This is a genomic window from Chryseobacterium sp. KMC2, assembly GCF_016756935.1.
GTDB lineage: Bacteria > Bacteroidota > Bacteroidia > Flavobacteriales > Weeksellaceae > Chryseobacterium > Chryseobacterium rhizosphaerae.
On the sequence record NZ_JAESIT010000016.1, the window covers coordinates 1 to 57,671 of the forward strand.

The 57,671-nt window shown below is 36.1% G+C and carries 46 protein-coding genes (1 of these 46 running past the window's edge); 22 read left to right on the top strand and 24 right to left on the bottom strand.

Annotated features, from left to right (window positions below; all coding sequences use genetic code 11):
* Positions 1-292: 292 nt before the first annotated feature.
* From JML65_RS17360 to JML65_RS17440, 17 genes are all read right to left on the bottom strand, one after another.
* Positions 293-979 (bottom strand): hypothetical protein, encoded by a 687-nt coding sequence (locus JML65_RS17360; RefSeq protein WP_115919250.1) that lies wholly within the window; start codon positions 977-979, stop codon positions 293-295.
* A gap of 12 nt (positions 980-991) precedes the next feature.
* On the bottom strand, positions 992-1,855 hold the full coding sequence (gene rfbD, locus JML65_RS17365) for a dTDP-4-dehydrorhamnose reductase (protein WP_202271564.1): 864 nt from the start codon (positions 1,853-1,855) through the stop codon (positions 992-994).
* A 43-nt stretch (positions 1,856-1,898) separates the two neighbouring features.
* Positions 1,899-2,384: an acyl-CoA thioesterase gene (locus JML65_RS17370; protein ID WP_084087138.1), complete on the bottom strand. Its 486-nt coding sequence runs from the start codon at positions 2,382-2,384 to the stop codon at positions 1,899-1,901.
* A gap of 70 nt (positions 2,385-2,454) precedes the next feature.
* Complete coding sequence (locus JML65_RS17375; protein WP_115919251.1) at positions 2,455-2,958, bottom strand: OmpH family outer membrane protein; 504 nt, start codon at positions 2,956-2,958, stop codon at positions 2,455-2,457.
* 73 nt (positions 2,959-3,031) lie between these two features.
* Positions 3,032-3,580 carry an OmpH family outer membrane protein gene (locus tag JML65_RS17380; RefSeq protein ID WP_047492528.1) on the bottom strand — a complete coding sequence of 183 codons (549 nt, stop codon included), beginning with the start codon at positions 3,578-3,580 and terminating at the stop codon, positions 3,032-3,034.
* A gap of 8 nt (positions 3,581-3,588) precedes the next feature.
* On the bottom strand, positions 3,589-6,132 hold the full coding sequence (bamA, locus tag JML65_RS17385; RefSeq protein ID WP_115919252.1) for an outer membrane protein assembly factor BamA: 2,544 nt from the start codon (positions 6,130-6,132) through the stop codon (positions 3,589-3,591).
* Positions 6,133-6,160: 28 nt separating this feature from the next.
* The gene (locus JML65_RS17390) at positions 6,161-6,910 is read right to left on the bottom strand and encodes an isoprenyl transferase (protein ID WP_047492522.1); all 750 of its coding nucleotides are present in this window, start codon (positions 6,908-6,910) and stop codon (positions 6,161-6,163) included.
* Between the two features lie 5 nt (positions 6,911-6,915).
* Entirely contained in the window at positions 6,916-7,806 is an 891-nt protein-coding gene (locus tag JML65_RS17395) for a DUF6089 family protein (protein ID WP_047492521.1), read from the bottom strand.
* A 213-nt stretch (positions 7,807-8,019) separates the two neighbouring features.
* Positions 8,020-10,521 (bottom strand): exopolysaccharide transport family protein, encoded by a 2,502-nt coding sequence (locus JML65_RS17400; protein WP_202271565.1) that lies wholly within the window; start codon positions 10,519-10,521, stop codon positions 8,020-8,022.
* A gap of 4 nt (positions 10,522-10,525) precedes the next feature.
* Complete coding sequence (locus tag JML65_RS17405) at positions 10,526-11,401, bottom strand: polysaccharide biosynthesis/export family protein (protein ID WP_115919259.1); 876 nt, start codon at positions 11,399-11,401, stop codon at positions 10,526-10,528.
* Between the two features lie 35 nt (positions 11,402-11,436).
* A complete protein-coding gene (locus JML65_RS17410; protein ID WP_115919261.1) occupies positions 11,437-12,555 on the bottom strand; it encodes a glycosyltransferase family 4 protein in 1,119 nt (372 codons plus the stop codon).
* 110 nt (positions 12,556-12,665) lie between these two features.
* Positions 12,666-13,667, bottom strand: a complete 1,002-nt coding sequence (locus JML65_RS17415) for a glycosyltransferase family 2 protein (RefSeq protein ID WP_202271566.1) — start codon at positions 13,665-13,667, stop codon at positions 12,666-12,668.
* Between the two features lie 3 nt (positions 13,668-13,670).
* Positions 13,671-14,741: a formimidoylglutamase gene (locus JML65_RS17420; protein WP_084087131.1), complete on the bottom strand. Its 1,071-nt coding sequence runs from the start codon at positions 14,739-14,741 to the stop codon at positions 13,671-13,673.
* A 157-nt stretch (positions 14,742-14,898) separates the two neighbouring features.
* Complete coding sequence (topA, locus tag JML65_RS17425; protein ID WP_047492508.1) at positions 14,899-17,460, bottom strand: type I DNA topoisomerase; 2,562 nt, start codon at positions 17,458-17,460, stop codon at positions 14,899-14,901.
* Positions 17,461-17,735: 275 nt separating this feature from the next.
* Positions 17,736-21,101, bottom strand: coding sequence for a T9SS type A sorting domain-containing protein (locus JML65_RS17430; RefSeq protein ID WP_202271567.1), 3,366 nt, complete (start codon positions 21,099-21,101; stop codon positions 17,736-17,738).
* 306 nt (positions 21,102-21,407) lie between these two features.
* On the bottom strand, positions 21,408-22,547 hold the full coding sequence (locus JML65_RS17435; protein WP_237390924.1) for an EpsG family protein: 1,140 nt from the start codon (positions 22,545-22,547) through the stop codon (positions 21,408-21,410).
* On the bottom strand, positions 22,544-23,554 hold the full coding sequence (locus JML65_RS17440) for a hypothetical protein (RefSeq protein ID WP_202271568.1): 1,011 nt from the start codon (positions 23,552-23,554) through the stop codon (positions 22,544-22,546). The genes JML65_RS17435 and JML65_RS17440 overlap by 4 nt, the downstream gene beginning before the upstream one ends.
* 195 nt (positions 23,555-23,749) lie before the next feature.
* On the opposite strand from JML65_RS17440, the gene JML65_RS17445 reads away from it, so the two are divergent.
* From JML65_RS17445 to JML65_RS17465, 5 genes are read left to right on the top strand one after another with little or no spacing between them, the layout of a single operon-like run.
* A complete protein-coding gene (locus tag JML65_RS17445) occupies positions 23,750-27,403 on the top strand; it encodes an MMPL family transporter (protein ID WP_202271569.1) in 3,654 nt (1,217 codons plus the stop codon).
* A 42-nt stretch (positions 27,404-27,445) separates the two neighbouring features.
* The gene (locus tag JML65_RS17450) at positions 27,446-28,360 is read left to right on the top strand and encodes a dialkylrecorsinol condensing enzyme DarA (protein WP_202271570.1); all 915 of its coding nucleotides are present in this window, start codon (positions 27,446-27,448) and stop codon (positions 28,358-28,360) included.
* A 1-nt stretch (position 28,361) separates the two neighbouring features.
* Complete coding sequence (locus tag JML65_RS17455; protein ID WP_047492497.1) at positions 28,362-29,501, top strand: beta-ketoacyl-ACP synthase III; 1,140 nt, start codon at positions 28,362-28,364, stop codon at positions 29,499-29,501.
* Entirely contained in the window at positions 29,501-29,932 is a 432-nt protein-coding gene (locus JML65_RS17460) for a hypothetical protein (RefSeq protein WP_084087119.1), read from the top strand. Before JML65_RS17455 ends, JML65_RS17460 begins: the two co-directional genes overlap by 1 nt.
* Before the next feature lie 5 nt (positions 29,933-29,937).
* Complete coding sequence (locus tag JML65_RS17465; RefSeq protein WP_047492491.1) at positions 29,938-30,381, top strand: ABC transporter permease; 444 nt, start codon at positions 29,938-29,940, stop codon at positions 30,379-30,381.
* A gap of 420 nt (positions 30,382-30,801) precedes the next feature.
* On the opposite strand, the gene JML65_RS17470 is transcribed toward JML65_RS17465, so the two are convergent.
* Positions 30,802-33,714, bottom strand: coding sequence for a M16 family metallopeptidase (locus JML65_RS17470; RefSeq protein ID WP_084087117.1), 2,913 nt, complete (start codon positions 33,712-33,714; stop codon positions 30,802-30,804).
* Positions 33,715-34,093: 379 nt separating this feature from the next.
* Between JML65_RS17470 and JML65_RS17475 the strand changes: the two genes are divergently transcribed.
* From JML65_RS17475 to JML65_RS17555, 17 genes are all read left to right on the top strand, one after another.
* Positions 34,094-34,498, top strand: coding sequence for a hypothetical protein (locus JML65_RS17475; RefSeq protein WP_084087115.1), 405 nt, complete (start codon positions 34,094-34,096; stop codon positions 34,496-34,498).
* A gap of 56 nt (positions 34,499-34,554) precedes the next feature.
* Positions 34,555-35,550 carry a BtrH N-terminal domain-containing protein gene (locus JML65_RS17480; protein ID WP_047492484.1) on the top strand — a complete coding sequence of 332 codons (996 nt, stop codon included), beginning with the start codon at positions 34,555-34,557 and terminating at the stop codon, positions 35,548-35,550.
* A 1-nt stretch (position 35,551) separates the two neighbouring features.
* Positions 35,552-36,310 (top strand): ABC transporter ATP-binding protein, encoded by a 759-nt coding sequence (locus tag JML65_RS17485; RefSeq protein WP_202271571.1) that lies wholly within the window; start codon positions 35,552-35,554, stop codon positions 36,308-36,310.
* Positions 36,297-37,565 carry an ABC transporter permease gene (locus JML65_RS17490; RefSeq protein WP_202271572.1) on the top strand — a complete coding sequence of 423 codons (1,269 nt, stop codon included), beginning with the start codon at positions 36,297-36,299 and terminating at the stop codon, positions 37,563-37,565. Before JML65_RS17485 ends, JML65_RS17490 begins: the two co-directional genes overlap by 14 nt.
* A gap of 54 nt (positions 37,566-37,619) precedes the next feature.
* Positions 37,620-38,048, top strand: a complete 429-nt coding sequence (locus tag JML65_RS17495; RefSeq protein ID WP_047492471.1) for an acyl-CoA thioesterase — start codon at positions 37,620-37,622, stop codon at positions 38,046-38,048.
* The gene (locus JML65_RS17500) at positions 38,045-39,178 is read left to right on the top strand and encodes a beta-ketoacyl synthase N-terminal-like domain-containing protein (RefSeq protein ID WP_202271573.1); all 1,134 of its coding nucleotides are present in this window, start codon (positions 38,045-38,047) and stop codon (positions 39,176-39,178) included. Before JML65_RS17495 ends, JML65_RS17500 begins: the two co-directional genes overlap by 4 nt.
* A gap of 10 nt (positions 39,179-39,188) precedes the next feature.
* Positions 39,189-39,728, top strand: a complete 540-nt coding sequence (locus JML65_RS17505) for a 3-oxoacyl-ACP synthase (RefSeq protein WP_202271611.1) — start codon at positions 39,189-39,191, stop codon at positions 39,726-39,728.
* An 80-nt stretch (positions 39,729-39,808) separates the two neighbouring features.
* The gene (locus tag JML65_RS17510; protein ID WP_047492465.1) at positions 39,809-40,066 is read left to right on the top strand and encodes a phosphopantetheine-binding protein; all 258 of its coding nucleotides are present in this window, start codon (positions 39,809-39,811) and stop codon (positions 40,064-40,066) included.
* A gap of 76 nt (positions 40,067-40,142) precedes the next feature.
* Positions 40,143-41,342 (top strand): beta-ketoacyl-[acyl-carrier-protein] synthase family protein, encoded by a 1,200-nt coding sequence (locus JML65_RS17515; protein WP_202271574.1) that lies wholly within the window; start codon positions 40,143-40,145, stop codon positions 41,340-41,342.
* A complete protein-coding gene (locus tag JML65_RS17520) occupies positions 41,339-42,400 on the top strand; it encodes a beta-ketoacyl synthase N-terminal-like domain-containing protein (protein ID WP_202271575.1) in 1,062 nt (353 codons plus the stop codon). Before JML65_RS17515 ends, JML65_RS17520 begins: the two co-directional genes overlap by 4 nt.
* 207 nt (positions 42,401-42,607) lie before the next feature.
* The gene (locus JML65_RS17525) at positions 42,608-43,363 is read left to right on the top strand and encodes a polysaccharide deacetylase family protein (protein ID WP_202271576.1); all 756 of its coding nucleotides are present in this window, start codon (positions 42,608-42,610) and stop codon (positions 43,361-43,363) included.
* The gene (locus tag JML65_RS17530; protein ID WP_202271577.1) at positions 43,356-43,982 is read left to right on the top strand and encodes a LolA family protein; all 627 of its coding nucleotides are present in this window, start codon (positions 43,356-43,358) and stop codon (positions 43,980-43,982) included. The genes JML65_RS17525 and JML65_RS17530 overlap by 8 nt, the downstream gene beginning before the upstream one ends.
* Complete coding sequence (locus JML65_RS17535; RefSeq protein ID WP_202271578.1) at positions 43,948-44,589, top strand: hypothetical protein; 642 nt, start codon at positions 43,948-43,950, stop codon at positions 44,587-44,589. The genes JML65_RS17530 and JML65_RS17535 overlap by 35 nt, the downstream gene beginning before the upstream one ends.
* 4 nt (positions 44,590-44,593) lie before the next feature.
* On the top strand, positions 44,594-45,190 hold the full coding sequence (locus JML65_RS17540; protein ID WP_202271579.1) for an outer membrane beta-barrel protein: 597 nt from the start codon (positions 44,594-44,596) through the stop codon (positions 45,188-45,190).
* A 4-nt stretch (positions 45,191-45,194) separates the two neighbouring features.
* Positions 45,195-45,575 carry a 3-hydroxyacyl-ACP dehydratase gene (locus JML65_RS17545; RefSeq protein ID WP_081989131.1) on the top strand — a complete coding sequence of 127 codons (381 nt, stop codon included), beginning with the start codon at positions 45,195-45,197 and terminating at the stop codon, positions 45,573-45,575.
* The gene (locus JML65_RS17550; protein WP_202271580.1) at positions 45,572-46,048 is read left to right on the top strand and encodes a hypothetical protein; all 477 of its coding nucleotides are present in this window, start codon (positions 45,572-45,574) and stop codon (positions 46,046-46,048) included. Before JML65_RS17545 ends, JML65_RS17550 begins: the two co-directional genes overlap by 4 nt.
* A 4-nt stretch (positions 46,049-46,052) precedes the next feature.
* Complete coding sequence (locus JML65_RS17555; RefSeq protein ID WP_202271581.1) at positions 46,053-47,222, top strand: DUF2062 domain-containing protein; 1,170 nt, start codon at positions 46,053-46,055, stop codon at positions 47,220-47,222.
* Between the two features lie 61 nt (positions 47,223-47,283).
* Here the strand turns inward: JML65_RS17555 and JML65_RS17560 are convergent, their stop codons facing one another.
* The 6 genes from JML65_RS17560 to JML65_RS17585 form a co-directional block, all read right to left on the bottom strand.
* Entirely contained in the window at positions 47,284-49,917 is a 2,634-nt protein-coding gene (locus JML65_RS17560; RefSeq protein ID WP_202271582.1) for a T9SS-dependent M36 family metallopeptidase, read from the bottom strand.
* Between the two features lie 367 nt (positions 49,918-50,284).
* Positions 50,285-52,927 carry a T9SS-dependent M36 family metallopeptidase gene (locus JML65_RS17565; RefSeq protein ID WP_202271583.1) on the bottom strand — a complete coding sequence of 881 codons (2,643 nt, stop codon included), beginning with the start codon at positions 52,925-52,927 and terminating at the stop codon, positions 50,285-50,287.
* A 161-nt stretch (positions 52,928-53,088) separates the two neighbouring features.
* Positions 53,089-53,454 carry a hypothetical protein gene (locus JML65_RS17570; RefSeq protein ID WP_202271584.1) on the bottom strand — a complete coding sequence of 122 codons (366 nt, stop codon included), beginning with the start codon at positions 53,452-53,454 and terminating at the stop codon, positions 53,089-53,091.
* Entirely contained in the window at positions 53,451-55,136 is a 1,686-nt protein-coding gene (locus JML65_RS17575) for a C45 family autoproteolytic acyltransferase/hydolase (protein WP_410669742.1), read from the bottom strand. Before JML65_RS17575 ends, JML65_RS17570 begins: the two co-directional genes overlap by 4 nt.
* Positions 55,137-55,148: 12 nt before the next feature.
* On the bottom strand, positions 55,149-56,666 hold the full coding sequence (locus JML65_RS17580) for a phytoene desaturase family protein (RefSeq protein ID WP_202271585.1): 1,518 nt from the start codon (positions 56,664-56,666) through the stop codon (positions 55,149-55,151).
* A gap of 135 nt (positions 56,667-56,801) precedes the next feature.
* Positions 56,802-57,671: the 3' portion of a lipid A biosynthesis acyltransferase gene (locus tag JML65_RS17585; protein ID WP_047492440.1), read on the bottom strand. 15 nt of this gene lie beyond the right edge of the window; the window shows 870 of its 885 coding nt (coding positions 16-885); the start codon falls outside the window, past its right edge — the gene reads right to left on this strand; its stop codon occupies positions 56,802-56,804.

The following is a 57,671-nucleotide window of genomic DNA, read 5'->3' on the forward strand; positions in this document are numbered from 1 at the left end:
TTTCGCAACTTTTATTTTTAAAAAGTTTTGATCGCATTTTTTAGAATTATTATCTTATAAAGTATATCGTTTCTGCTTAGCTAAAAGCTCTTCTGCGCTTACTGAATATCTTTCGTTTTTCAGTGGGACAAAGGTAAGCCAACTTACCTATACCAAACAAGTTTATTTAACTTTAAATTTACAATTATGTAATATTTAAATCTAACATACTGGATCGCAGGGTTAAAAATTTTAAACAAGATATAAAATTTAGCCTTCTAGTATTTAGAAACAGGAATTAAATAGGATATTGTTATTTTAATGGTGTATCATCTTTATAAATAAGGCTTAGAAACTCGGCATAAGATTTCTCCAAACCATGCACATCACCAGATTTAAGATTCAAACCACCATTTCCGGAAGTATCTGATTTAACTTTCAAAGATGAAATCTGAAAATACATATTATCCTTATTATCTTTTGGCTGAACTTTTATCGTAGAACCCAAAAGTTTTTTCGTTGAAACGGTATAGATTTCCCCGGGAACAATTTTCACTTTGATAAATGTCCGGGGTTGTAAGGTATAGTCTTTCTGATTAACACTAATCTTCTGAGCTTTCTCTGAGGAGGCAAATACATACAGCATGCCGTCCTTCCCTACCCATTTTTCTTTGGGCGTATAATAAAGCGCAATTTTATAGTTGGCTGGATTAAAGGGCTGAGCAGTTCCATCAACATTTTCAAAAGGTTTTAGTGCAAATGCATTAGCACCTATCTCCTTTGCCTTTTTATACACTAATGAAAAAATTCCAGCGTCATCTTTTGTAAACCCCTGAACTTCTACTTCTCCTAAATAAATCGTCTCTGATAGGGTATCATCTTTCCGGTATAGAAATTTATCCTGGTTATCATTTGTCTTTTCTACCTTAATCAGGTAAACATTTTGTGCATTCCAAAACTGGAAGCACAATACAGAAAAGATGATTGCTAGATTTTTCATATACTCTATAAATTATTGTTGTGAAAGTATGCTTACACATTCTTCCAGGCTATTTTCCCAATGTTTAGCTTCTATATGGTAAGTTTCTTCTATCTTATCCAATGACATGGTACTTCTTACCGGTCTTTTTGCCGGGGTTGGGTATTGATCTGTTGTCAGAGGATTTAGTTTTACTGATGATTTTGAAAACTCAGCAATTTTTTTGGCAAATTCAAACCATGTTGTTTCCGGATAATTTGAGAAGTGGAAAATACCAAAAGTTTTTACCGGAGATTCAATAATGTTCATTATTGCTTCAGCAAGGTCATTGGCATTGGTAGGCTGCCCAAACTGATCGGCAACTATACCCAACTCATCTTTTTGAGAAAATAAATTCAGCATGGTCTTCACAAAGTTTTTATTAAACTCTGAATACAGCCAGGATGTTCTCAGAACAATAGTTTGGGGATTAATTTCCAAAGCAAGCTCTTCTCCTTTTCTTTTTGACTGACCATATACCCCTATAGGGCTTGTAAAATCATCTTCTGAATAGGCCAGGTTTGTATCTCCATCAAAAACATAGTCTGTAGAGACATGAATTAATATACTTTTATAATCTGTACAAGCCTGAGCAAGATGAGCTACTCCTTCAGCATTTACAGCAAATGCTTTTTCTTTCTCTTTTTCTGCCAGGTCTACCGCTGTATAAGCTGAAGCGTTGATGCAATAGTCAGGCTTGTTATCGTAAAAAAAGTCATTAACCTGCTCTTCGTTTGTAATATCTAAGGTTTTTGAATCTGTAAATAAGAATTCATATGTATTTTCAAAATCGGGAGCAATTTTTCTAATACAATTTCCTAATTGTCCATTGCTTCCTATTACTAGTATTTTCTTCATTTATATATTATTTTAAATTATCAAAAAAGATTAATCCTCAATTTTAAGAATTCCTTGCGTTTTGAGATCTCAGGAATTTAACTCTTGGCTGAAAGTCTTTCTGCTCTAAATCTACATAAAACTTATGGAATGTCTCTTTGATATCTTCAGGATGAATTTCTGATTTTCTGGTTTTAATATTGAAATAAATAACCGTTACCCAAAGCACAGCATGAACGGTTTTTTCGTCCAAGCTTTTCATCAGAATTTCTACTTTAGCTGTTCTATCCTGTATTTCTATTGTTTTACTGCTTATTACGACCTGGGTATTGTATCTTACTTCTTTTAAATAGGCAATTTCATTTTGAATTGCGATCCAAGTACAGCCAGTCTGTTTAGTATATTCCTCATAGGTAAATCCATAAAATGTTTCTACATGATCCTCTCTTGCATTGAACATATAGTCCAAATATTTTACATTATTTAAATGTCCGATTGGGTCACAATCACTAAACCTAACTTTAACCGTGGTTGATACTTCTTTTTCCATTCCGCAAAAATAAAAAAACCACCTCTAAAAGAGGCGGTTAGTTTTATAAATCTTTGTTAATTCGCAGAAATTATTGAATTCCCAATTCTTTCTTTACAGCTGCAGTAGCATCTGGTCCTGCTTTGTAAACAAATGCTGCTGAATTTGCATCCATGATATAATCATATCCGCTAGCTTTAGCTACTTTTTCTACTGCATCGTTTAGTTTTTTCTCAATAGGTGCGAAAGCTACATCTTGTTTTGCTTGTAGATCTTTTTGAGCTTTATCCTGCATTTGAGCTATTTCTTCCTGAATTTTTTGTAATTCAGCTTCTCTAGCTTTGTTTTCGTCTGCAGTCTTTTTAGGAGCTTCTTCAGTATACTGCTTTAGTTTTACTTGCCCTGCATCAGCTTTTTTCTTGATCTCAGCTTGTTTAGTATCCAAGAATGTTTTGATATCAGCATCTGCTTTTTTCTTTTCAGGCATTGCATTAAGAACTCCCATCACATCTAAAGTAGCAATTTTTTGAGCTTTTGCCATACCTACCGATACAACCATCATTACTGCTGCAAATAATACACTTAATTTTTTCATAACTGGTATAATAAATAATTTAATTTGTTTTTAGACTTCAAATTTAAGCAAAAGTTAATTTGATAATTAATTTTTATTTTTTGCTATTCGTTTTTTCTTTCTTATCAGTTCCTTTCAACAAAATGTCTAAGACCTTGTCTGTAAAATCATATTTTTTTTGGAGAAAAATAACACTAATGTTATTGCTTTTATCAAGAACTATGCCCAAACCATTTTTCTCAGACATTGTTTTAATAGCATTCCATATCTGATCCTGGAACGGTAAAACAAGATTTGTTCTCAGTTTTGTAATTTCACCATTGGCGCCAAAACGAAGACTGGTAGTTGTTTTAACATTCTTATCAAGATCTACTACTTCTTTTTCTCTTAGCTTTAACTGATCTCCTATCAATAATACTTTTTCACTTTCAAATGCAGATTTCTTTCTTTCATACTCTGATTGCAGATTTTGAAGTTCTGACTGCCATGTATCGATCTGTGAGTTTAATCTTGCTTCGGCTTCTTTATACTGAGGTAATTTATTTAAAATATAATCAGTATCCACCACTCCTATTTTCTGAGCATTATTAAGCCCAAACAATAAAAGCAATACGAATGTGAAAGTTACTTTAAAGTTTTTCATATTTATAATTATAATGATTGGTTCATCAAGAAGTGAGTCTTCCAGCCTGATGGGTCTGTTCCGGAAATTGTCTTATCAAATCCATAAGCGAAATCAAATCCAATCAATCCAAACGCTCCCATATAAACCCTTACCCCTACTCCTACTGATCTCTTCAGCTGGAAAGGATTATAATTTCCCCAAGAATTCCAAACATTACCTCCTTCAGCAAACGTTAATGCATAAATCTTAGCTGTCTGATTCATTGAAATCGGATATCTCAATTCTAAAGTAAATCTGTTATAGATTGTTCCACCTCCTTTTGGAGTGATGTCTCCCTGAGAAGCATCTCCTCCGTAGTTAGAAGCATTTTCATAACCTCTTAAAGGAATTAATTCTCGACCATCATATCTACCTCCGAAAAGACCGGTTCCTCCCATATAAAATCTTTCAAATGGCGGAGCCCCTAAATTGCTGTTGTAACCGTCCATGAATCCCATTTCAGCAGAAGATCTTAAAACTAACTTTCCGGCAATTTCATTATATACATCTGCCTTGAACTTAATTTTATAGAATTCCATCCACTTATATTTATCGATGGCAGCCATTGTAGAATAATCTTTTTTACCAAACAATGAATATGGAGGGGTCAGCTTTGCAGAAAGCTCAATATTAGAACCTGTTGTAGGGAAAATAGGGTCAATACCTGCTGAGTTTCTGCTCAACCCTACATTGATACTAAAGTTATTAGCATCTCCATAATATTCTGTAGTATCTCCAAACTGGAAAGGATAATTACTGAAGTTATACTTTTGAAACTGAACACCTGTATACAATGAGAAGTAATCATCAGGCCAGTTCAAATATCTGTTTAATCCAACAGATGCCGAGAAGATATTTAACTTTTGTGAGTTTCCTAAATTATCACTGTATCTTACTCTTGAGTTATTTAAACTTACAGAAAGTGCAGTTGGTTTTGTTCCGAATAACCATGGTTCAGTAAATGAAATACCATAGTTTTGGAAATATTGTCCTGCCTGCATTTGGATAGATAACGTCTGTCCATCACCCTGAGGTACTGGTTTAAAGTCTTTAAATTTAAGAAAATTCTTTAGGGAGAAGTTATTAAACGTCAATCCTAAAGTACCAATAAAGCTGTTACCACCATATCCTGCCTGCAGCTGAACCTGGGAAGATCCTTTTTCTACAAGCTTCCAGTTAACATCTACGGTATTATCCTGCTGGTTAGGCTGAATGTCCTGTCCGATCTGTTGTGGATCAAAGAAAGACATCCCGGCAAGATCAAAATACGTTCTTTTGATTTCCGTCTTTTTGAAAAGGTCACCAGGCCTTGTTCTTAAAGCTCTCAATATAACGTGGTCATGGGTTGTGGTATTCCCTTGCCATGTTACTTTATTCCATGTAGCCTGTTCTCCTTCGGTAATTCTGATTTCCAGATTAACGGCATTCCCCGTTACGGATTTTTCTATTGGGGTTACATTAGAGAAAAGGTATCCATTATTCATGTATACAGATTTAATATCTGAATCATCTTCTTTACCACCATCTTCTCCAACTTTTTTGTTGAATCCTACTGCATCGTAAATATCTCCCTTCTTATATCCTAACAATCTCTGTAAGTAATCTGTAGGATACACAGTATTTCCAGTGAATGTAACATCCCCGATATAATACTTTTTACCTTCATTCAACTTTACATTGATTTCGTAATTATTTCTCTTATTTCTCCATACGGAATCTGAAACGATTTTCGCATCTCTGTATCCTAAGGAGTTATAATAATTGATCAGGCCACGCTTATCTTCCTGGTATTTGTCTTCAATGAATTTTGAAGACTTCAAAATTCCTCCGATACCAAAACGCTTTTGCTTAGTTTCTTTGAAGGCCTTATTTCTAAGTTTACTGTCTGTAACACTTTCGTTACCTTCAAATTCAATATGATCAATTTTTATTCTTTTACCCTTATCTACATTGATCGTCCAGTCTACTAATGCAGGATCTCCTGCATTGACTTTATCTTCAATGTTAATTCTAGCATCTGCAAAACCTTTTTTAATATAGTCTTTTGGGATGTTTGTTTTAAGGCTTGAGATTAAATTCTGGGTAATTTTAGTTCCCGGTTTCAGATTATTATCCTTAGCAAGTTTTTCGCTTTTAGATTTACCGATTCCTTTCCCTTTGAATTTAACTTCTCCAAGTTCTTTAAGGTCTTCCAGATAGAATCTAAGAATTACAGTTTGCCCTTCAATACTTTGAACGTAAACTTCCACTTCGGAAAAAGATTGCGTATCCCATAGCTTTTTAACAGCATTGCTGATTTTTTGCCCTGGAATATCTACGCTTTCTCCTTTGGATAATCCTGTAAATCGTAAGATTTGAGCTGGTGTATATTTTTTTACCCCATCTACAACAATGTCTTTAAGTGTATAAGTACCTACTTCACTTTCTGCATGCACAGCATTGTTTACTTTTGTGCTATCCTGTGGAGTTACTTGTCCATAAAAATGCGCAGAAGCAGCAAACATAATGATGGGTAATAGTCTAAACTTCATTTTATCGAGTCTTTCTTTTCTTAAAATTTTATTGGCCTGTTAGTTGCTCACCGGTTAATCCGTATCTTCTTTCTTTGTTTTGATAATCTACAATACACTGGAAGAAGATATCCTTGGTAAAATCCGGCCATAGAACATTTAAAAACTGTAATTCTGCATAGGCGATCTGCCAAAGAAGAAAATTACTTATTCTTATTTCTCCACTGGTTCTTATCAGCAAATCTACAGGAGGAAAGTCTTTTGTATACAGATAGTTTTCGAATAATTTTTCATCAATATTCTCTACCTCTACTTTTCCTTCTTTTACATCAGAACTTATATTCTTTATGGCGTTCAAAATTTCATTTTGTGAACCATAGCTTATAGCCAATACTAAGTTTCCTTTTGTGTTTTCTTTTGTAAGTTCTACCACACGCAGCAATTGTTCTCTTACTAATGTAGGCAGTTTTTCCAAATTCCCTATGACATGCATCCTTAATCCTTTACTGAAGATCTCTTCTGCCTCAAGCAGTAGAGTCTCAACCAGTAGATTCATAAGGCTATTTACTTCTTCAGCAGGACGGCTCCAGTTTTCTGAAGAGAACGTATAAAGAGTTAAATAGGGAATATTGATCTCATTACATGCATTAATGGCATTTCTTACAGCATTAATGGCATTTTTGTGGCCGAAAGTTCTTTCTTCGCCACGAGATTTTGCCCATCTTCCATTGCCATCCATAATGATAGCCACGTGTTTCGGTAAATTCTCAGAATTTATTTTATCTTTAATCAACGACATATTAATTAATCACAATAACATGGAGGTCTTCCGAATGAAAAAGTCAGTCCTAAACTGAAAGTATTCATCCAATCATTAGATCTATCATCTCCAATATTTCTTTTTTTAATAAACTCCTCCTCTCTTTCTTTAGCAACAGCATAATAGTTTCCTGACTGCAATAATGAACCTCCGGTGGTAGGGTCTAAAATATCTGCATTATAAGAAGCTTTGATATCTTTAGAAAGCACTTTGCTATGATCCAGCTGATCAGTCAACGTATATCTAAATGTAGCCTCTGCAAATATAGCCCAAGAATGGTTAAATTTATATTTCAAACCAACACCAAAAGGAATATGCATTGTCACTTTTTTTCCTAATGAATATTCTGTGGAAGTTTTAAAGTCCAATTCATTGATAGGAGCTTGTGCTACTCCATCTGCATCTCTTCTGAAATCATTCATAAGAGTAGCCTTAGGAGCATCAAACATTAAAGCTCCGATACCTCCGAAAATATATGGACTTACCATGCTTATCTGCTCGTTATTTATTGGAAAAAAGTTGTATTCAAACATTAAGCTTGCTTCATACACATTATTCTTTCCAAATGAGTTTCTGTTTTTTCTGTATTCTTCTTTCGCAACCTTGTCGCTAAACTGAATCTGGTTATACCCTAAGTCCAATCTAACAGTCTGGTGCGGATTAAAATTAAATCTATATAATAATCCTCCATAAAATGGGAATCCCCAATCTGAAACTTTATTTAAATCCAACGGCTTTTGTAAAATATAATTCGTACTTCCTACATCTCCCACTAGGTTACTCATACCTAGACGAATCCCCAATTCGTTTCTTTGTGCCTTAACACTTACTACTCCAAGGAGAGCAAGGAAGCTAAACAATAATTTTTTATTCATAAAAGAATATGGATTTATGGTTATTTTAAAATTTAATTTTTGCAAATATAAAACATTTTTATATTAATGATAATCTTAATGTTTAGTTAAAAATAAACAAAAAAACATAATTTGTTATAAAGTAAACGATAAAGTGGCAAAAATATTCTTTTTTTCACAGATTGAAAATACATAATATATAGAAAAACCCCCATTATATGAGGGTTTAAAGCTCTATTTTTTATTAAACATTGTCTGCACTTTGTTCCTTATCCTGATCAACAATGGTTCTTTATAATTTTTATCTTCATCAAAATAACCGTACCCATAGCCGTAACCGTAGCCATAACCATAGCCGTAACCTTGTTTTGTATTATAATCATTATAAATAAGCCCTAGATGATTAATTTCATTATTATGATACTTATCGGTAATCATTTTAAGCATATATTTTTCGGTATACTCATGACGAACGACATAGATATTGGCGTCAGAATATTTCATCAGTTCATAAGAATCTGCAACCAGACCTACCGGCGGAGAATCTATAATAATGAAATCATATTTTTCCTTTAGTTCTTCCAAAAATTTAATATTTCTCTGGCTCATTAAAAGTTCAGAAGGATTTGGCGGAATGGGCCCGGAGGTCGCTACATCCAGATTTGGGATTCTCGTTTTATTGATAATCTGGTCTATTTCTACTTCTCCTGTCAGGTAGTTTGAAATCCCATATTTATTGTCAATTTTAAAGTCTCCAAAGATCTTAGGCTTTCTAAGGTCCATTCCCAGGAGGATTGCTTTTTTATCACTCAGACCAATTACAGAAGCTAAATTGATAGAAACATAAGTCTTTCCTTCTCCACCAATGGAAGAAGTTACCAATATTACCTTCCCTTTTTCTTCTTCATTATTCATTAGGAACCTCATACTCGCTCTTATTCCTCTAAACGCTTCTGAGACTGATGATTTTGGCTGTTCCAAAACAGTAAGCATATTTTCGTTACTATTATTTCCGATAACACCCAGTAGTGGAATCTTAGTGGCACTTAATAGTTCTTTAATATTTCTCACCTTATTATCCAGAAGTTCTCCTATTAAAATAAATAAAAGAGGAAGAAGTAACATTCCTAATATAATAATAATCTTAGCCAGTTTTATATTGGGAGCGATAGGGTTCTGGCCTAAATTCTTAGCAGGGTCAATAACCGTGATATCAGACTGGTTGGTCGCCATTCTCATCTGTGTATCATTCTGCCTTCCCAAAAGACTGTTATAGGTAGCTTCTATCATATTATACCCTCGTTCTGCATCCAGATATTTTCTTTCTTTTTCAGGGTATAAAGCAAGGTCTGAATTGGCATCTGAGACATCCCGATCAATTTTATTGATCTCATCATAGTATTTAGTATAATAATTTCTCAGACTATTTGATGCCCCCATTCTCGACTCATTAATAAGTCGGTTGATTTCTTTCATAGGTTCAGAATTCGCTTTATAAATTAAAGCCATTTCTGATCTTTTAGCATATAAAGCCTTCAGTTCGGTAACAGAAGCAGAGAACATACCATCTTCGAAGCCTGCTGCATTAGTTCCGATCATTTTGTCGAAATCCTGGGATTGAAGGGTATTCTTAATTGTATTGAGTGAACTTATTTTACTGATAAGATCAGCTTTTCTGGATTCAAGCTCTTTTATTTTATCAAGAGACTTCTCATCCCTGTCTTTAATATTATAAAGTTTCTCTGATGTTTTTAAATAATTCAGCACGTTAGCACTTGAATCTAACTTCTTTCTTATATTACTTAAGTTCCCCTGCAGATAAGCTTCCGTGTTTTTGTTCACTATATTTTTATCAGCAAGTCTTTTTTTCTGAAGTTCAGCCACAGACTTATTAAGAAAGTTTACAGTACTGTTCAGATTGTACCCTTTCTTTACAATAACCATTATCGTACTGATTTCTTTATCGAAATCTACAGCAATTGTAGAAACAATATCATTAACACTTTCATTGACAGTATTCAGATTAATAATGATATTCTCAAATTTGATTTTAGGAGTTACCAAGTTTTGAACCAGCTTAAATCTTAAGTTAGGAGAATTATACCATTCATTTATCCTGATAATTTTATTAGCAGGTCGGGTATAAGGTCTAATGGCCTGAAAGTTTTCTGCTTCGTAGCTGTATAAGTTGGTAGATTCTCCTTCTTCCGGAAGAACCACCTCATATGTTCCATTTCCTTTTGGAATTAGGGTAATGGGGTAATGGGTCTGCTGAAGATGTTTTTTATCAATCTCAAGAAATACCGGAGAGTCATCTTTGTCCAAATAGGTAGACTTTATAAGCCCTTTGGTAGAATAATTAACAAACAGATCCAGCTCTTTTACCAAAAACTCATTGTGAGATCGTGATAAAAGCATTTTCTTTAAAAATATTCCGTCCTGGTTACCATTTTGCCCCCAGATAAAATTAATGGACTGGCTTGCCTGAGTGGGTTGTAAAAAGCTGGCAGTATTGTTTGAAGTACTTAAGGATATATCTGATGCAAATATATTCTGCGCGTAATATTTACTGTATATCCAAGAAATGGCATATCCAATAAACAGCATAAATACAAACCAATACCAGTTTTTAATTATTCTTCTTACAAAATGTTCAATATCAAATAATGCAAACACCCCATACTTTTCTTTTGAGGAGTCATTTTTTCCTACTTTTTCGTCTTTTCCTGGAATCATAGGATTAAAGTTTTTGTAGGATTGTATATAAAGTCAATGCAGTTGTAATTGCCGTCACACTGGTAAGTAGTGTCTGAATAGGATCTTTTCCGAATCCGTTCAAGCTTTTCTTTCTCGTGTTCAGATAAATTTCATCTCCATTCTGCACATAATAAAAAGGAGAATTCATAAGATCTTCCCGGGTAAGGTCTATTTTAGCAATTTTAATTCCTTCCGGTAATTTTCTATGAATTACAACATTTTTCCGGTCGATTGTTCTGTTCAGCCCACCATTTATGGCTAAAGCTTCGGTAATAGTCATTGTATTTTTATGCGCCACTTTTTCACCTGAAATACCGGTAGTTTCTACATCTCCAAGAATATAGTAGGTAATTCCGTTCGTATTTAATCTTACTTCAGATTTACCATCCTGAAAGTTTTCATTTACTTTTCCTTGAATTTCCTTGCTTATATCATCCAACGTTCTTCCTTCAGCTTTTATATAGCCTACTCCAAAAACATTGATATCACCATTAGAGTCTACTTTTAAACCGTTAAAATAAAAGCTTGTATTTCCTCCAAAACTGGAACCTTCTCCAGTTCCTCCACTAGTTCTTCCTATTCCGGAAGCGGCATTATTCAAAACGGGAATACCTACTCCTCCGGATGCATTATAGGCAGAATAAAACTGGGCAGCATCTCCTTTAGGAGTGGTAACGATGTTTAAATTGAGGATATCATTTTTAGTAATCCTATAAACAGGGATATTGTAGGGAACAAGACCTTCTTCGTTTATGACAAGACTCTCACTTGGCTGTAAATATCGCACATCCTTTGTTGTGATGCAGGAAGTAATTAAAAAGGGTAATATTAAAAATAAATACTTAAAGTTCTTCATCATGTTAAAATATGTTTACAAAAGTAAAGATTAAATTGTTAATTTTTGTTATTTCTTAACCGATACAATAAATCCGGTAAATAAGCTCCCAAAAAGCCCAGTGAAATAATAACCAGTAGCAGTAGATTTACATTCATATGTCTTAAATAATAAGCAATCCCTACAATCATGAGATAGTAAAGAATGATATAGAAGGTTGATCTCCTGTGGGTAAGGTCAAGTTTCAGCAGCTTATGGTGAATATGGTTTTTATCTGCATCAAAAGGTGACTTTTTATTGTAAAGCCTTATCATAATTACATTTAACGTATCTACAATAGGCAGAATTAAAATAGCCACAGCCACAACGGGTGCAGATTGTAAGTGATATCTTGGTACATCTGCCAGTTTTTTATCAATAAAAATATCAATAAAGCAGATAGATGTGAATGCTAACAAAAAGCCTAGCAACATAGATCCTGTATCCCCCATAAATACTTTATTGGTTCTATAGTTTGACAGATTATAATACAGAAATGCCAAAACAGTTCCTATGATCACAACAGATAAAATAACCAATGGATAATTATATTCTCCAAGTCTGTAATAGCTTATTCCGAACAGGGCACTGCAAATCACAGAATATCCTCCTGCAAGACCGTCTATACCATCTATCAGGTTGAATGCATTGATAAGAACAATGAAAGTAATAATACTGAATACAACACTTACGAAGTAGCTCAGTTCGTATACTCCAAATATTCCAAATAAACTTCGGATTCTGATATCTGATCCAATAACAACCAATGAAGATACAATTACTTGTGCCACAAGCTTTTTATAAGCCCTCATCACGACAATATCATCCATTACCCCTACATATAGCAGGATAATTAATGATGCAAATAAGAACTTATAGAGATCAAACAGCTCGTAGGCAAAAATAGAAGCACAGATCCCTATGGAATAGAAGATCGCTATACCGCCAAGATTCGGAATTTTTCTGAGATGTGAACTCCTTATTCCAGGTTCATCCATCAGATTCTTTCTTCTTGAAATCTTTACAATGGTAGGTACAGAAAAAAAAGTGATTAAAAAGGAGAATATAAAACCTAAACCTATCTTCACATAGAAAATAGGTATCCCCGATCCGCTTAAGAACAATTCAAAATTTTTCATTTTTTTCTTATTCAGTTACTCATGCCTCGTTTGAAAAATCATCATATAGATACAACGAATCATCTACATCATAACGTTACTATCCGAAACAATAGTACTTACATTTGTGTTTACATTAATTTTCTTATCAGTTTCTTCTGCCCCGCAAAAAATAACAGATAAAAAATCTTTTTTTTCACTGGCAAAGATAAAAGATAATTCTTACCAAAACGACTATAGTTCAATATATCTTGAATTTTTATATGTCTTTTTTTCATGAAAACATCCAGTTGTTCAGCCATTTCATAAAACACTTCATCTTTTTTAACGAATGCCAGATACGCCAGAAATGAATAAACCCCTTCAAAAATCTGAAAATTTTTCAGCTCTTTTCTTTTATGGGTGTATTGGGATTCATTAAAGATATTTTCAACATCTGCTACTGCTTTCAGCATATCAAGTCCTTTTTCAGTATGGGTCTTTGTAATGGAGTCTGTACGCTCAAGGTACTGATAATGGTAATTCTGAGTTTGAGCAATTTTTTTGCATTCTAGCAAAAGCTGTGGAATAAGTTGAATATCTTCAAAGTGTACCCCTTTCTTAAATCTTTTCTGATGAAAGAGTTCTTTTTTAAACAATTTGTTACAGGCAAAATAGCTGATATCTGAAAAAACAGAAAAGTTTTTTTCAAGGTCTATCTCCTCAGGCATATGAGGTATTTGGGTCAGCTTCTGGGTAATTTCTCCATTCTGATCTACTTTTTGGATATTGCAGATCACCATTTTAGCCTGATGCTTTTCTGCCAGAAGAAGCATTTCTTCAAACATTGTTTCTGTAACATAGTCATCGCTGTCCACAAACCCAATATAATCACCTGTTGCCCTGTCAATTCCAAAGTTACGGGCATCACTTAGGCCACCATTTTCTTTAGTGAAAGCTTTGATTTTTTCAGGATATTTTTGAGAATATTCATTAATGATATCTTCAGAACGGTCCTTACTGCCGTCATTCACCACAAGAATTTCAATGTTTTGAAAACTCTGATTAACCAAAGAGTCGAGGCATTTTGTCAAATAATTTTCGACATTATACACAGGAACAATGATGGAAACTTTTGAAAGAGTATTTATCATACATTAAATTTTCGTCAGCCTTGCATTCAGCCAGCCTTTTTTGGCATCATCAAAATCTTTTCGGGAACACGGAATACAGTTTTCTATATTCTCATCCTCACCAAAATACCATAAATTACTGAAAGTATCCCGTTTGAAAGCATACTGCCTGTCATCAACTAACACATAGAATATTTCATGATGTCTTTCTTTCGGATGTGATCTCTGAATATTAATACCTTCAGTCAGGTACCAGAGCATTTGAGCTAGTAACTGGTGATTCAGTTGATTTTCAGAATAGATATTATAATTAAAGATTCCTACAGATTTCAGATTTTCACTCAGCCCTATTTCTTTCATATAGGCACAAATTTCTCTTCTATTCAACCCGTTCACCTGAGGATTCATAGAAAAAGGCTCACTGAAACTTTCAATAGCATCGCAATTTACAGTTACAAGATCTGCTCTTCGGAAGAAAGGCTCTGTCTTTTCAGTAGAGTTCATCATTTCAGCCAAACGGATAATATCAAATTCTACTTCCTTAATCAGCCGAACAGAATCTATTTCATTTAAATGTTTCTGATATCCTAAATGGTGGTAATTTTTAATAGAAAAATTTTTTGCTCCAAAAATTTTGCTTAAAAACGTATACTCATTAATTTCTTCTCCCTGCTTAAGGGAAATCATATTACTGATCTGAGTAAAATTGAGACTTTTCTGATGAAAATTTAATGCAGAAAATAAAGAAAAGGCAAAGTCGTTGGAACCTCCTATAATGACAGGAATCGCTCTTTTATAATGACAGGCCGACAAAACTTCCTGTAAAATGTAATGGGTGTCCTGAACAGATTTTCCTGAAACCAAATCTCCAAGATCTACAATAGGAATTTCAAAATCAAGCTGAGAAAGTTTGTAAAACTCCTTTCTTACTGCTGTAAAATCCTGTACCTCTGCTTCACCGCCTGCTCCTCTGTAATCTGATACAAATAAAAGTACAATACTGTCCTCTTTTATATCTTTTGTAATTCGACTTCCAATCTGCCAGGTTTCTGCTTTGAAATTTCTTGGTGAAATGATAAAGTCTTCAAAATCCATATTAATTCAAAAAATTTGATAAGGTGATAATTTACTAATTGCTTTATCTAACAAACATACAAAAAAACCATAGCAACTCCTCACCTCTTTAGTGCTTTTATTCATAAAAAAAGCCGTTAACACTATTTGTTAACGGCTTTGTATTATTATTTTAATATTACTTCTTTTTAGCAGCTGGCTTTTTAGCTGTTGCTGTTTTCTTTACAGCGGCAGTTTTTTTGGCAGCAGGTTTTTTCTTTTCTGCAAAGGCATTTTTATCCTGAGCGGTAATCCATTTTTTCACCTCGTCCAGAGAAATATCCTTCAATTCTTCAGCATCATATTTTGTATCATCGTTTTTCTTTGGAATTTTAAACATTGCTTTTCCAAATTTGATGAAAGGCCCCCATCTTCCGTTTTCAAGAGATATTTTTTCTTTTTCCCACTGCTGGATATAACGGTTCGCTTCTTTTTCCAGCTTAGCATCAATCAGTTCATTGATATCGCTTTGAGAAAGGTTGTCAAAATTATATTTCTTCGGAACATTGATGAAGATATCTTTGTATTTGATAAACGGACCGAATCTTCCTGCTCCTTTGGTCACCGGTTCCCCTTTGTAAGTGGCAATCGGCGCATCGGCTTTTTTCTTTTCGTTGATAATTTCCTCTGCACGGCTCTGACTCACAGATAAAGGATCTTCACCTTTAGGGATACTGATGAAAGTATCGCCCCATTTTACATAAGGTCCAAATCTTCCTACCCCTACAGAAACAGCATGCCCTTCAAATTCATTTAAGTCAAAAGGCAATTTGAACAATTCTATAGCTTCTTCAAAAGTAATCGTGGCTATATTTTGGCCGGTCATCAATGAAGCAAAGATTGGTTTTTCTTCATCGTCAGTTTCTCCAATCTGGATCATCGCTCCAAATCTTCCAATTCTGGCGTGAACATTTTTACCTGTTTTAGGATCTACTCCCAATAATCTGTCTCCAGTTGCACGGTCAGCATTTTCTTCTACATCTTCAATTCTTGGGTGGAATTTTGAATAGAAATTGGTCATCATTTCTTTCCACTTTTGATCACCACTTGCAATTTCATCAAAACTCTCTTCTACCCTTGCCGTGAAACCATAATCTAAGATTTCTTTAAAATTATCGGTCAGGAAGTCATTAACAACTTCTCCAATATCTGTAGGAATGAATTTATTTTTATCACCACCAAATTTCTCGTCAAGAACTACTTTTTTGATTTTATCTTTTACCAAAGACATTTTAATCACTTCACGGGTCTGTGGTTCAATCTCACGCTTGTCTACATATTCTCTATTTTGAATCGTCTGAATAGTAGGAGCATAGGTAGAAGGTCTCCCAATCCCTAATTCTTCAAGTTTTCTTACCAAACCGGCTTCCGTATATCTTGCACTCGGTCTTGTAAACTTTTCTGTGGCAGTAATACTTTTATAGCTTAGTATTTCACCTACCTTTACTTTTGGCAATAACTTTTCGTTGTTCTCATCATCTTCATCTTCCGTCTTTACAATACCATAAGCTTTCAGGAAACCATCAAAAATAATAACTTCTCCCTGTGCTTCAAAATGATGTGGTAAAGATGCATTTCCGATTTCAATTACCGTTTTTTCAATTTTAGCATTAGACATCTGAGAAGCCAACGTTCTTCTGTAAATCAACTGATATAGCTTACTCAACTGTGCATCACCTATACTTTTCACTCCAAAGTCCGTAGGACGGATCGCTTCGTGAGCTTCCTGTGCTGATGCTGATTTTGTAGTATAATTTCTTGGAGAAGAATATTCTGCTCCGTATTCTGATATGATTTGCTTTTTAGCTCCTTCAATAGCTTCCTGAGAAAGGTTTACCGAGTCAGTTCTCATATAGGTAATGTATCCCTCTTCGTATAACCTCTGTGCCAGACGCATGGTATTGGTCACATTATATCCTAATCTTGACGAAGCTTCCTGCTGTAATGTAGAAGTGGTAAACGGAGCAGATGCAGAGCGTGTACCAGGTTTTGTTTCCACATTCAGTACTTTGAACTCTGTAGTTTTTGCCTGCTCAAGGAACTTTTCTGCATCTTGTTCTTTTTCGAAATCTTTTTTCAGCTTAGCGGCAATTTCCTGTTCTGTATTATTCAGGAAGATCCCGTCTAGCTTAAAGCTTGCTTTTGGAACAAACTCTCGGATTTCTTTTTCTCTTTCAACAATTAATCTTACCGCTACAGACTGAACTCTTCCTGCGGATAATCCCGGCTTTACCTTCTTCCATAAAACAGGAGACATTTCAAAACCTACAATTCTATCCAGTACTCTTCTTGCCTGCTGAGCATTCACCAGGTTTTGGTCAATATCTCTGGGGTTGTCAATTGCTTTTAGAATGGCATTTTTAGTAATCTCATGGAAAACAATTCTTTTTCTGTTTTCAGGCTTCAGCTTTAGCTCATCTGCTAAGTGCCAGGCAATAGCTTCTCCTTCGCGGTCTTCATCGGAAGCCAGCCAAACCATTTCGGCCTTCTTTACTGCAGCTTTTAATTCTGTCACCAATTTCTTTTTATCTGCAGAAACTTCGTAATCGGGACTGAATGTGGCAAGATCTATTCCCATACCTTTTTTAGGTAAGTCCCGGATATGACCGAAACTGGATTTCACTTCAAAATCCTTTCCTAAATATTTCTGAATAGTTTTTGCTTTTGCCGGGGACTCGACGATTACTAAATTTTTCGACATTCTAAAAATTTTTTGCAAAAGTAAAGCTTTTTTATTATATACTTTTTGTTCTATTCGTTTAATTTGACAATTAGATTTCTTAAGCGCGCATGATGACAAACCCCTTCAGACTAATCAAGTCCTTTATATTGTATGTTTTAGCATGTTACCAACTTATCAATCTTAAGGGATATAGAATTTTTCATCAACTGTTATAGACACAGAATATATGTATTCTCCCAAAAAAGCAGAATAAACCTATTTATTCTGCTTTTTTGGGCTCTATTACTACAGATTTACCTTTTTATAATTTTCACAACAGCTTCACAATTATTTATTCTTATTAAATATCCTCCCGGAACTAAAGAGGAAAGATCTGTTTGTTTATTTTCAAATGTTCCCGATTTCACAAGTCTTCCGGAAACATCAAATACTTCATAGGTGTAGTCCTTATTTTCCGATTCTTTAAGGTAAAGAATATCTTTAAAAGGATTGGGAAACACTGAAATATGCCTGGTTTCCGTTTTAAGCTCTATAGTACTGAACCCCACGGAACTTCCTATACCATTCCTCAGCGCAGTGATTACAAATTTGGAAGCAGGTCCTTCTTCTTTTCCAAGAGCATTATATTTAATTCTTACACACCGGCAGCCCATTCCAAAATATGGATCATTATTATCATGAAAGGCTATCAGGCGATTGGCAGCAGAAGCCGCATCAAATAATACATTAACAGCTCTTCCCAGATAATTTGAAGCCAGTGCATCCGTCCATATTCCTGCATACTGAAAATTCACCACATTAAAAGTTCCTTGTGGAGACTGATTACCTACAACATTTCTGAATGCCCGGGAACCTGAGTCAGGATAATTTCCAATGCTATACGTATTATCTAAAAACTGATACCCGATTGTAGAAGTGGTAGATGGATTTCTCACACGAATTCCCTTATAGTCGGTCACAATACTATAGGAGGTCGCTATATTTTTATCCTTTTTATACCATGGAGTCTGTCCAAAATCCTGTCCGGAAACCAGCGCTACACTGGTAAGATCCGGAATTCTCCATCCTTCAGGACATGGATCGAAAGGAGATTTCCCTCCACCTCTTCCCCATCTTTCCGGAGCAAGATTGGGCTCATTAGCAACCCAGTCTGTTCCATTGGTATAGTTGGGCGACGAACTGTTAAATGGTGAAAAGGTACTTGGTATCATAAAAGCCAAAGGGTTCTGCACTGAATAAGATATTATTTTATTCACTTTATCAATCGGTTTATCTATTCCCTGAATACCCGAAGCGGGAGCATATGTATCATAAGGAACTATATATCCTGCCGAAAGGTTATTATAGGTTGCAGCTGAAAGTGTAGTATATGAAATGCTGCCATTATCATGAACCTTCCCTAAAAATACATTGAAAGAAGCTCGGTTATCCGCATATTGAAATGTGGGAATAGGATCTTTCCTTCCCCATTGGTAATGCAATCCTGTAGATGCTCTTATCTCTGAAAGCTCAGCAGCAGTAGGAGTTAACGGATTTTCAACATTGGGAAAAGCAGACAAAGCACCTATATTCCGGTCCAGAAATTCAGTCATCAGTACGATATCTGCTTTGTTTACATAATTTACATAATTCACTGCTTCTTTGACCGGCAGCTCTGTTGTATATGCGTAAGAAACCACAGGAGTATTCGTAATCCAGATATGCCAGCTCCAGTATACAGGGTTTGTAATGCTTCCGTTATGCAGTGTTATAACTGCATTTCCACTTTGGTTAGGCCGTATCTCTACTGATATGCGTGAAAATCTGATATCCTGAAGTGTAGACGGAGATGGATTGACTATGGAAACACTGCTAATGAGGTTGACATTGGTAGTCCAGAGAACATTGGCTTTCAGATTATTGAAGCTTGAGGAAATCAATATATTGGGATTATTCAGCACCTGACTTTGCACCGAGAAAGCTTTACTGACAGGAATTTCCACGGTATAGGGCTGTGTACTTTTTGTAGCCAGATAGGTATTAGGATTATTGATTCCTTCCTTGTAATCTGGCACTGCAGCAGGTATATATTCCGTTGGAAAATCATAATCATTGACCTTATACAGCGGGTCTTTTATACATCGGCATCCATTGGCATCTGAAGTATACATTCCGGACATGGGCATATAAAAATATCTTCCCCGGATATTGGGATAACCCGGATCCGGTACATCAGGTTGCCCTTTATCCGGAATCATCGTTAAGCCCCTGACACTAACTGAAGGAGAAGTATCAAAATGTCTGGTCATAGTAGCCGTCCATAATGCAGTATGATGCTGATCACTATATTGTCCTAAATGAGCATTCCTGATGAGTTGCCCGGTCCCCGGAAATACTCCCATATCATAGCCGTTAACACTTGAGAGATCAAATCCCCAGTTCGGGTAGATCTTAAAACCGGTCATAAACACCGGAACACCTGCGTCTGTCGGTTTTATAATGTGGTATTTATTAGCTTCGAAAGCATTTTTCCCTATATTGGTTTTAACTCCAAAAGGGGAAAAATCTACTCTGATATCATCTATATAAGAGGAAGATCCAAGATTGGCAACAAGCATAGACGGAATACGCCAGCCATTCGGACAGGGGTCATATGGGGATTTATCTCTATATGGCTTGGCACTGCTGTCATTATTATAGCCTTCCGCAATTTTCCCTTGTGAATTATCAGACCAAAGATTAAGTTCCGAGAGCCTGTTATCAGGTAAATCGGAAGTTCGACCAAACCAATTTACAGGAAGATTGACGTTATTATTGTAATAGGCCTGTCCGGAATTATCATTTTTATTAATATAGATCAGGCTCAAAGGATTTTTTACAGAAAGCCTGATATTATCTGTCACCTCTGCTGCAGAAAGCAGTACTACTTTCGTGAGGTCATCAATACTTAGCGCATTGGTGAAATTTTTTGCAGCTCTATGTCTTACCCGCCCTATAGATCCTGATGCTTCATAGAAATCATTCCCTCTTGTTACCAGGGGCGGAATAGGGTCTTTTCTTCCCCATTGATAAAGCAATCCATTGCTTCTGTTCCAATCCGATGCAGTAATAGAACTGGTAAGAGCTCCCAGGTTTCTATCCATCCATTTCCACTCAAAATCAGGAATAAGCTCAACACTACCGTCCGATCTTAACCTTTGAAGGTTCTCAAAACTTTTATAAGATGAGCCATTGGAAGGATCATCGGTAACCCATACATGCCAGCTCCAGTAGATTTCTCCATTTACCCTGAAAGCAATAACTGCATTTCCTTTTTTAGTCTTATTAACGGGAACTTTTATTTTCGCATCCTGCCCTGATCCCGAAATTTCTAAAGCATAGGCCGCTCCTGATTTAATCAAACCATGCACATCTTCCCAAAGCACATCTGCTGTCACCGTCCCTCCAGGAATTCCGTTTCCTTTAATATAAGAATCACCTTCCCACATAGCATAAGCTTTTCTTACAGGAATAAACAAACCGTCACTACTTTGAGCAGGATCAAAATAATAGCTGTTAGGTGCCTTTTTCCAGTCAGGAATAACAATCAAACCAGGATTATTCTGAGGCTTATTCAACGAATCCAACTCCCTCGCAGTCAAAACGTTTACGCTATATCCAATTGAAGAAAGATCCTTCATGGACATTATGTTACCTTTAAAACAGAGACCAATCGACACTAAGCAAAAAATTGCTACTAATTTTTTTACTAAACGTTTCATATTCTGGTTTTGTGTGTACTACAGAAATACAATTTTTAAGCCTACATCAAAAAAAATAGATTTAATTTAAAAATAAGCATACCATATTTTAATTAAAATAAAAATAATTAAAAATAAATCAATTACCACTAAAAACTCACTATTCCTATATAATGAGATATTATTATAGTGCAAAAAAGACAACTCTTCGTGAGCTGTCTTTTTTTTAAAATTTTTGAATATTTTCTAAGGAAGAATGTGGTTCTTATATAAATCTATGGAGAACCTTCCTGCTTTTATATTATTAAAGGATGCAAAAACAACAAAATTAAATACTACCAAAGCAATGATAAATGCATAGATCATATTTTTAACCCTGGCCGAGACCACATACATTGCATTAGGAATTATGATGTATGAAAACCCGATAAATGCTCCCGCAAGACGGGACGAGAATATAGGATTGTTCCTGAAAATAAAGTAGAAGCAGATTCCTACCACGGCATAATTCCGGTGGTATTCGTAATAAGGATACAGCTCTTTCATCTTGGTATCAAAAACAAAGAGGAAAAAGGTAAGAATTGCCATCATTGCTTCCGGAATACCAATACCCCCATTCAATCTTTGTACAGTCTCATCCATATATCCGTTAAACCCTTCTACCAATGTACTTTCTTCCGTCATTCCATTTAAAAAGTCTCCAAAGACCCTATAGATTTCAAAGGGCGACAGAAAGACGGAACCTATGATCATAATCAGCATAACGGTCTTGTTCAGAGGAACCCGGGCCAGCCAATACATGGGTAAAAACAGATAACATACACTATGAATTCCCGATCCTAAAAATATAAAGAACAGGTAATGCCATAGTTTTCTTTCTTTGATATAGCGTATTGCAAAATAGACGATAAAGGTACCCAGGTTTTGTCTTATCTGCCCACTTTCTCCGATGAAGAAGTTCGGAATAAACATAAAAAGGGTAAAGGTAAAGGGGTAAAAAGTATTGTCTTCTGTATATTCTATCTTAAAGCTTATTGCAAAAATGGCTATAACAAGGGTAACAATATAAAAAGGGGCATTAAATACATTAAGCAATATCTTATTAATCAATGTATAGAGCCATTCTACATCCAGGGTATCCGGCCCCTTCAAATGGAGCATCTTCATAAAGATACTGTAATAGCTTTTCGTATCGGAATAAATATAAATACCCCGATAACTACCATAATCCGGCCCTACACTATCACGAAGCCCGGCAATGATGATCAGATAGATACCCAGAAACCAAAACCATTTTTTATCTACTTTTTTACCATATACCTCCTGAACACTGAAGAACAGCATATATATAATTGCAATAATATAATATGGATGTAATAAACTCATACTAACTGAATCTCTGCTGTTTTTTTAAACTGGTGAAATGTTATGATAATCCCGGTCAGAATCAAAGGAAGAAAGAGTCTCACTTCCCAAAACAATCCGACTAAGGTAATCATAATAAGATAAGGCAGTGAAAAGAAAAGATATTTGCCAAATACAAACCTGTTTTCTCGAACGGTACAAAGCCTATATATAAAATAAAGAACGATGACTGCAAAAACCAATCCCGCCAGATTAAACGGACTTGAAAAGTTTCTGTCTATATAAAAACCTTCTACAAAGGTTGTTTCTTCTGTGGTAATAAATTTTCTTAATCCAAGATAGGGAACCAGAAAAGCAACAACCAATGGAATTATTATCCATACAAATTGGTAATTTTTTTCCTGAACGTCTTTCACATTAAAGAAAACCGCCGCAAAAAAAGCAATATTAAGACATGCCGTTTCCCTTACAAAGGTGGAAATAATGATCAGGACGATTAAACTTCCATAATACCCCTTTTGCTGTGTATGCAGATATTTCAACGTAAGAAAAACACCTGATAAGTAACAAAATAAGGCAATAGTATCACAATTTGTAGGTGCATATTGAGTGATAACAATGAAAAAAACTGAAAGTAAATGAATGACCCTTCTTTGATTAACATCAGAAAACAACGTTTTAAACTGAAGCATTTTATTAATAAGAACCGAACAGAGGATAAAGAAAAAACTGTTCATCAGAAAAAGGCCATGATAAAATGGTGTTCCATTCTTAGACAGAAAATCTTTAAAGAAGGAAAAAGGCCCATTGATCAGATAATACATCACATCCGTCATCTGTACACTGAGATAATTAGGAATCACCCTATAAGCATATACAGAGGAAAATAAAAATTCCGGAGTTTTTTCTGATGTTTTCAACCTTGTATAGGAAGATTCAAATCCATAATAAGACATGGCAAACAGCAGAAGCGGAAGTACTATCACAAATAGAAATCCGTTTATTTTTTCATCATTTTTTTCCAACATATCTAAAACAGATTCTTATTTTTTAATAATAATTGTGGTTTAAAATACATTTCATTAAAGGGGAACTTTTGCAAAAGTAGAATATTTTTTCATTCTGCCTAGAATATTTTATTGATTTTCAGACAAAACTTATCCCTCAATTATTTTGAACTAATACTTAAAAATTTAAATTTGCAGACTTGACTTTTAATTGTAATGCATCGTTTTTTCATATTTTTATATTATCTGATTTCTAAAAACAAAACTATTGCTGTATTGAGTGCATTAGGAATCGCGACTTTGTGTATTTTTTTCGCTTCAAAAATCAACTTTGAAGAAGACATCAATCAGATTATTCCTAAAAATGAAAAATCTGATCTTACCGCAAAAGTTCTTAAGCAACTTAACTTTTCAGATAAGATTATTGTTATTATAGAAAACAAATCCGGTGAAGACAGCTTTCAGCTTTCTGAAACAGCAGATACCTTTTTACAGAAAATTGAACCTTTACAAAAATACATTGGTTCGGTTCAGGGCAAAGTAAATGACAATGAAATTTCGGAAACATTTGATTTTGTCAATCAGAACCTTCCTCTGTTTCTGAATGAGAATGATTATAAGGAAATAGGACAAAAACTTCAGAAAGACAGTATTGCCCGGCAAGTGGAGAACAATTACGTATCATTGGTTTCTCCTACAAGTCTTGTTACCAAAGAATTTATCAAAAAAGATCCTTTGGGACTTACTTTTTTGGGGATCAAAAAACTGAATGCTTTAAACATCAGTAAAGATTTCAAACTTGAAGACAGCTATATCGTTACCAAAGATGGCAAGAACCTCTTACTGTTTATTGATCCCAGGAATAAAAGCAATGACACCAAAGGCAACGAAGCTTTTGTGAATCAACTCAATACAATAAGGGAAGATATTAATAAACAGTTCAAAGGCAAAACTGAAATCAGTTATTTCGGATCTCCGGTTATTGCTGTGGCCAATGCCCAGCAAATCAAAAAAGATATTCAGAATACGGTCATCATTTCAATGACGGTACTTCTGGTCCTGCTGATCTATTATTTCAGAAATGTTTTTACCCCTATTATTGTTTTTCTACCCACAGTATTTTCTGTGCTACTCGCTTTATTAATATTATATTTTATCAAGGATAAAATCTCAGCCATTTCATTAAGTGTAGGCGCTATTCTTATTGGTATTACCATTGATTATGCCCTGCATATCCTCACTCATTATAAACACAATAATAATATTGAAGAGCTATATAAGGAGATTACACAACCCATTATTCTTAGTAGTGCAACCACTGCCGTTTCTTTTTTATGTCTGGTTTTCGTGCGCTCTGAAGCATTAAAAGATTTGGGGCTTTTTGCTGCCATCACTGTTATTTTATCTTCCATCAGTGCATTGATCATCGTACCTCAGCTTTATAAGCCTAAAAAAACATCGGAAAAACACAATACAAATTTTATAGACCGAATTGGTTCATATCCGTATGAAAAAAACAAACCCTTGATTATTGGTTGCTCTTTAATTATTCTGGCCTGTTTATTTGGCTTCAGACATGTAGGCTTCAATGAAGATATCGGTGATTTGAATTATATCCCAAAAGAACTGAAAATAAGTGAAGCGAAACTTCAAAAGCTTTCTGATATCACTTCAAAGTCGATCTACACAATCTCATACGGAAACTCCGAAGAAGAAGCATTGGCCAGAAATTCAAAGTTGAATCAATTCCTTGAAAAAGAGAAGAAAGAAGGGAAAATTTTAAGCTACAATTCAATTGGTAACATTGTCCTTTCTGAAAAAGATCAACAAAAGAAATTGGCCGAATGGGAAGGTTTTTGGGATACTGATAAAAAGAACAACACCATTTCTGAACTGATCAGCAATGGAAACAAATTTGGATTCAACAGTTCGGCTTTTGATAATTTCAATGAGGTTTTACATAAAAAATATTCGGTTTTAACACTGAAAGACTATGAAAGTGTAAAAGCATTACAGATTTCAGAATTCTTAAGCAACGAAAACGGTTTTTACACCGTCTCAAATGTTGTAAAGGTTGACGAAAACAAAAGAGATGCTTTCATTAAAGATATTGAAAAGAAACATGATGCTCTCGCCATTGACCGTCAGCAAATGAACGAAAATTTCCTCGGTCTGTTAAAAAGGGACTTCAGTACTTTAATCAACTATTCTCTTTTAGCGATCGTTTTAACTATTATTGTTTTCTTCAGAAATTTTGAACTGACCATTCTTACCATGTTTCCTATTGTTTTAACTGGAATTGTTACTGCTGGAATCCTTTATTTCCTAGGTCTGGAACTCAATATATTCAGTACAGTGGTATGCACCCTGGTCTTCGGGGTAGGTGATGATTTTAGTATCTTCCTCACGCAGGCTATGCAAAAAGAGCATACTACAGGGAAAAATGAACTTCCAACTTACAGAACATCAATTATTCTGGCTGTGTTCACTACGATACTTTCTATTGGATCCCTGATTTTTGCCAAACATCCGGCATTACATTCTTTAGCATTGGTTGCTTTAATCGGGATGTTCTCTGTGATTATCATTACCTCCACATTATATCCGTTCTGGTTTAGGCTCTTAATTACCAACAGAACCAAAAAGGGACTTTCTCCAATTACATTCAGATTATTCCTTAATTCATTTTTATCATTTTTATATTATGGGTTGGGAGGACTGTTATTTTCAGCTTTCGGAAGTTTTTTCGTAAAAAATGCTAAGGGGAAAACCTTGGATATTATAAAACTGATCTTAGCCCGGTTTTTAACATCAGTACTTTATTCAAATCCTTTTGTCAGGAAAAAAGTCATCAGAAATACCTCTGAAGATTTCAGCAAACCGGCAGTGATCATTGCCAATCACACTTCTTTTTTAGATACCCTGGCTATTGCTATGGCTACTCACAAAATTATTTACCTGGTCAATGATTGGGTATATGAATCTCCTGTATTTGGAAAGCTGGTAAAAGCATTAGGCTTCTATCCCGTTTCCCAGGGTATTGAAAATGGAATGGAAAAACTGAAAGAAAAGGTTAATCAGGGGTATTCCCTTGTCGTTTTTCCTGAAGCAGAACGTTCTTATACCCATGATGTCAAAAGATTCCACAAAGGAGCCTTCTATCTTGCCGAGCAGTTTGGCTTAGATATCCTACCCCTTTATATTCACGGAAATTCTGAGGTACTACCGAAAGGAGATTTCATTATTTATGACGGAAGCATTACTGTAAAGGTAGGAAACAGAATCAGTAAAGACGATACAAGCTTCGGGACAAACTATTCTGAAAGAACAAAAAAGATCAATGCCTACTTCAGGAATGAATTTGCCAAGCTTAGAGAAGAGCTTGAAGATGAGAATTATTTTAAAAAGAAATTACTCCTAAGCTACTTATATAAAGACACCGATCTAGTACAAGAGGTAAAAAAAGATTTCAATACCTATAAATCTGTTTATTTTGAACTCAACAACCACATTTCTAAAGATGCCAACATTCTGCATATAGCAAATGATTTTGGGCAAAAAGATGCTTTACTGGTACTTTATCAGGCAAGCAGAAAAGTCTTCTCATTCATTAAAAACAAGGAAAAAAGAGAAGTTGCCGCCCAATCTTATCTGGTGAAAAACAGGAAGCTTCACTATATACAAGATCTTGCGGAAGTCAATAAAAATATAGATGTACTGCTTATTTCTGATGAAGGATTTTCACTGAATAACATCCAGGTCCTTCCGGAGATTATCATTTTTGTTAATATAAATAATACCTCATTTAAAAACGAAAATTATACATTAAAATTCAGCTCTGACTCATTAAAAGTATTTAAAGCTGAATAATAAATATGAAAAACATATTTTTGTAAACGTTAAAAAATAGTAATGAAAAAAAACATACTTGTAATATATTATTCACAAACCGGCCAACTGGAAGATATTGTGAGAAATATTGCCAGGCCTTTTGAAGCTCAGAAGGAAGAATATCATATTACCTATTATAATATTAAGCTGAAGGAAGATTTTCCTTTCCCCTGGCCAGGTGATGTTTTTTTCAATACCTTTCCGGAGTCTTATCTTCAGATCCCTAAAGAAATACTCCCTCCATCGGAAGAAGTCCTGAATACAAAGTACGACCTCATCTTATTCGGATATCAGGTATGGTATTTAACGCCTTCTATTCCTATTATTTCATTCCTTAAAAGTGGGTATGCAGAGAAGGTTCTTAGGGATACCCCTGTGGTGACCATTTCCGGAACAAGAAATATGTGGATGCTTTCCCAGGAGAAACTTAAGGTCTATTTAAAAGACTTAAAAGCAAAACTCGTTGGAAATATAGCTCTGGTAGACAGACATGATAATTATACCAGTGTATTGACTATCTTACGATGGCTGACAACAGGCCAGAAAGAAAAGTCGGGAATTCTTCCCGCAGCCGGCATTTCTGAAGAAGAGATTACAGGGTCTGTAAAGTATGGAGAGATCATCAAAAATCACTTTAAAGATAATGATCTGGTGAATTTACAACCGGATCTGGTAAAAAACGGAGCCATTGAAATCCGTCCGTTTCTGGTACGGGTAGAAAAGGTAGGAAATAAAATTTTCACCGTATGGTCTAATCTGATTATAAAGAAAAAAGAGAAACGCCCATTGCTGATAAAATTCTTTAAGGTATATTTGATGGCAGCGATATGGATTATCTCACCAATCGTTTTGGTCTTACACCTGCTTACAACCCCTATATTTTGGTTTAAAAGACAAAAGCAAAAAAGATATTTACAAGGAATTAATTTAAAATAGAATGTACGACGTATTTATAACAAAAGCATCAACATACTTACCCAATGAGCCGGTATCGAATGATGAAATGGAGACCTATCTCGGTCTGATCAATGATGCGCCTTCTAAAGCAAGAACACTTATTTTAAGAAATAACAAAATCACAACAAGATATTACGCTTTAGATAAAGAAGGGAATCCTACGCACTCCAATGCGCAGATTACAGCAAAGGCAATCGAAGGGCTTTTTGATGAAAATTTCAAAAAGGAAGATATGAAATTATTATCTGTGGGAACTACTTCTCCGGACCAAATGCAGCCTTCACACGCTTCTATGGTTCATGGCGAGCTGAATATCGGAAAATCTATTGAGATTAATACCGCTACAGGTCTTTGTAATTCCGGGATGAATGCCCTTAACTACGGATTTCTTTCTGTAAAAGCCGGTGTACACCAAAGTGCTGTATGTGCGGGTTCTGAGAGAATGTCTGCATGGATGACTGCTGATAAATTCAACCATGAAGCTGAAAATTTAAAATTATTGGAAGAAAGACCTATCATCGCATTCAAAAGAGAGTTCCTAAGATGGATGCTTTCTGATGGGGCAGGTTCTTTCCTGTTAGAAAATAAACCCAGAGAAAATCAGATCTCTTTAAAAATAGATTTCATTGACTTCTACTCCTACGCTCATGAAATTGAAGCATGTATGTATGCAGGATGCGAAAAACAGGAAGACGGAAGTTTAAAATCATGGGCAGATTATTCATCTGACGAGTGGTTAAAGCAATCTATCTTTGCATTGAAACAAGATACTAAAATCCTGGATAAATATATTCTGGTAAAAGGAGCAGAAAGTTTAAGATCTTCTTTTGACAAACATAATTTAGATCCTGAAAAAATAGACCATGTTTTGGCCCATATTTCTTCAGGTTATTTTAAAGAAGGCTTAAAAGATGAGTTTGCGAAAAAAGGAATGGATTTCCCTTGGGAAAAATGGTTCTACAACCTTTCCGATGTCGGAAATATTGGAGCCGGTTCTATTTTCATTGCCTTGGAAGAAATCATGAATTCCGGCAAACTGAAAAAAGGAGAGAAAGTACTTCTTTGCGTTCCTGAAAGTGGAAGATTTGCCTATTCTTGTGCCTTATTAACTGTTTGCTAATGGAGAACAGACTGCCAACATCCGACAAAGATTTTGTAGAAAGCCTTATTCCACAAAGATTCCCTTTTGTAATGGTACATGAGCTTACAGAATACTCTGAAAACCATCTGATTTCCGGATTTGAAATAAAAGAAGACAACATCTTTGTTCAGAACGGAGTTTTTCAGGCTTCAGGTATGATAGAACATCAGGCACAAAGTGTTGCATTACACACAGGTTATAAATATTTCCTGCTAGGGAAAGAAGCTCCTACAGGATATATTGGAGCTATAAAATCCTTTGAAGCGGAGGTACTGCCTAAAACCGGAGATCGTCTTATCTCAGAAGTTACCATTCTTAATGAAGTAATGGGAGTAACACTTGTAGATATCGTTACCAGATTAAATGGTGATGTGATAGCAAAATCTCAAATGAAAACTGCTGTAAAATAAGTCTAATGGAAATCAGGGAAGACCAAATGATCAATATACACAACTTTCTGCCTCATCGTGAACCGATGTTGATGGCTGATCATATCTTGGAATTAACCAAAGAAAAAGTTGTGACTTCCTTTGAAATAAAAGAAGAGAATATCTTTGTTCATAACAATGAATTCGTTGAAGCCGGGCTTATTGAAAATCTGGCGCAAACCTGTTCTTCCATCCTTGGACAGAGTTTTTTCGAAAACCCTGAAGCAGATACAAAAGTGATCGGCTTTATTACCAATATCAAAAAAATTGAGGTTTTTGCCCTTCCAAAAGTAGGGGATAAAATTATTTCAAGAGCCTCGCTTGTTTCTCAGTTTGAAAACATTTGCCATATCTTCTGTGAAACTTTCAATCATGATGAATTATTAATCAGAGCTGATATCAGCCTTTTTATTCAGGAGGTCAAATCGTAATAATCAATTCAAAATAAAAACAAAAAGCTGTACCGCAACGTACAGCTTTTGTTTTTTACAGTAGTAAAATACTTATTCCCTTTCATAGCCTGCCAGGTCTCCGTTCCGATTCCGATTTCAACCGCTCAACTGGTGATATATTTTGTTTACAACGTAATAAAATTGCTAATAAAATCTGAAAAATACGGAATTAAAAAGATAATACCTTCTCCAGAACAAAACCATAAAACAATATTATTCAAATAATTACATCGTAAAAAAACCAATCCACGCTTTGATAAAAAAAATATCACACTGATGTATTTCACGTGAAACATTATATAAATCCGTGAAACCTGCATCATCACAAACAAGCTCATATGAACAATAAAAAAGTGAGACATTCCTGCCTCACTTTTTTATTATATCAATCCAAAAAGATTAGTACCCAAAGATCTCCTCAAGAGACACTTCCTGGAATTCACCCATTTTGTTGATCGATTCCATATTCAGGTTCTCCTTCTTACCGATGATCGCTGTATTATACTGTACAGGTTTCACTTCTGTATTGTAGAATCCTGTAAGCTGAGGCAGTGTCAGCCCCTGGATTTCTGCATAAGTATCTTTTCTGATATCATAATCAATACCTAATTTTTTCAGCGCAAGCTGGCTAAAGAAGATATTCGTTCTGTTTACTCTGTTAGAAGCAATCTGCTTCAGGGCAGAACCTCTTGCATTATCAAACTGTGCCGGGATTTGTGGCAATTCTGCCATCAGATCGTTCATTGCACTTACAGCCAAAGGAAGCTTATTAGACTGTGTTCCGATATAATTGGTAATATAATTTGCATGTCCTTTTTCTGATGCATTACCATAAGAAACATAGGCTGAATAGGCTAAAGATTTACTTTCTCTGATCTCCTGGAAAACAATTGAAGAAAGACCTCTTCCGAAGTATTCATTAAAGACATTTGATTTTCCAAAGTTGCTAAGGTTTACTGTACTTCCTTTTGCTACTTTAGCCATCTCCATCTGAACCATATCGTAATTGGTGAAATACACCTTTCCTGTTGTAGCTGGTTCCGTATATTCTTTAGCTTTTGCAGGCTGAAGACTTGTATTAACAACATACGGCTTCACCGCTTTCTCCAGACCTGTCTGATCCTGCCCGTAAAGGAATATCTGATAAGGATACTGATTCAGCGTTTTAATTTTTTTCATCAGCTCTGTAACATCTATACCCTCAAGACGATCTTTGGAAACAATATCCGTCATTCTTGAATCCTTACCATACTTGGCATAATTCGAAAGAGCAGCCATGATTCTCCCTTTATCTTTCTTTCCTACGGCTCTTGCCTCCAGGATCGTTTTCACAGTCTGACTGTATATTGCTTTATCTGCTTTTACATTCGTCATCCAATGATTCATCAGCTCTACTCCTTTCTTCATATTGCTTTCAAGACCGGTCAGAGTAACGATCATCTGATCATTGGAAGTTCTTATACTGTTGCTGATTCCTAATTTATAGAATTCTTCTTTTAACTGCTCGGGAGTATATTTATCTGTACCAAGATAACCAAAAACAGTTCCTGCGATAGAAAGTTCTTTATCATTATCCGTTCCGAAAGGGAAAACATAACTTACCTGAGCAATTTCATTATACTTATTTTTCACAAAGCTTACCGTCTTATCTTTGACTTGTGAGGTTTGAATCGCTGCCTTATAATCAATAAACTCAGGCTTGATTTCGGCTACTTTTGTATTTAAAATACCTTTAAGAAAAGGAGACTGAACTTCTCTGTTCAGTTTAATGGGAGTAATCCCCGGGTTTTCTACCCGTACAAGCTTATCGTTGACTCCTTTTTCTTTATAAACTACTACGTAATTATCTTTAAAAAATTCATTGGCAAACTTAACCACATCTGCTTTTGTGATCTTCTCATACTCATTGATCTCATCCAGCTCCTGCTCCCATGTTCTTCCTTTAATATAAGAACCGTAAAGCTCTGTAGCTAATCCGTCTGCTGTTTCCCAGCCTTTCATACGCTGAACTTTCTTATCATTTACAATAGCTTTGAATATCCAGTCGGGGAATTGTCCCTTTTTCACAAGATCAAGCTGATCAAGCAACAACTTTTTAGCCTCATCAAAGCTCTGTCCTTCTTTAGGAGTAACACTCAGTGCAAACAGACCATACATTTTGAATGGTGATTCATAAGCCCCTGCTCCAAGAGTCTTTTGCTTCTGATTGATATTAAGGTCAATTAATCCCGCATCACCATTGTTGCTTAAGATTTCTGCAACAACGTCTGCAAGTCTGGCTTCCTGGCTTCCGTAAGAATCTGTTCTCCATGCCATGGTCATTCTTTGGGTAGACGGGCTTTTTACAGTTCTGGAAACCACTTTTGTCATAGGTTCTTCCGTTACCATTTTTTTCATCGGAAGATCTTTGTATTTGAAAGCACCAAAATATTGATCAACTAATTTTATAGTTTTATCAAAATCAATATCTCCCACCAATACTACAGCCATATTATTAGGAACATAGTAGGTATCAAAATACTTATGAATTGCAACCATTGAAGGGCTCTTCAGGTGTTCTGAAGTTCCGATCGTTGTCTGCTGCCCGTTCGGATGTTTAGGGAAAAGGGCTTCCATTAAAGCATAGTTCACAAGACGTCCGTCATTGTCCTGAGCTCTGTTGTATTCTTCATACACGGCCTCAAGTTCTGTATGGAACAGACGCAACACCAATTCTGAAAAACGCTCTTTTTCTACTCTCAGCCATTTTTCCAGTTCGTTGGATGGGATATTGTTTTTATAAACAGTTTCATCCAACCAGGTATGGGCATTGGTACCTGTTGCTCCCAGTGAAGAGATCGCCTTGTCATATTCATTGGCAATAGCATATTTTGAAGCCTCCTGGGATACCTCATCTATCTTTTTGTAAAGTTCTTTCTTTTTCGCAGGATCTTTTTCAGCTTTATGCTGCTCGTAAAGATCAGAGATTTGCTGTAGCAAAGCCTTTTCTTTTACCCAATCCTGAGTTCCAAGATTGGATGTACCTTTGAAAACCATATGTTCAAGGTAGTGGGCCAATCCCGTATTATCACTTGGATCATTATTGGATCCTGTTCTTACAGGAATATAGGTTTGAATTCTCGGAGCATCTTCATTTTTTGCAAGATACACCTTCAGTCCGTTTTTCAAAGTATATACTCTTACACCGGCCTGATCATTCTTTACCGTTTCATAGGTATACCCTTGAGCATCCGTAAGCTTTTGTGTTTCGAATTTCTGCGCCATCGCACTTAACATGCAGAAAAGCGAAACAGAAATAAAAAATTTCTTCATAGTTGGTATTTAATAATTAATTTTTATAATCAAATTTCTCAAAAACATTAGTCTTACTATATAATACACTTGTTACAGCAAATCCATTACAAAGCAAATAATAGCACTCCATGGTTGGATAAGGTGGTATTATTTTCGATTAAAAATCAAATACTGGTATGTAGATCTAATAAAGCAGTAAGGCTAAAAGTAGACTCGATCCAACCTGATAAACAACACCCATCTATTTCCCCATACACCCTATCTTTCAAGACAATAACTCCTCAAAATTTAATATGATTTACATATAATGTATTTTCACTATTTTAGCCAACTGATTAAAAAAATCAAAACAGGTGAACCATTTTTCATCTGGAATCTAAAAAATAATATTATTTAGATGAAAAAACAAGACCTGCCCCAAGACGAAAGCAATCTGAAATCCGCGAATATGACAGAAGTTCTGTATGTAACGGATGAAAACAACAATTATACTACGGCAAACAGCACAGGCTGGGATGCAAAGAAAGCTGCTTTGGATGAATCTATGGAACTCATTTATGAAAGAATTGAGGAAGCCAAGCAAAACGTTGCCAATAATACCGTAAGTCCCATCGTTTATTTTATGGAACTGAATAAAATGGATCTTGGAGTACTTGCCTCATATGTAGGCATGTGGCAATGGAGGGTAAAAAGACATTTTAAGCCCAGAATATTTACAACACTAAGCGAAACTGCACTGAAAAAATATGCTGACGCATTTGGAATTTCAGTGGATGAATTAAAAAACTTCGATGGGAAATAAATGGAAGCAGTCTATGCAGAATTCCATTGAACCAATGAAAAAGATAAAAGCTACAAATGAAATTAAACTTTGAACACCATCAGACTGCGCATTGCGAAAACGGTGTTGCTTCTAATCTATTGCTTAATAAAGGACTGAAACTAAGTGAACCTATGATCTTCGGAATAGGTTCCGGATTATTTTTCGTGTACCTTCCCTTTTTAAAGGTGAATTTTGCGCCTGGCTTCAGCTATCGTCCGATGCCCGGTGCTATTTTCAGCAAAGCAGCCAAAAGATTGGGAATTAAAATCAAGAGAGAAAAATTCTCCAATCCTCAGGATGCTCAAAAAGCACTGGAAAAAAATCTTGAACAAAATATCCCTACAGGGCTACAGGTAGGAGTCTTCAATCTTACTTATTTCCCTGAAGAATATAAATTCCACTTCAATGCCCACAACCTTGTGGTATATGGTAAAGAAGACGGAAAATTCCTGATCAGTGATCCTGTCATGGATTATGTCACTTCGCTTTCTGAAGCCGAACTGGAAAAAGTAAGATATGCAAAGGGAGCCCTTCCCCCAAAAGGACATATGTACTACCCTATTTATGTTCCTGAAAATATCAATCTTGAAGAAGCGATAAAAAAAGGAATTAAGGATACCTGTAAAAATATGCTGGCACCGGTACCGCTTATTGGAGTAAAAGCCATGAGATGGGTAGCCAAAAGTATCCCTAAATGGGCAGAAAAGAAAGGAACGAAGGTAACCAACCATTATCTGGGGCAACTGATCAGAATGCAGGAAGAAATAGGAACCGGCGGAGGTGGTTTCAGATTTATTTATGGAGCCTTTCTTCAGGAAGCAGCAGTAATCCTCAAAAATGACCAGTTGAAAGAACTATCGCAGGAAATTACAGCGATTGGTGACCTTTGGAGAGACTTTGCCGTAGACATTGCCAGAGTGTATAAAAACAGAAATTCAAAAAGCAATATCTACAACGAGCTTTCAAAAACGATGCTTCATATTGCAGATCTGGAAGAAGCTTTCTATAAAAAACTGAGAAAAGCAATCTGATATGGCAGAGAATATGATTGAGGTTAAAAATTTATATAAAAAATACAAAAATTCCGATGAGTTTTCTGTCAATGATATCTCTTTGGATATTGGCAAAAATGAAATCTATGGAATTCTTGGACCTAATGGAGCGGGGAAGACCACTTTGATCTCCATGCTCTCGGGGCTCATCAAGCCTACTTCCGGGAAATTTCTGATCAACGGATTATCTCCTCAGAAGGATAACTCTACCATCAGACAGATCATTGGTATTGTTCCTCAGGAATACGCACTTTATCCCACTCTGACAGCAAGAGAAAATCTCATGTTTTTCGGAAGCCTGTATGGGTTAAAACATAAGCAGCTCACCCAAACCATTGATGAATCTCTGGAAATTATGGGTCTTTCAAAATTTGCCAATAAACAGGTAGGGCAGTTTTCCGGAGGAATGAAACGCCGTTGTAACCTCATCGCAGGAACACTTCATAACCCGAAAGTTTTATTTTTGGATGAACCTACGGTAGGAGTTGATGTTCAATCCAAAAAAGTGATTATTGATTTTCTTCAGGAACTGAATAAAAACGGGACTTGTATCATTTATACTTCACATCACCTTTCAGAGGCCGAAGAATTCTGTACGAAAATTGCCATCATTGATAAAGGAAAGATTCATGCAGTAGGAACCCCGGAAGAACTGGTTTCCCAAATTGCTCACGCCGAAAACCTGGAGGATGTTTTCATTTCATTAACCGGAAAAGAATTAAGAGATGTTGTTGTATAAACTGTGGAGGAGTTTTATTAAGGAAATTCTTCTCCTGAAAAGAGATATCGGAGGAATAGTCATCATTTTTGTGATGCCATTGCTTTTAATTGTTACCATTACCCTGATTCAGGATTCCACCTTTAAAAATCTTGAAGGCTCAAAAATCCCTATTATTTTTATTGACAATGATCAGTCAGAGGTTTCCAAGAGTATAAAAGGTGAGCTGGAAAACAGCAAAACATTTCAGCTGCTGACCAATTTCAACGAAAAATCTGCTCAGAAAGCAGTCTTCTCCGGAGAGTATCAGATGGCTATTGTCATTCCTGAAAATCTGACTAAAGACCTCAATGCCAATATTGATTCAAAAGTTCAGACCATTGTAAGTTCCTTTGGATTGGAAGCGGATACTGCAGCAGTCAAAAAAACGGATTCAAAAACAAAAGAAATTCACTTATACTTTGATCCTGCTACCAATGCCGGATTCAAAAATTCGGTTATGAATTCTGTCAACAAGATGGTTTTCGAAATCGAGAATAAAAAGATTTATAAAGCATTCCAGGATCAGCTGGGAACAACAGAGAATCTCAGTGAGAATAAAAATCTGATCAGCTTTAAAGAGATTACACCCAAGAAAGGAAAAATGGATGTGATGCCGAATTCCGTTCAGCATAATGTTCCTGCATGGGCTCTTTTTGCCATCTTTTTCATCGTTGTTCCGCTCTCTATCAATCTGGTAAAAGAAAAGAGCCAGGGAACCAGCGTACGGGCAAGAATAAGCCCTACTCCCTATTTCGTTCATATTTTAGGAAAAACATTTACGTATCTTATCATTTGCATCATCCAGTTTTTACTGATGGTAGCAGTAGGAATATATCTTTTCCCTTATATGGATCTTCCGGCATTTGATGTTTCCGGAAAAATGTTTCAGCTTATTACGGTAACCTTGTTTTCAGGGCTTGCAGCCATTGGATTTGGCGTTTTGCTGGGCACCATAGCGGATACCCAGGAGCAGTCGGCACCTTTTGGAGCCACTTCGGTTGTTGTGTTGGCCGCTATCGGAGGAATATGGGTTCCCGTATTTTTAATGCCTGAATTCATGCAGACCGTAGCCAAGTTCTCTCCTATGAACTGGGGACTGAATGCTTATTATGACATTATCTTAAGGAACAGCGGAATTGGGGGAATTGCTAAAGAATTAATATTTTTATTTGTATTTTACCTTGTCACCATATCCATATCCATTTTTTATGAAAGAAAACTCCATAATGTTTAAGCCAGGAGTTTCCTTACCCCACAAAAACAAAAAAAATATAGGAAGAAAACAAAAATGCAGTCTAAAGAAAACATATTAACCTGTACTGAAGAAGTAAGAGTACGGTTCAATGAGACGGATCCACTGGGAATTGTCTGGCACGGTCATTATATTGTTTATTTTGAAGATGGCAGAGAGGCTTTTGGCCGTCAGCATGGTCTTACGTATCTTGATATTCAGAAAGCAGGATTTGTAACACCTATTGTAAAAAGTACCTGTGAGCATTTTCTTCCTTTAAAATATGGTGAAACCTTCAGAATTGTCACTACATTTATCAATACGGTTTCAGCCAAGCTGATCTACAGGTATGAGCTTTTCAACCAGGAAGATAAATTGGTTTGCAGTGGAGAAACTATCCAGGTATTCCTGGACAGCGAAGGAAATTTATGTCTTTACAATCCTGAGTTTTTTCAAACCTGGAAAGATAAAATGGGATTATCATGATGAAGGAAATTTTTATTACAGATTATAATTGCGTTACTCCCCTTGGATTTAATGTAAATTCCAACTGGAGTTCACTGTTAGAAGGGAAATCAGGAGTAGCACTACATAAAATTACAGAAAATCAGGAAGCTGTTTACGCCTCTATGATTGATTCTGAAAAACTGAACGAAGAATTCAGTAAAAACTTTGAAAATCAAAGTTTCACAAGGCTGGAGAAGATGATCCTTCTAAGCTTGAAACCTTTGATAGAGAGCCATCCTGTCACAGCAGACACGGCACTTATCCTCTCCACTACAAAAGGAAATGTGAGTTTATTAAAAAATCAGACTGTTTTACCCGAAGGTGCTTACCTTGCTGTGTTAGCACAGAAAATTGCAGATTTTTTTGGGTTTAAGGCTAAGCCTATTGTTGTTTCCAACGCTTGTGTATCCGGAGTAATGGCTATCGCTGTTGCCAAAAATATGATTCAGGCAGGACAATATAAGGATGCCTTTGTGATCGCAGGAGATGAAATTACAGAATTTGTGATTTCAGGTTTTAATTCTTTCCAGGCCATTGGCACAGAACCTTGCAAGCCTTATGACAAAAACCGGAACGGAATCAATATCGGAGAAGCCGGAGCTGCGGTATATATTACCTCTTCTCCCTCTGAAACTGAGAAATTCAGATTTAAAGTGGCAGGAGACTCCGCGGTGAATGATGCCAATCATATTTCAGGACCTTCAAGAACCGGAGACGGTCTGTATGCAAGTATCAGAAATGCCATGGCAGAAGCAAAGGTTTCTTCAGAACATATTGATTTTATTTCGGCTCATGGAACAGCTACCCTGTACAATGATGAAATGGAAGCTATTGCATTCAACAGGATGGAACTTCAAAATGCTCCGCTAAACAGTATGAAAGGATATTACGGACATTGTCTTGGAGCTTCCGGATTGCTGGAAAGCATTATTTCAATGGAGAGTGCCCGCCACCATACATTACTTCCGTCTAAGAATTTTGAAGAAATGGGAATATCCCAACCCTTGAATATTATCAAAGAAAATCAGACTGCAACCATTCAATATATTTTGAAAACAGCTTCAGGATTTGGGGGATGTAATGCCGCAGTGGTATTGGAAAAATGTTAAAATGAATATGATGAAGAAAATAACTGCCTGTACCTTGGAAAATTCAAAAATAATCGTTGATGGAAACCTTATTTTTGAAAGTGAAAGCAATACATTCCCGGAATTTGCCAAAGAAGCTTATAAAAATCTGGAGCTGAACTATCCTAAGTTCCACAAAATGGACAGTCTAAGTAAACTGGCCTTCCTTGCTGCTGAAATGATATTGAAAGACGGGGATCATAGCCGGACCGCTCTGGTTCTTGCCAACAAATCATCCAGTCTTGACACTGATTTCAAATATCAGGAAAGTATTAATTCCAAGGAAAACTATTTCCCAAGTCCTGCAGTATTTGTTTACACCTTACCCAATATTTGTGTAGGTGAAATCAGCATCAAACACAAAATGCAGACGGAGAATGCTTTTTTTGTTTTGGTTGAATTTGATGAAAATTTTTTAAACAATTATTCGGAGCAGCTCCTCCGGTCCGGAAAAGCAGATAAAGTATTATGTGGCTGGGTTGAATTGTTTCAGGAAAATTACAAAGCTTTTGTATATTTGCTAACCTTATAAAAAAGTAACAATATAACAGTGTAGCAATGTAACAATTATTGGTAAACTGGTACATTGGTAAACTGATAAATGATATAATTATGGAAAACTTAAAAACTGAATTGAAGCACAAAATTATTGAAGTTCTTAACCTTGAAGATGTTTCTGTAGAAGAAATCAAAGATACAGATCCATTATTCGGAGGCGGATTGGGACTTGATTCTATCGATGCTTTGGAACTTATCGTTCTTCTTGATAAAGATTACGGAATAAAATTAGCTGATCCTAAAAAAGGAAAGGAAATTTTCCAATCTATCGATATTATGGCTCAATTTATCGAAAACAACAGAACAAAATAAACTAATACAACAATCTAACGGTGTAACAATGTACCAATAATTGGTAAACTCTTACATTGTTACAGTACTTACTAAAATGAGCCAAAAAATTGCCATAACAGGAATGGGCATCATTTCCTCTATTGGAAACAATGTGGAGGAAAATTTTATTTCACTACAATCCGGGAAGCACGGAATTTCAGATATCCAGATGTTTGAAACCCGTCATGCCGGAGCGATTAAAACAGGTGAAGTAAAGTTATCTAATGAAGAACTTATACAAAAGCTTCAGCTTGATGAAGACAATAATGTAACAAGAACTTCTTTATTAGGAATGGTTGCCGCAAAAGAAGCGATAGAAAGTGCCGGAATTTCAGAGATCAACAGATACAGAACGGGATTGATTTCTTCTACCAGTGTAGGGGGAATGGATATCACTGAAAAGTATTTCTACTCTTATGAAAACTTTCCTGAAAAGCAAAAATATATTGATGCTCATGATGCCGGAAATTCCTCATTGGCTATTGCGGGTTATCTGGGATTGAAAGGCATGGTTTCTACCATCAGTACCGCCTGTTCATCTGCAGCCAATGCCATTATGATGGGGGCCAAGCTGATTAAAAACGGAGTTTTAGACCGTGTCATCGTGGGAGGTACCGATTCTCTTTCAAAATTTACTTTGAATGGATTCAATACCCTGATGATTCTTACAGATTCTTATAATACTCCTTTTGACAATGATAGAAAAGGATTAAACTTAGGAGAGGCAGCCGCTTTTTTGGTGCTTGAATCTGAGGAAATTGTAAAAAAAGAAAATAAAAAAGTTCTTGCTTACCTTTCCGGTTATGGAAATGCTAATGATGCCCATCATCAGACAGCTTCTTCAGAAAACGGACAGGGCGCATTTCTGGCCATGCAGCAGGCTCTCAAGATCTCGGGATTAGCTAAAGAAGACATTAACTATATCAACGTTCATGGAACCGCAACTCCTAATAATGATTTATCAGAAGGAATTGCTATGATCAGAATTTTTGGGGAAAACCAGGTTCCTGAATTCAGTTCAACAAAAGCATTTACAGGACATACTCTGGCCGCCGCTGCCGGGATCGAAGCTGTTTTTTCAATCTTAGCAATGCAAAATGGTCTCATTTTTCCGAATCTTAATTTTACAACGAAAATGGCAGAGTTTGACTTAACACCTGTCACTGAACTTAAAAAGAAGGATATCAATCATGTACTTTCCAATTCATTTGGATTTGGAGGAAACTGTTCAACCTTAATATTCTCAAAATCATGAGTTCCGTTTACATCAACAGTGCATCCTGCATATCTGTTCAGGACACTTTAAACGAAAACATCCTACAGAATCTTAGTCCTGAAAGTTCAGTACAAATGCTAAAAGCGATAGAACCTAATTACAAAGAATTCATTCCTCCTGCTATGATCAGAAGAATGTCTAAAACAGTAAAAATGAGTTCCGTTGCTTCACATTATGCATTACAGGAGGCAGGAATCACACAGCCGGATGCTATTATTGTAGGAACCGGAATGGGCTGTTCTCAGGATTCTGAAAAGTTTTTGAAAAATGTAATTGATAATAATGAGGAGTTTTTAACGCCTACATTCTTTATCCAGTCTACTCATAATACAGTTTCAGGGCAAATTGCTTTAGCACTGCAATGCCATGCTTATAATTTCACCTATGTAAATACCTCTTCATCTCTGGAGTTTTCATTACTGGATGCTCAGCTTCAGATCAAAGATGGCGAAGCCGAAAATATCCTGGTAGGCTCTACCGATGAACAGACCGGCAGAACGATGGAACTCTACTGCCTGCACAACATCATTAAAAAAGAAAAAGACCTTCCTGCAGATTATTTACATTCCACAACTGATGGAGTGATCTGGGGCGAAGGAGCCAGTTTTTTTGTAGTAGGAAAAAATAAGACTGAAACTTCTTATGCAAAGCTTACAGACATTCAGATTATCAATACATTAGAACTGAATGAAACTCAGGATTTCATTCAGGATTTTCTAAAGAAAAACAATCTTTCAGCCCGTGATATCGATGCAGTTATTCTAGGTTTCAGCGGAGCTGCAACATCTGATGTTTATTATACAGAAGCTATGAATATATTTCCAGCTTCAGCTTTACTCTATTACAAACATTTGAGTGGAGAATTCAATACAGCCAGTGGTTTTTCAACTTTTTTAGCCTGTCATATTCTTAAAGAACAACAGATTCCGGAGGTAATGATGATCAACGGAAATACAAAAAGTGAAGTGAAAAACATACTTTTATATAATCATCTGGCAGGGCATGATCATAGTTTGGTATTACTGGAAAGAGTGTAATTGACAAAAAGACAAACCAACAGATAATAATACTCTTTTGTTTAGCATTCAGAGCAGGATGAGCTGAGGTGTAAAAAATCTAAACACTAATGATTTGAATTAATCAGTCCCGATTCCTCCGGAATGGCACAGTCAATGCAATAATATAAGTAATCAACAGGATAAAACAGGTTCTCATTCCCCTGTTCAATTTTAAAACAACGAACGATGAAACACTATTTCTTCATTCTATTTTACCTTTTCTGTAACGTTTTTATTTATGCGTTTCATGGAAGCTTTTGGGTATATATAGCTTGTTTTCTGGCTTTTTCTGCAGTAGTTGTTTGGGGTTCTTTCCATATTGAACTGGGATATTTCGTCAACAGTATCACCCATAAGCGGACAAGAGCTAAAGAAGTTGCCCTTACTTTCGATGATGGTCCTACGGAATTTACGCCCCAATTTTTAGATCTGTTAAAAGAACATCAGATAAAGGCCACTTTTTTCTGTATTGGAAAACAGATTGAAAAACATCCGGAAACCTTTCAGAGAATCATTGAAGAAGGTCATACCATTGGAAATCACACGCTGACTCATTCTAACTCGACAGGCTTTTTATCTGCTTCTAAAATGATTGAGGAAATTGAAAAATGCGACGACGTGATATCCAAAGTCGGAAATATAAAAACGGAGTTGTACAGACCTCCTTTCGGGGTTACCAATCCCAATATTGCAAAAGCTATTAAAAGAACCCATAAAAAGAGTATAGGTTGGAATGTCCGGTCTTTAGATACCGTTATTGATAATGAACAGAAAATTTACAGAAGAATAACGAAAGGCTTACAAAAAGGAAGTATCATCCTTCTCCATGATACATCGGAAAAGACTTACCGTGTACTGGTAGATTTATTAGTATTTTTGGAAGATAAAAAGTATGCTACTTTTACCATTGATTCAATTACAAATTCAAAGAAAAATGATTAAAAATATTGCTTTCGGAGCATTTTTATTAATATCCGGTCTCTTTTTTGCTCAAAACACAGCAATGTCCGGAGCTGAAGCAAAAGCTTTTGTCTCCAAAGTTTCCTCAGAAACCAAAGAGATCAAAACACTGCAAAGCGATTTCACCCAAACCAAAAAAATGGACTTTTTGGATAAGAACATCGTTACGTACGGAAAAATGTCATTACAGACTCCGAATATGCTGAGCTGGAAATATACAAGGCCTTATCAATACAGCATTGTATTTAAAAACAATAAGATCTTTATCAATGATCAGGGGAAAAAGTCCTCTGTAGATGCAAAGAGCAAAACATTTGAAAAGATCAATAAACTTATTGTAGGAAGCTCGAATGGAACCATGTTCAGTGATCCTGAATTCACTGTAACTTATTTTAAAAGCGGAAATTACAATATTGCGAAATTCATTCCTAAAACATCTCAGCTTTTGAAGTATATCAAGCAGATTGAACTGTATTTCCCGAAGAGCCAGTCAACGGTTTCCCAGGTTAATATGACAGAAGCCTCAGGAGATACTACCAATATTGTTTTCAAAAATACCAAGATCAATGCTTCGATTCCTGCGTCTGAGTTTAGTTTATAGCCTGATGTCAATAGGGGTTATTTCCTGTAAGTCTTATCAGCTTACGGATGTACAACCTGTTTCTGAATCAAAGAAAACTGTGGAGAATCTTTACTTTTCTTCTCCTGAAGATTATGTGTACAAGTGCCAGATGGACATTTACAAAAATCATGTAAGCGGCATTCTGATCATCAAAAAACTGAGTGAGACGACACACCGTGTCGCTTTAACTTCAGATTTTGGAAATAAGCTGATTGATTTTGAGATTTCACAGGATGATTTTAAACTGAATTATGTTCTTCCGGATCTCGACAAAAAAGTGGTCATCAATTTTCTAAAAAACGACTTTCGGGAACTTTTGAAAAAGCAATATCCAATCCATGAAAGTTTTGAGAATAAAGACGCCAGAATTTACCTGTCAAAAAACGATCATAAAGGTTATTATTTATTTTTCAATAAAGAAAGCGGATTGCTGAAAAAAATCATCTATACCAGGAATAATAAAGAAAAAATCGATTTTACTTTTGAGGCAAAAAAGCATATCTTCGCGGACAGCCTAAACCTGCAGCACAAGGATTTTAGGATCAATATAAAACTAGTTCAAATAACCGAGACGGAATCAGATTAACCTCATGAAAAAATTATATTTCTTATTTATTGGACTCCTTTCAGGGTTGTCTTTTGCACAGGTAACTTTCAACCCGGGAATAAGATTGGGAGCCAATATTTCACACCTTTCTGACGGCCAGACTAACTATTGGTACAATGATAACCAAAGCTACTATCAGTACGGAGCCGATAAGTTTGATATAAAGTCAAAAGTCGACTTTTATATCGGTTTTCAGGCCAATATACGTTTCGCTAAGTTCTATGCTCTTCAACCGGAACTTTATTATACCCGCCAGGGCGCTAAGTTTGAAAGCGAAAACCCCGGTGTAGAAACAAAAACAGTCGATCTTTCTTATGTGGGTGCGGCAGTCGTCAATAAATTTTATTTTGATAAATTTAATATCCATTTCGGACCCACTTTAGAGCTTCTTACCGATAGCAAAAACATCCCTTCCCCTATTGGTGTAGATTTAGGAATATTACTCGGTGCCGGATACGACATCACAAAAAATATCGGAGTAGAAGCCCGAATCAAAAAAGGATTTGTGCATGTATATAACGATCACACCAATGTAACATTCCAGACTGGAGTTTATTATACTTTTAATCTTAAAAAATAAGATCATGCAGACCATTCTTACAGATTTTTATACATTACAGTCATACGAAAAAACAGAAAACGGAAGTTTTATTGCTGATATCAGCTTAAACAAAGACCATGATATTTTCAAGGGACATTTTCCGGGAAACCCTGTGACACCCGGAGTATGTATGATGCAGATTGTAAAGGAACTCACTGAAGAATTTGTGGGTTCAAAATTATTTTTAAAAACAGCATCCAACGTTAAATTCATGGCAATTATCAATCCTTTTGAGACTCCTGATTTAAAACTTCAGCTGGATATTGATGAAAACGGAGAAGATGTTAAAGTAAAAAATATCACTTCTTTTGGCGAGACTATTGCATTAAAGATGTCTGTAAGCTATAAAAAATTGACGTCATGAAACTTATTTTATCCTTCTTAGCGGCATTTATTTTTTTCTTCCAGTCTGATCTGGAAACGGTGAGAAACAGCTATGCTAAAGCCAACGAATCTAATGCCAATACCCAAAATTTTATTGATACTGCAGAAAAGCAATCCGGCTCTGATGCGGTAACTTTAGGATATAAGGCGGCAGCTAAAATCATGGAAGCTAAAGTTTCTAAAGGAAATAAAAAATCTTTGGTAAAAACTGGAGCAACAAGTCTTGAAAGCATCATCAAAAGCAATCCTAATAATGCAGAACTGCGTCTGATCAGATTAAGCGTTCAGGAAAACATTCCAAAAATAGTAGGATACCGCGGCAGTCTGAAAGAAGACAAAACCTTCCTTCTGAATAATTACAGCAAACAGAATACAGCCCTGAAAAACTATATCAAAAGGTTTGCTATGCAGTCTAAAACCATTACCGGAGCAGAAAGAGCCACTTTAAAATAAAACCATGTCCCTTGCTGAAGTACAAAATGCAATTTCCGAAAAGAAGATCTGCATTTTAATACCTACCTACAATAATGAAAAAACTCTGAAAAGGGTAATTGACGGCGTTCTCAGCTACACCGGAAGTATTATTATTGTCAATGACGGTTCTACCGATTCTACACCGAATATCCTTTCTCAATATCCTGAATTAACTGTCATCACCTTACCTCAGAACAAAGGCAAGGGGAACGCATTAAAAACAGGTTTCAGAAAGGCTAAAGAATCAGGATACCATTATGCCATCACCATCGACTCAGACGGACAGCACTATCCGGATGATATTCCGGTATTTGTAGAAGCGCTACTTCAGGAAAAAGAAGATATATTACTCATCGGGAACAGAAATATGTCTCAGGACGGTATTCCTAAGAAAAGTAGTTTTGGAAACCGTTTTTCCAATTTTTGGTTTTGGTTTGAGACCGGAATTAAACTGGAAGATACCCAATCCGGTTACAGGCTTTATCCCTTACATAAAATTCCAAAGAAATACTTTACTCCCAAATTTGAATTTGAGATTGAAATCATTGTAAGAACCGCATGGAGACATGTTCCGGTAAAGAATGTCCCTATAAAAGTTCTGTATGACCCTGCTGAGCGGGTTTCCCATTTCAGACCGTTCAAGGATTTCACAAGAATCAGTATCCTGAATACAATTCTGGTGACGATTACCCTGATCTACATTATTCCACGAAACTTCATTAATAATTTCAAAAAAAAAAGTTTTAAAAGATTCATTCAGGAAGATGTCTTAGAAAGCGATGGAAGCAACCGTACAAAAGCTTTTTCCATTGCACTTGGAGTCTTCATCGGGCTTTCTCCTTTTTGGGGGTTCCAGACCCTTCTTGTAATTAGCTTATCGGTTCTTTTCAAATTGAATAAAGTTCTTGCATTCATCGCTTCCAATGTGAGCCTCCCTCCCTTTATTCCTTTAATCATTGCCGCGTCTTTATTTCTGGGCGCCCCATTTGTAGAGGGTGACAGCAATATCCTAAACCAGGATTTAAACTTTGAACTGATCAAGAATAATCTCCTTCAATATGTCATCGGGAGTTTTATCTTAAGCACAGCATTATCTGCCATCTCAGGAATAATCACTTTCCTGTTTCTGAGCAAACTGAATCCGGAGTCCTAAATAAAAAAATAAAGCCCCAAAATATAATATTTCAGGGCTGTTTACAGTATAGTATTTTGTTCTATTTTGAAACAATAATCTTCTGCGAATAATCAATTGCGTTATTTTTGATTTTTACGATATATACTCCGTTGATCAACCTATCAGCACTGATTTCAGTCTGCTTATTAAGATTGATATTTTCCGTAGTCATCAGTTTTCCTGTAAAATCATAAACAGACACGGTAGTGATTCCTGATACGTTCATTCCATCAGGTATTCTTATTGTAAATTCACTTTTTACCGGGTTTGGATAGATAGAAATACCTTTAGAAGCAGAAGCTTCTTTTACCGCAAGGGTGCCACATTCTGCAGGTACTGTAAAATCTTCTACCTGATCGCTTAGATCTGGTGCAGGCTGGTCACTTCCTGGCCAACTTCCCTTGAGTCCCCCTGATGCTGCATTCACTCCTAATCCTCGTTTTGCAAATGTTTTCCAGATGATACATTTATCTGCTCCGTTTGTTTTTGCCTGATCCGCTGCCAGAATAGCATTTCTTCCTGTTACAAAAGTAGGATAACATGGCTGTAATTTAAGTGCATCTACTACAAGCTGCAGTACTCTCGCACTTCCACTGTTAGGATTATCCAAAACATTACTGCTATACCCATATTTTTCTACATAATTCCAATGAAGATCCCAGAGCATGGTGGCCCATACAAACCCTACGCTATGAGAATTAACTCTTGTAATTGGGTTCCCAAAGTTATCCGTATCATTATACTTCATCCCGTTTGTTTTTCCATACGTAAAATCATTTATTGTAAATTCTGGTGAATATTTCTTAGGCCTTATTCCAACCGCATCCGTAGGATCTCCTTCAGCAAAAGTTCCCATTCCTCTAGGTACAGAAGCATTATCTCCCGGTCTATTGGTTAGCATTAACGCAAAAAAATCTGACCAACCCTCACCCATTTGTTCATTATCAACTGTATAATTTAAGCAGCTCACAGTTGTCCCTGTAAGACGGGCCGAAATACCATGCCCATACTCATGGGTAACAATCCCATTATCTAAGCTTCCGTCTTTATAAATATAGTTCGGCTTATCATATTTTAATGTTCCATTTACAGCAGTAGATGCTAATTGATTTATAATAGCAACGCCTTCAGCATTATCTACAAGTATAGAAGGAATCGTAATGGTAGCATCTGATCCTCCCATCTGGGTTGTAAGTGGTACTGATGTTGGTGCATTATAAATAATAGCTCCCACGGCTCCTTTTAACTGGGCATTTTTAACTTTAACAGCAAAATTACAAGTCCCACGTTGGATTAAAGCAATTTTTCCAGTTAGATCTTCAGAAATAGCAGTACAGCCATCAGTGGGCGTTGTGGCTGCAATATTTGCAGTAATTCCTGTTGCTGTAAGCTTTGGACCAAAACCCGCTGTTTTAGAATTGGGACCTCGTGATGTAAATGTAGCAGGTGAGTTATAAAACAGGTTTTGCATGTTTTTAGGTTCATATAAATACATCTGCATTCTAGGCTCAAAGCCATCATTACGTGTACTGAAGTTAGCATTATTATAGCCTGTTCCATCTCTGGCTTCTGCCAGAACAGCATCATTACCAGCACCTCCTTTCCCAAAGTTACTGGTTTGAAAGTTTTTGGCAGATTCTGTAAATCCGAACCTATAAAATACATCATGGATCTTATTATTCAGATAAAATAAGTTGGTCACTGCTGCCGACGTATAATTTTGTGGTGGTAATGTTATATCCAATGGATAATCAAAAATTCTGCCTGCTCCTGCATCCGGTGAAAATTGTGGGGTGTTGGTAGCATTTTCATCAGTATAGGCATACACATTATTTCCTCTTGTATTCGTATAGTGATTTGTTTCATCAGAATGCCACCCTTCAGGAGATGCTATTAGATCCCATGGATTCGTAATCAATGCTCTGTTCCCAAAAGTAGGCGCTTCAACAGGTAAAGGAAATACATTATAAGAAGCATTATCCGGAGCTAAAACAAAGTTCGCATGCTGAGGCATTGTATGCTGCAATTGTGGAAACAAGCTTGGCATAATATGTTCTGTATAAGAATGTTCATAAGCACCGGAATGGAAATTACAGGAAAGCGTCAGATTTTCTTTGTATAGTACAGAGCCATCTTCAGCACTGATAATAACCATCCAGCTATTATGAGTTCCTTTTTCCTGAATATCAAACTCATATCCGAGGATCAGGCTCCCATTTTTTTCAAAATAAACTGTGGTAGCCTTAATAGGTTCGTCTTTTCCATCCCTATTTTTGGAAGTAGGATTTCCATTTATTTTTTTTGTAGCAGCTACAATAAGAGCATCTTTATCGGCTCTTTCTTTTCCTTTAATAGAAGATGGCGAAATTTTTATGAAAGTATCAGCAAAGCTCAATACCTTACCTTCTCTAATCAACACATTGGCAGAACTTCCAAATATAGGAATACCGTTAATCGTTTGTTGTATGCCTACCACATCCCCTTTTAAACTTTCTGAAGGGTCAACATTCACTATTTTAAATGTTTTCAGCTCAGGGTTTACCCTTAGAAATGATCCTTTTGCAGAATTCATATACTCTTTTATCACCTGTTCCTGATTTTGAGCAAAAATCACTCCTGCAGGCAGCAGAGAAGATAAAAGCAGAAATTTAATAGTCAATCTAATTTTTTTCATATTTAAATGTTTTTTACAGAATCTAATGTAGACACATACAACACAAAAACACAACAAAAAAGACTTTTTTTAATTAATTCATAACCAACTCGGCAAAAATGGAAAATAAAATTTAAATTTTTCGTTAAAATGAATATTTAATTGTTTTTTATGATAGTGGATGCAAAAAAAGATATCCCCTAAGAGATTAATTGACGGTGTTCTCAGCTACACCGGAAGTATTATTGTCAATGATGGCACTGCATGATCTGCACTCTCAGTAATAATCACTTTCCTGTTTCCGAGCAAACTGAATCCGGAGTCCTAAATAAAAAATAAAGCCCTGAAATATTATATTTCAGGGCTGTTTACAGTATAGTATTTTGTTCTATTTTGAAACAATAATCTTCTGTGAATAATCAATTGCGTTATTTTTGATTTTTACGATATATACTCCGTTGATCAACTTATCAGCACTGATTTTAGTCTGCTTATTAAGATTGATATTTTCCGTAGTCATCAGTTTTCCTGTAAAATCATAAATAGACACGGTAGTGATTCCTGATACGTTCATTCCATCAGGTATTCTTATCGTAAATTCACTTTTTACCGGGTTAGGATAAATAGAGATACCTTTAGAAGCAGAAGCTTCTTTTACCGCAAGGTTGGCACATTCTGCAGGTACTGTAAAATCTTCTACCTGATCATTGATATCCGGTAAAGGTTGATTAGCCCCAATCACCAAGCCGTTAAGAGTACCTGCCGATGCATTCACCCCTAATCCTCTTTTAGCAAATACACTCCAGATCATACATTTATTCTCTCCATTGGTTGTGGCCTGATCGGCTGCCAGAATAGCATCTCTTCCCTGTGCAAAGGTAGGATTACACTGCTGTAATTTAAGAGCATCCATTACCAGCTGAAGAACTTTTGCACTTCCACTGTTAGGATCAGCTAACACATCACTGCTGTATCCATATTTCTCAACATATTTCCAGTTAAGATCCCATAGCATGGAAGCCCATATAAATCCGATACTATGAACATCCGGTACCGTAATTGCAATTCCAGAGATACTGGCATTAACCTTCATCCCATTGGTACGTCCATAGGTATAGTTATTGATTGCAAAATCCGGAGAATACTTGGCTGGTCTTATCCCTGCTCCGGTTGTTGTTTCTCCTGAAGAGAATGTTCCCACACCTCTTGCTATAGAAGCATTATCTCCCGGCTTTGTAGTTAACATCAATGCAAAGAAATCAGACCATCCTTCTCCCATTTGCTCGTTGGATGTGAAATAAGATAGACAAGAGCTTCCTGTTCCTGTAAGGCGGTTAGAAATTCCATGTCCATATTCATGACTGATAATACCATTATCTAAACTTGCATCTCTATAAACGGCCTCTGTCTTCAATGTAGCGTTACCTACAATACCATTATTCAAATCATTGACTAAAAACTGCCCTTCTGATTTTCCAACCATAATGGTAGGAATTGTAACGGTATTATCAGTTCCTCCAAGACCTACCGGCTGATCACTGCTTGGATGGTATTGTATAACCCCTACTGCTCCTGCATTTTGAAGATTTTTTGTTTTAACGGAAAAATTACATCCTGCCGCACTTACTACAGCTATTTTCCCTGTAAGACTTCCTGCTGTTACAGCAGTACAGGCATCAGCCGGTACGGAAAGAGCTAAATCACCGGTTACCGGTGTTCCACCGATAAGCTGTGGACCGAAATTAGCCGTTCCGGCTGCCGGTGTTCTTGCTATATAATTGGTAGGTGCATTATAATAAAGGTATCTTGCTCCATTGGGAACAAAAAGATACATCTGCATTCTTCCGCTGGTTCCGTCAACTCCCGGATTAAAGTTAGCATTATTCAGACCACTGCCGTCTCTTGATTCTGCCAAAACAGGGTCATTTTCGGCACCTCCTTTTCCAAAATTATTTTTCTGATAGTTTCTCGCAGTCTCTGTAAATCCGAATTTATAAAATACATCATGCATTTTATTGCTAACGTAAAACAGGTTTGTAACCGCTGCAGAGGTATAGTTTTGTTGCATTAATGTCACGTCCACCGGGAAATCAAAAGCTCGTGCAGCTCCTCCGTCAGGGGAAAACTGTGGGGCGTTTGTATTAGCTTCATCAGTGTAGGCAAAGGCATTATTACCTCTTGTAATGGTATAATGATTAGTCCCGTCAGAATGCCATCCCTCAGGAGAGGCTGTCAGATCCCAAGGGTTGGTAAGCAGTGTTCTGCCACCAAAAGTAGGCGCCTCAACTGGAAATGCGAATACGTTATAAGATGCATTATCAGGAGCTAAAACAAAATTGGTCTGCTGTTTCGAAACTCCTGCCATGTGAAGCGGAGCTCCCACAGGCTGAATAGCTGGAGCCGCCGGAGACAAGCTTTGAGGCAGCTGTTCAAATGCATCTGTATGGAAATCACAGGAAAGCGTTGTATTCTCCTGGTATAGAACAGAACCGTCTTCTGTGCTTACAACAATATTCCATACGTTGCTTGTCGCTTTTTCTTCAATATAAAACTGATATCCAAGTAGTAAATCCCCTCCTTTTGCAAAATAAACCGCATTGGCTTTTATTGGCTCTTCTTTTCCTTCGCTATTCTTTACTGTTTGGAGACCATTAAACTTTTTAGCTGTTTCTGCAATAAAAGTATCTTTTTTGGAGCTTTCGCTTCCCCTGATCCCTGCAATGTTTTTAACAAAAGTATCCGCAAAGCTCAACACCTTACCTTCTCTTACCAAAACATTTGCCGAGCTTCCAAATACGGGAATACCATTTACGGTTTGCTGTATTCCTACAACATCACCTTTCAAACTAGTAGACGGATCTACATTGATTACTTTAAAAGTTTTAAGTTTTTCATCAACTCTTTGGAAAGAGCCTTTTTCAGAATTAACATAATCTTTTATTACTTGTTCATACTTCTGAGCAGAAACTGCTCCAAAGCCAAAAAAAGAACAAAGCAATAAAAACTTAACACTAAGTCGAATTTTTTTCATTGATTTTACTTTTTAACCGATGTTAATATAAATTATTTCACCAGTTAGTAGAGAAAACCATAAAAATGTTACATAATTTTCAAGAAAACTATCAAATCACTTAATTAAAATACAGTTAAAGCATGTTTTTACAAAAAAATAATGATTTAAATCAAAATAAACTATTGATAAACAACATCGAAAAACGATAGAGGACTCATCATGATTGTGACAAATATCGAAAGAATTACTAAAATCATCTGAACCGTATGATAGGTTTTTTCACGGTCACTTTCATTGATCTCAAAAGTAAATTTAATCTTATCCGGTCTCCTGATAATCAGTCCGGTAAAGATGAGAATGATAAGGTTTAATACTACCGGTAAAAACAGAAATATTTTGCTCCCATACTCATCTTTTCTCCCTCCATAGCTGTGAATGGGTATAATTTCCGGAACTGAGCTATACACTGAGAAAAGATAGACCGAATAACACAGAATAATAACAAAGGGAATACAGAATAAGACTTTTATATATTTTGGGATCATTTCAGTTTCTTTAAAGTTTTTTTCAGAAATTTCTCAGTGTCCTTCCTATCGGGTACTGTTGTAATTTCTTTTGTTAAGGCTCTTTCAAATTCCGCCTTTGCTTTGGAATACTCTTTCCTGTAAAAATAATATTTTCCAGCCATATAATATCCTTTCCAAAAATCAGGATTTAAGGAATGATAGCGGGCAATATAGCTATCTGTAAGAAACTCTCGATTTTGAATTGCATCACTTATTTTTGTATTCACCACTCTGTATTCCTCATAGTTTTTAAACTCCTGAGATTCTACAAAGGGATCCTTCCCGATATTAAGCTGTGATTTTGAAAGGTCGCTATGCTGCAACCCATTATCCGAGAATACTGTATTAAGATCATAACATACGAATTCCCCAAGCTGATATGGGTTGGAAGAGACCCAAACCAATTTTTTCTGAGGAGAAAATATAACCGCATGATGAGCCAATAGCTGGTTTAGAGACTTTTCGTTGCCATAACCTATATTTTCACCCTGCAACCCTGATCTGTTTCTTAAAATAGAAGCTATTTTCTCCGGGGTAAGTTTTTTTTCTTCCTGAAGAAGTTCCTGCAGCTTTTCGTACCTATATTCTGAATGACTTTCTTCGATATGCTTTTGGTTCCTTGTATCATCTTTATAGGCCTCAGACTGAAAATGATTAGTGCAAAGGACTCTGCTTGTATTTTGCACGCTGTAGACTCCAAAGTTTTTGGGCGATACTTCAATGATTACAGCCTTTTTATCATGAGCACTACCGACCAAAATAGATTCTGAAACGAAAACCTTTCTCTTTCTGGCAATAGCAATGGCTTCATCTATATTTTTGGCATACTGTAAGATCTCTCTTGTTACCAAGGAAATAGGTGTTTTGGCTGTTAAAGGAATTTTTGATTTCCCCGCATTGATAGTCACCGTGATTCCTTCTTTATTCATTCCTGAAACCACTCCTATCATTCCCGGCCAGCTTACTGACATATAAGGAATTCCCTCTTCCGGCTTCACAAATTCCACCAACTTATTTTTTGCAAAATCATCACCCACATAAAAATCAAAATTCCTTCCTATCAGAAGATCTCCGTCCTCTGTATTTTCATTCCAGACAGCCAGTGAAGAGCAGCCTACCATGGCCAGATCCTGCATAGCATGTCCAATATCGTGTGCTCCATGCAGGTAAAGATTCCGTAAGTATTTTGGGGCAATAAAATCATACTGATCTGATGAATACTGTGATAATCCATACAGCTCAGCCTGATAATCTTCTCTTACATTAAGATACATTTTTCTGTTGTACCATTTTAAAAAGCCTCTCAATATCTTCTGTCGAAATTTTGAAGGGACAAACCCCTCCACTTTTGAAAAGAAAATTCCCTCCTGTTTCTGCATCAGATCTTGTGTTAAAGCCCCATTATTATACCCTAACTGAAGTGGATTCCCTGTTATATAAAGCTCCCAGAGCTGCTGTTTATTTTTAGTCAGATAATTCTGTTTATAGCTAAAGGTCGTATCATTTATTCTATTTACTTTGGGAATCTCCAGTGAATATTGTTTTACATCGGGAAGGTGATGAACAGACTTTGATACCCCACATGAAATCAGGATACAGCAAAAAAGAAAATACAGAAAAAGTCTTTTATAGATGAGAGAATTGGTATCAGCTTTTTTCACGTTGGGTTCTTATTACATCATTTGATTTAAATGTCTGTCTATAGTTTCCTTACCTAAAATTTCAGAGCAGGTATTGAAAGCTCCGATAGTTACCCCTAAAATTCCGTGCATATTCACAGACTGACCTGTCAGAAACAGATTATCAATTTTAGTACGTGGAGAAACCATTGTTTTAAGTGGGTTTTCAGAGTTTTTCATATAACCGTACATATTTCCTTCAAAACTACCGATATAATCACGATAAGACAACGGTGAAGAAGTATATATTTTTTTGACAGCATGTGTAAGGTTAGGAATTTTCTTTTCCAGGGCATCAAGCATTTGCTCTGCTTTCGCCAGCTTAAACCGCTCATACATCTCTCCCCTTTCATGATCATCAGCCACTGTATTGAATGTATTTTCCCAGTCTTTAACCTCATCAAAGTCCATATAGGAAATAGCTGTCAGACTTTCTGCAAACTCAGGATAATGCCTGGAGGGTGACGATGAAAGCATATAGGTTTCCGGCCATGTTTCTTTCCTGTAACGGAAGGCACTCCACACCAGCTCCTCGGAGGAATAGTGGTATACATTATAATTAAAATTGGGAATAGTATTTGGCTTTAAGACCAAATATACACTGAAGCATGATGAAACAGGCTGCCAGCTTAAAACTCTGTTGAGAAAGGATTTTTTTAATCGCTCTTCTCCTATTAATTTGATGGTTGAGCGGATTTCAATATTTGAAATTATTTTTTTTGCCGTATATTCTTTACCGGAAGCTGTTTTCACTGATGTCAGTACATTATTGTCATCAAAAATAAAACCTGTTACCTCAGCATGTTTATGAATATCTGCCCCATACTGACGAAGTTTTCTGATCAATAATTTAGAAATCTGGCTTCCTCCTTTTAAACATTTGTAAGCACTCTGGATGTAGGAATTTACAGTTAAAGCATGAACATAAAAAGGAATGTTTTCAGAATCTCCGGCATAAAGGAAATTAGAGCCTAGTAAAACCGATTGCAGTTTTTTATCTGAAGTAACTGACTCTATAAACCTTCGGGTATTCAGATGCAGTATTTCTTCATTGTAATTATCTTTTCCCACGACGTTATATCTGGGGAACTGGCTGCACACATATTGAATTTCCTCACAATAATTTTCAAGGTTTTCTCTTTCGTCCGGAAAATAGACCGATAGCTGCTCAACAAAGTTCTGATATCCCTGAGCATGTGGGTAATCAATAGCGTCCTCACCAAAGGAGATTCTGTCATATCCGTCTTCATCCATTCGCTGAAGGTCCAGATCATCCATAATTTCCAGATAGGAAAAAAAAGTATTTAGATTTTGCCCCTTGGAAAGACCTCCCAAATAGTGAACTCCCGTATCAAAGACGAGCTTATCCCGTGAAAAAGTCTGTAAATTACCTCCGTACTGATTGTTTTTCTCCAATACACATACTTTAAGCCCTTCTTTCGCCAAAATAAGAGCCGAAACAAGACCTCCCAATCCGCTGCCGATTACAAGTATGTCATATTCTTTCTTCAAGGAGAATGTGCTTTAATTTAGAAATTAAGACTGCTCATCAAGAGGTGATCTGCCTTCGGTCTTTTAAAGATCCATAGACAGGCTAATCTAAATGGTTTCAGTTTTTGTTAGTTTTCAGGGATAAAAATAGAAAAATTAATCAACATCATCCCAAAAATCGAAATAATTAAACCATTGGAGCGGATATTTTCTGACCATGGTCTCCAGATTTTGAACGTAAGACTGCAAAAGTCCCTGAGAATCCCTGTTTTTAATATTCTGAGCAAGTCTTGCATAGAGATGGTAATGAAGATTATTTTCTTTCATTACATAAACATACACCACAGGTACTCCTAATCTTGAAGCAATAAGAAAAGGGCCTGCCGGAAATTTCGCACTTTTCCCCAGTAACTCGGCTTCCAGGAATTTGGATCCTTCAAAATAACGGTCGCCGGTAAAACAGATCAACTCATTATTTGACAATGCCTGATTAATCTCAAAGATATGCGACATATCTTCTTTGACATAAATAAATTTAATGGAACTTTCTTTTACCGCAACACTTTCCAGGTATTCTTTGATCACGGTAACCTCCTGATCTGTAGTCACCAGATTGATCTGGCAGTCGAAATCGATATCTGCAAAGAAATGTTCTGCAATTTCAAAATTACCGATATGGGCACTGATCAGAACACCTCCCTTTTTGGCGGCTAAAAGGCTTCTGAGGTTTTCAATACCATCAAATTCATAGGTGTATTTTTCTCGTAGTCCGGCAGAAATAGCCGTTTTATCAATCAGTACTTTTCCAAAAGTGAAATAGCTGTGAAATATGGAGCGCAAAGCCTTCCCATATCCGTAATTGAGCCTTTTCTGAAAATAATAAAGAATATATCGGTTGCTTTTTTTCTGGAACAGAAAGTAATAGGCAGCCACAAAATATAGGACAAAATATGAACTTCTGATTCCGATATTTCTAATACACCAAACGAATATTCTGTATCCTGATACCGTTCCTTTAGATTTACC

Excerpts from the sequence above, each read along its gene's own strand:
- JML65_RS17360 (WP_115919250.1), bottom strand. The coding sequence starts at position 979 with ATGAAAAATCTAGCAATCATCTTTTCTGTATTGTGCTTCCAGTTTTGG.
- rfbD (WP_202271564.1), bottom strand. The coding sequence starts at position 1,855 with ATGAAGAAAATACTAGTAATAGGAAGCAATGGACAATTAGGAAATTGT.
- JML65_RS17370 (WP_084087138.1), bottom strand. The coding sequence starts at position 2,384 with ATGGAAAAAGAAGTATCAACCACGGTTAAAGTTAGGTTTAGTGATTGT.
- JML65_RS17375 (WP_115919251.1), bottom strand. The coding sequence starts at position 2,958 with ATGAAAAAATTAAGTGTATTATTTGCAGCAGTAATGATGGTTGTATCG.
- JML65_RS17380 (WP_047492528.1), bottom strand. The coding sequence starts at position 3,580 with ATGAAAAACTTTAAAGTAACTTTCACATTCGTATTGCTTTTATTGTTT.
- bamA (WP_115919252.1), bottom strand. The coding sequence starts at position 6,132 with ATGAAGTTTAGACTATTACCCATCATTATGTTTGCTGCTTCTGCGCAT.
- JML65_RS17390 (WP_047492522.1), bottom strand. The coding sequence starts at position 6,910 with ATGTCGTTGATTAAAGATAAAATAAATTCTGAGAATTTACCGAAACAC.
- JML65_RS17395 (WP_047492521.1), bottom strand. The coding sequence starts at position 7,806 with ATGAATAAAAAATTATTGTTTAGCTTCCTTGCTCTCCTTGGAGTAGTA.
- JML65_RS17400 (WP_202271565.1), bottom strand. The coding sequence starts at position 10,521 with ATGATTCCAGGAAAAGACGAAAAAGTAGGAAAAAATGACTCCTCAAAA.
- JML65_RS17405 (WP_115919259.1), bottom strand. The coding sequence starts at position 11,401 with ATGATGAAGAACTTTAAGTATTTATTTTTAATATTACCCTTTTTAATT.
- JML65_RS17410 (WP_115919261.1), bottom strand. The coding sequence starts at position 12,555 with ATGAAAAATTTTGAATTGTTCTTAAGCGGATCGGGGATACCTATTTTC.
- JML65_RS17415 (WP_202271566.1), bottom strand. The coding sequence starts at position 13,667 with ATGATAAATACTCTTTCAAAAGTTTCCATCATTGTTCCTGTGTATAAT.
- JML65_RS17420 (WP_084087131.1), bottom strand. The coding sequence starts at position 14,741 with ATGGATTTTGAAGACTTTATCATTTCACCAAGAAATTTCAAAGCAGAA.
- topA (WP_047492508.1), bottom strand. The coding sequence starts at position 17,460 with ATGTCGAAAAATTTAGTAATCGTCGAGTCCCCGGCAAAAGCAAAAACT.
- JML65_RS17430 (WP_202271567.1), bottom strand. The coding sequence starts at position 21,101 with ATGAAGGATCTTTCTTCAATTGGATATAGCGTAAACGTTTTGACTGCG.
- JML65_RS17435 (WP_237390924.1), bottom strand. The coding sequence starts at position 22,547 with ATGAGTTTATTACATCCATATTATATTATTGCAATTATATATATGCTG.
- JML65_RS17440 (WP_202271568.1), bottom strand. The coding sequence starts at position 23,554 with ATGTTGGAAAAAAATGATGAAAAAATAAACGGATTTCTATTTGTGATA.
- JML65_RS17445 (WP_202271569.1), top strand. The coding sequence starts at position 23,750 with ATGCATCGTTTTTTCATATTTTTATATTATCTGATTTCTAAAAACAAA.
- JML65_RS17450 (WP_202271570.1), top strand. The coding sequence starts at position 27,446 with ATGAAAAAAAACATACTTGTAATATATTATTCACAAACCGGCCAACTG.
- JML65_RS17455 (WP_047492497.1), top strand. The coding sequence starts at position 28,362 with ATGTACGACGTATTTATAACAAAAGCATCAACATACTTACCCAATGAG.
- JML65_RS17460 (WP_084087119.1), top strand. The coding sequence starts at position 29,501 with ATGGAGAACAGACTGCCAACATCCGACAAAGATTTTGTAGAAAGCCTT.
- JML65_RS17465 (WP_047492491.1), top strand. The coding sequence starts at position 29,938 with ATGGAAATCAGGGAAGACCAAATGATCAATATACACAACTTTCTGCCT.
- JML65_RS17470 (WP_084087117.1), bottom strand. The coding sequence starts at position 33,714 with ATGAAGAAATTTTTTATTTCTGTTTCGCTTTTCTGCATGTTAAGTGCG.
- JML65_RS17475 (WP_084087115.1), top strand. The coding sequence starts at position 34,094 with ATGAAAAAACAAGACCTGCCCCAAGACGAAAGCAATCTGAAATCCGCG.
- JML65_RS17480 (WP_047492484.1), top strand. The coding sequence starts at position 34,555 with ATGAAATTAAACTTTGAACACCATCAGACTGCGCATTGCGAAAACGGT.
- JML65_RS17485 (WP_202271571.1), top strand. The coding sequence starts at position 35,552 with ATGGCAGAGAATATGATTGAGGTTAAAAATTTATATAAAAAATACAAA.
- JML65_RS17490 (WP_202271572.1), top strand. The coding sequence starts at position 36,297 with ATGTTGTTGTATAAACTGTGGAGGAGTTTTATTAAGGAAATTCTTCTC.
- JML65_RS17495 (WP_047492471.1), top strand. The coding sequence starts at position 37,620 with ATGCAGTCTAAAGAAAACATATTAACCTGTACTGAAGAAGTAAGAGTA.
- JML65_RS17500 (WP_202271573.1), top strand. The coding sequence starts at position 38,045 with ATGATGAAGGAAATTTTTATTACAGATTATAATTGCGTTACTCCCCTT.
- JML65_RS17505 (WP_202271611.1), top strand. The coding sequence starts at position 39,189 with ATGAAGAAAATAACTGCCTGTACCTTGGAAAATTCAAAAATAATCGTT.
- JML65_RS17510 (WP_047492465.1), top strand. The coding sequence starts at position 39,809 with ATGGAAAACTTAAAAACTGAATTGAAGCACAAAATTATTGAAGTTCTT.
- JML65_RS17515 (WP_202271574.1), top strand. The coding sequence starts at position 40,143 with ATGAGCCAAAAAATTGCCATAACAGGAATGGGCATCATTTCCTCTATT.
- JML65_RS17520 (WP_202271575.1), top strand. The coding sequence starts at position 41,339 with ATGAGTTCCGTTTACATCAACAGTGCATCCTGCATATCTGTTCAGGAC.
- JML65_RS17525 (WP_202271576.1), top strand. The coding sequence starts at position 42,608 with ATGAAACACTATTTCTTCATTCTATTTTACCTTTTCTGTAACGTTTTT.
- JML65_RS17530 (WP_202271577.1), top strand. The coding sequence starts at position 43,356 with ATGATTAAAAATATTGCTTTCGGAGCATTTTTATTAATATCCGGTCTC.
- JML65_RS17535 (WP_202271578.1), top strand. The coding sequence starts at position 43,948 with ATGCTTCGATTCCTGCGTCTGAGTTTAGTTTATAGCCTGATGTCAATA.
- JML65_RS17540 (WP_202271579.1), top strand. The coding sequence starts at position 44,594 with ATGAAAAAATTATATTTCTTATTTATTGGACTCCTTTCAGGGTTGTCT.
- JML65_RS17545 (WP_081989131.1), top strand. The coding sequence starts at position 45,195 with ATGCAGACCATTCTTACAGATTTTTATACATTACAGTCATACGAAAAA.
- JML65_RS17550 (WP_202271580.1), top strand. The coding sequence starts at position 45,572 with ATGAAACTTATTTTATCCTTCTTAGCGGCATTTATTTTTTTCTTCCAG.
- JML65_RS17555 (WP_202271581.1), top strand. The coding sequence starts at position 46,053 with ATGTCCCTTGCTGAAGTACAAAATGCAATTTCCGAAAAGAAGATCTGC.
- JML65_RS17560 (WP_202271582.1), bottom strand. The coding sequence starts at position 49,917 with ATGAAAAAAATTAGATTGACTATTAAATTTCTGCTTTTATCTTCTCTG.
- JML65_RS17565 (WP_202271583.1), bottom strand. The coding sequence starts at position 52,927 with ATGAAAAAAATTCGACTTAGTGTTAAGTTTTTATTGCTTTGTTCTTTT.
- JML65_RS17570 (WP_202271584.1), bottom strand. The coding sequence starts at position 53,454 with ATGATCCCAAAATATATAAAAGTCTTATTCTGTATTCCCTTTGTTATT.